The organism is Hwanghaeella sp. 1Z406 (genome assembly GCF_048892425.1).
Lineage (GTDB): Bacteria > Pseudomonadota > Alphaproteobacteria > UBA8366 > Aestuariispiraceae > Pacificispira.
The window spans coordinates 1-57,023 of record NZ_JBLZHU010000002.1 but is presented as its reverse complement, the minus strand read 5'-3'; the positions used below and the strand labels follow the sequence as shown (position 1 = coordinate 57,023).

Here is a 57,023-nt window from a genome sequence, read left to right as displayed (position 1 = left end):
GGGAATGTTAGAACCTTCGCTGGCGACGGGTGCTGACATCGGGATCAGCCTTGCGCGGTCGCTGATTGCGGCACAGGGCGGGTCCCTGTCAATGACAGACGATAGCCAGACACTGATCTGTACATTCCCCGCCTGCCCAGCGGATGTTTAGCGAACCGCGCACCACACTATAGGGTTAGTTACCCGGAACCCCCTGTGTCGTGGAATATTCGAAATGCAGCGGTTCATCGGGATAGACGATGCCATGGATCTTGTGCGCCGCCGCCGCCGCATCGGCGAATCCTTGGAGGATCAGCTTCAGCTTACCGGGATACAAGGCAACATCACCAATGGCAAACAGGCCCGGAATGGCGGTTTCACAACTGGTACGGTCCACCAGGATCGTGTTCTTTTCCACCGCAAAGCCCCAGTCGGCAATCGGTCCCAGCTTCGCCGCCAGACCGAAAAAGGGCAGCAGAATATCCGCGTCCAATGTGCGTTCGCCGCCATCGAAATCTTTCACCGTGACGCCTGAAAGGATCCCGTTCTCCCCAACCAGACCGCTGAGCTGATAGGGTGTGACCAGTTCCAGTTTGCCTTGGTCGACCCAGGCCTGCATGCGGTCGACCATATCAGGTGCGGCGCGGAATTTGTCGCGACGATGGACGACATAAACCTTCTGCGCGACCTCTGGCAGGGAGACCGCCCAGTCGACAGCAGAATCGCCCCCGCCTGCAATGACGATGCGCTTGTCGCGGAAATCTTCCCGTCGCTTGACCATATAGAAGACGGATTTGCCTTCGTAATCTGCCAGATGATCCAATGGAGGGCGGTTTGGACCAAAGGCCCCGCCCCCGGCGGCGATGATAACCGCCTTGCAGCGGAATTGCGTACCCTTGGATGTCGTCAGGTCAAAACCGCCATCGGGTCGCACGACCAGTTCGGTGACCTGTTGGTTGACGTGATAGACCGGCTTGAACGGGGCTGCCTGTGCCTCCAGTTTCTCAATCAGCACCGCGCCTTCAATCCGGGGATGGGCGGGGATGTCGAAGATCGGCTTTTCAGGATAAAGCGCAGTGCATTGCCCCCCGACTTCTTCCAAAGAATCAACGACATGGGCGCGAATTTTCAGCATGCCCAATTCGAAAATGGCAAATAATCCAACAGGTCCGGCACCAACAATGACCACGTCGGTTTCAATCGGCGGGTTTTTCGGTGTCGTCTGATCGGTCATATCTGAATTCCTAGCAATGATATCTGGGCAGGGGTGTCTTGGGTTCGTCGCATTCGGGTGATAAGAAAGGTGCCAGACCCAACCCGTCAAGTGTTCTGACGTCGAAATGTGCCGGAAAATCACACTCGCCTTTGCGGAGAATCTCCTCTAACGCTATGGTTTCATATTGGAATTGGGATTTATGACAGGCGATCGCCCTCAACAGATTGACGCGTTTCTGGCAACTGCGGGCTGGTCCGGTGCGGCCCATGATACATTGGCCGATGATGCCTCTTTTCGGCGGTATGAACGTGTCCGGCTTTCCGACAGGCAGGCGGTGCTGATGGACGCCCCGCCCGATAAGGAAGACACGCGACCCTTTGTGACGGTGGCGCAGATCCTGCGTGATTTGGGGCTCAGCGCCCCGGAAATCCTGGCACAAGATGCGGATCAAGGCTTTTTGCTGTTGGAAGATTTGGGGGATGATACCTATACCCGCGTGCTGGCGCGGGGTGGGGACGAAGCGGCGCTGTATGCCCTGGCGCTGGAAACCCTGATCCATTTGCACCAGACATTTCCGGTGCGCGATCAGGTGCCCCCCTACACGATTGATAAAATGATGTCGGAAGCGACGCTTCTGATCGATTACTTCTGGCCGGCGGTGAAGGGACATCCCTGTCCGGAATCCGAACGGGTCCTGTTTCAGGGATTGTGGCGCAATGCCTTGGCCCATGCTTTCGCCGTGCCGTCCAGTCTGGTCCTGCGGGATTATCACGTCGATAATCTGGTCCATCTGCCGGATCGTGACGGGGTTGCCGCATGCGGTCTTCTGGATTTCCAGGACGCGGTCATTGGGCCGATCAGTTATGATCTGGTCTCCCTGCTTGAAGATGCCAGACGGGATGTACCGCTGGACATGGCGAAAGCGCTGATGCGGCGCTATTTTCAGGCCTTCCCGGCCTTGCCCCCGGAGGCCTTGGCGCTGTCCTATGCCGTGATGGGGGCGCAACGGGCGACCAAGATCGTCGGGATTTTCACGCGGCTGGATCGACGGGATGGCAAGCCCGGCTATCTGCGCCATATACCGCGTACCTGGCGTTGGCTGGATGGGGGGCTATCCCATCCGATGCTGCGGGATTTGAAATCCTGGTATGATCTGCATTTCCCGCCGGACCTGCGCATCGCGCCAGACAGCCAGCCAAGGACCCTGAAATGACCCCGCCAGTGTCCCCCGCAATCACGACCGCAATGATATTGGCCGCTGGGTTTGGGAAGCGCATGCGTCCCCTGACAGAAACCCGGCCAAAGCCCCTGGTTGAGCTGTGCGGGTCGCCTCTGATCGATTGGACGATGGCGCGGTTGCGGGCGGGCGGCCTGACGCGGTTTGTGGTGAACAGCCACTATCTGGGCGATCAGATCGCGGCCCATTTCAAGGATCAGCCCGACGTCACGCTGTCCCCGGAAGAGGTCATTCTGGAAACAGGCGGCGGCGTGAAAAAGGCGCTTTCAGCCTTGGGGTCTGCCCCTTTTATCACGGCGAATGCTGATATCGTCTGGCTGGATGGCCCGACCCCTGCTGTTGCACGCATGGCTAAAGCTTTTGATCCAGACATAATGGATGTGCTGTTGCTGCTGCATCCGGTGACAACGGCGGCGGGGGATTACACGGGCGTTGGTGATTATACGCTGGATCAGATGGGGGTGGCGGCACGCCGTGTTGAACAGGCCGTTGTGCCCTATCTTTATGCCGGAGTGTCGGTGATGACGCCTGGTATGTTCGAAGGCGCACCTGAAGGATCGTTTTCCTTGAACTGGGTTTTCGACAGGGCGGAACAGGCAGGCCGATTATATGGGCTGGTTCATGATGGGGAATGGTATCATATCGGCACGCCACAGGCCTTGCAGGAGACCCAATGGGTAATCGCGCGCGGGCACACCAAATCCAACACCAGATGATGCTTGTTGCGGTCCTGCGAGTCCCGGTAGTCTTTTACCTGTGAAACACCAATCGCTGTACACAATCGCGCCCGATCGGGCTTTCGTGGACGCCTTGGCGCTGGGTCTTCTGGCCCAGGCAGGCGACGATCCCCTGGCTTTGTCTGATATGCTGGTTCTGCTGCCGACGCGCCGGGCCTGTCGGTCGCTGCGCGAAGCGTTCCTGCGTCAGGCGGATGGCAAGGCGATGCTGTTGCCCCGGATGCAGCCCGTTGGCGACGTGGATGAGGAAGAACTGGTCCTGACCGCCCCTGGTTCCGCCGCTGGTGCCCTGGCGGAACTGACCGATCTGCCCCCGGCGATATCTGAAACAGAGCGCCTGTTACTGTTGACTGGTCTGGTAAAGGCACAGCGCAACCAGCAGGCCAAATCGGACCCGGCGCTGGACCCGATCGGCCCGGATCAGGCGCTGCTTCTGGCCCGCGAATTGGGGCGGCTGTTGGATCAGGTTCAGACGGAGGGGTTAAGCCTGGATCGGCTGGATGGGCTGGTGCCCGAACTATATGCCGACCATTGGGGTGTGACGCTGGATTTCCTGAACATCATCCGCACGGCATGGCCCGCGCATCTGGCGGAAAGCGGCCTGATGGATCCGGCAGAGCGTCGCAATCGCCTGCTGTTGTCCCAGGCGGAATTGTGGCGCGAATCCCCGCCGACCCATCCAGTCATTGCCGCAGGATCGACAGGGTCCATTCCCGCTACAGCGCATCTGATTGCAACGGTTGCCAATTTGCCCCAGGGCATGGTCGTTCTGCCCGGTTTGGATCGGGTTCTTGCCCAAGAGGATTGGGGCGCAGTCGTCGAAGATGCGACCCATCCCCAGCATGGTATGGCCGTGCTGTTACAGAAGCTGGAGGTAACCCGTGCGGATGTGCTGGATTGGCCCGATGCGGGCACCGGTCCGGATCGGACGGCCCGGGTGCGGTTGATCGCGGAGGCTTTGCGCCCGGCGTCAACGACGGAGCGCTGGCGTGGCTTGGCGGAGTCCGGCGGGTTGGATGAATCGGCCTTCGCGGATGTGCAATGGCTGGCTGCCCCATCGCAATCGGCAGAGGCGGAAATGGCCGCGCAATGCCTGCGGGAGGTTTTGGAAACCCCCGGCAAGACCGCAGCCCTGGTGACACCGGATCGCATTCTGGCCCGTCGGGTGGCGGCGCAATTGGATCGCTGGGGGATTCAGATTGATGATTCCGCTGGCCGCCCGCTGGCTCAGACGGAGGCGGGTCGGTTTTTCGTCCTGACGGCAGAGGCGGTTCAGAAGCGATTGGCCCCGGTCGCCCTGTTGGCCCTGTTAAAGCATCCGATGGCGGCATTGGGCGGGCGGCCCGGGGATTTGCGCAAGGCGGTGCGGCATCTGGAAGTCACTGGATTGCGCGGGCCAAAGCCTGCAGGTGGGCCACAGGGCCTGCGTCGGGCCCTGGCGGCACGACGCCAGGAAACCCGCAAGCCGCCCAGTGAGGAGTCCATTCAAGCGGCGCTGGGAACCGTGGATGCGATTGAAGCCGCCCTGCAGCCCCTGCTGGCCCTGATGGCGGGGGGTGACATCGGTTTTGATGATCTGCTGACCGCCCATATCCAGGCCGCAGAGGCGCTGGCTGCGACACAGGATAGCCCCGGTGCTGATGCCCTGTGGCGCGGTGAAGATGGGGAGATGCTGGCTGATTTCATCGCCGACCTGATGCCCGCCGCCCCCCTGTTGGGTGCGGTTGGTCCAGGGGATTATGTCGCCCTGATCGATGCGCTGATGGCAGGCAAAACGGTGCGCCCACGCTATGGCGCGCATCCCAGACTGGCCATTCTGGGACCGCTGGAAGCCCGTTTGCAGCACGCTGATCGCCTGATCCTGGCAGGATTGAACGAAGGGGTATGGCCGCCGGAACCGGGGGATGATCCCTGGATGTCGCGTGCGATGCGCAGTGCCTTTGGCCTGCCCCCGCATGAACGGCGCATTGGTCTGTCGGCGCATGACTTCGCCCAGGCCTTCGCTGCGCCAGAGGTTGTTCTGCTGCGGTCAGAAAAGACCGGGGGGCAACAGACGGTGCCTGCCCGCTGGTTGGAGCGTTTGGCAACGGTGACGGAGCGGCTGGGTCTGGATCCTATCCTGCCCAAGAATAACACGGACAGCCAGCAGCGTATGGACTGGCAACGTCATCTGGACAGCCGGGATCGCCTGCCGATGTTGCAGCCGCCCGCACCACGTCCCCCCGTTGACAAGCGCCCCCGCAGGCTGTCGGCGACGCGCATTGAAACGCTGATGCGCGACCCGTATTCGATCTTTGCCAGTCGCATCTTGAAATTGGATGTGCTGGACCCGTTGGAAAGTGATCTGGGCGCGGCGGATAAGGGAAACATGATCCATTTGGCGCTGGACCGGTTCACCCGCGATTATCCTGATCATTTGCCCCCTGATGCCGTCGCCCGGCTAATAGAGATTGGACGAGACGTCTTTGGGCAGGAGGCATTGGCACGCCCCACTGTGCGGGCCTTCTGGTGGCCACGGTTTGAGCGGATCGCGGTATGGTTCCTGGCTCAGGAAGCAGCAAGACGCCCGAGACTGGCGCAAAGCTATACAGAGATCAGCGGGAAGATTGAAATCGCAGCCCCTGCTGGCCCGTTCCTGCTGACAGCCGAAGCGGATCGCATCGACCGGTATCGCGATGGCGGTTATGCCATTCTGGATTACAAGACCGGCACCATGCCCAACAAAAAGGCCGTAGGGGCCCTGACAGCCCCGCAATTGCCCTTGGAGGCTGCAATATTGAAGAACAGGGGGTTTCTGGACATTCCGCCAGGTCCCATTGTTGAATTGGCCTATTGGAAGCTAAGTGGGGGCGAACCGGCGGGATCGATTCAGATCAATGATGCGGCTGATCCTGATGAATTGGCCCAATTGGTGCGCGACAAGCTGACCGCGCTGATCGCGGCCTATGATGATCCAGACACGGCCTATCCGTCTGTGCCGCGCCCGGGGGAGGCCCCGCGCTTTAACGATTATGCGCATCTGGCCCGTATTAAGGAATGGTCGCTGGGTGGCGATGCGGACGGGGGTGAGTCATGACAGACCCAAGGCCCGATCCCAATCTGACCCAACGCCGTGCGGCGGATCCGAAATCCAGCGTCTGGGTTGCGGCCAGCGCTGGCAGTGGCAAGACAAAGGTTCTGACCGACCGGGTTCTGGCCCTGTTGGTCGATGGGGCCAAGCCGGATGGATTGTTGTGTGTCACCTTCACAAAGGCCGCCGCCGCAGAAATGGCGAACCGCATTCACCGTGAATTGTCAAAATGGACTCGCATGGATGAAGGGGCGTTGAGCACCGCAATCCGCAATCTGGATGGTGGCACAGTGACACCGCAGAAACTGGCGCGGGCCCGACGCCTGTTTGCCCAGGTGTTGGATCTTCCAGGCGGATTGCGCATCCGCACCATTCACAGTTTCTGCCAGTCGGTTCTGGGCCGCTTCCCGCTGGAGGCCCGCGTCGCACCGAATTTTGAGGCGATGGATGAGCGCCAGGCGGCGGAAGCGATGGAACTGGCGCGCGATACCGTGTTGGGCGCTGCAGAGGGTAATGCGACCTTGAATGCCGCGTTGACGGCGGTGACGGCGCGGGCGGCAGAAGGCACATTCTCCGATCTGATGGCGGGGCTGTCCAGACATCGCGCCTGGCTGGCGCCGGATGCCCTGCGGCGCGTTGGCGGGTTGGATGGGGCAATTGCGGCCCTGCATCAGGCCTTGGGCGCAGAACCGGGTCTGGATGAAGATCAGGTGATCGCGGACGCCTGTGCACCGGGCGTGGCAGACGAAGCGGCATTGCGACTGGCCGCGACGGCTCTGCTGGATTTTGGCACCGGTCCAAATCAGGAAAAAGGGCGCATTATCGCAGCCTGGCTGGCCGGGGGTCGCGAAACGCGGATTGCAACATTTGATCGCTATATCGGTGCCTATCTGACCAGAAAGTACGAGCCCTTAAAGACCTTATGTGTGAAGGCCGTGGCCGAAAACAGCCCGGCCACGCCTGATGTGCTGATGGCCGAACAGGACCGGCTGCTGGCGGTCGATCAACGCCTGCGCCGCCAGGCCACGGCGCGCGCCAGCGAGGGTCTGTTGCGGTTGGGTGAAGCGGTGCTGCGGGCCTATGAGGCCAACAAACGGGCGACGGCGCGGCTGGATTATGATGATCTTATTCATCTGACGGGGCGTCTGCTGACCAAGGAAACGGTGCCCTGGGTGCTGTTCAAACTGGATGGCGGCCTGACCCATATGTTGATTGATGAGGCACAGGATACCAGCGCCGATCAGCGCGCGATCATTGACGCGCTGGTCACGGAATTTTTTTCCGGCCAGGGGCGTGCGGAACAGGCCCGCACCCTGTTCGTCGTTGGGGATGCGAAACAATCCATATACAGCTTTCAGGGGGCTGATCCCGAAGGCTATCGCCAGTGGCGCGACAGTCTGACAAACAGCGCCCAGGCAGGTGGGCAGGACATTCGCCGGGTGCCGATGGATATCTCTTTCCGCTCCGTCCAGGCCGTTCTGGACGTTGTAGATTCAACCTTTGCCGAAATGCCCGCCCGTGATGGTGTCGTGGAACCAGATGAACCGGCGTTGAAGCACCATGCCTTTCGTGCCGGTTTGCAGGGTCGGGTCGAGGTCTGGCCCCCCACGGTCCCACCCGAAGCGCAAGAGGATGATCTGTTCACCATTCCCAGCCTGGAAGGCGGCAGTTCCGCAGATGCCACCCAGACCCTGGCGGAAGGTTTGGCAGAAACCATCAGTGGCTGGATTCGGAACAAGGAAATCCTGCCTGCAAAGGGGCGACCGATCCGCGCCGGGGACATCCTGTTCCTGGTCCAGCGCCGAACGGTTCTGATCGATGCGCTGGTGCGGGAATTGAAACGCCGCAGCATTCCGGTCGCCGGGGTGGATCGGATTACCCTGACGGAACAGATCGCGGTGATGGACCTGCTGGCGCTGGCCCGCGCCTTGCTGTTGCCCCAGGATGACCTGACCTTCGCCTGTTTGCTGAAATCGCCCTTTGTCGGGATGGATGATGACGACCTGTTTCACCTGGCCACGGATCGCGGCGCGCAAAGCCTGTGGCAACGGCTTTCGGCACTGAAAGCCCAAAATCCACGCTTTGCAGCCGCCGCGCGCTGGTTTGACGGATTACTGGATGCCACCGACCGGCTGGCCCCCTATGAATTGTTTCAGCGCGCCCTGATTTCCCCCTGCCCCGGCCCTGGAAAAATGGCGACGGACAGTCAATCCTTTACCGGGCGTCAGGCCCTGGTCGCGCGATTGGGGACGGAGGTTGAAGACCCGCTGGAAGAATTCCTGACCCTGACCCTGGACCATGACCGCACCAATACGCCATCTCTTGAGGGGTTTCTGGCCTGGTTTGCCCGGGGCAATACGGATTTGAAGCGGGATCTGGAGACGGAGGCCCGTGACGAGGTTCGCATTATGACGGTGCATGGCGCAAAGGGGCTACAGGCCCCCATCGTGATCCTGCCCGACGCCATGACGAAAAGCGGGGCACGGGGCACGCCCCTGCGCTGGCTGTCCCATGACAGTGGGGTGAATCTGCCGATCTGGACACCCTCTTCACGCTATGAGGAACCGGTGGCAGCGTCCCTGAAGGAGGCAGAAAAGGCCGCGACGGAACGCGAATACCGCCGACTTCTATATGTCGCCATGACCCGGGCGGAGGATCGGTTGATCGTGACCGGGCGTTTGCCCCGAACCACCCCGCCAGAGGGGAACTGGCATGCGCTGGTGAAAAGCGGGTTGGAGCGCCTGGACGGCACGGTGGAAGTTCCCTTCCTGCCATCGGGTGCGGATGCTGATGGCACTGCGATTGGGGGCTGGACCGGTGATATCCAATTGTATGAAACCGGCAATCCCGGCACAGAGACTGACAAGAAACCAGATCGTCTGGATCTGATGGACAAAACTGTGCCCCGCTGGCTGACGGCCGCGCCACCGGAAGAACCGGCCCCACCGCGCCCGCTGACGCCCAGTCGACCTGGACTCCTTGATCCGGCTGTACGCTCCCCCTTGCGGGATGATGATCCCTTGCGCTTCAAGCGGGGAAAGCTGATTCACCGTCTTTTGCAGACCCTGCCCGATCTGCCGGTAGTGGATCGCGAACAGGCGGCAATGCGGTATCTGGCCCTGCCGGCCCATGGTTTGACAGAAGAAGAACAATCCGCCCTGTGGCGGGAAACCGATGGTGTTTTGCGCCATGCCGCCTTCGCGCCCTTATTCGGGCCAGACAGTCGCGCGGAGGTGCCTTTGGCGGGGCTTGTGTTACAGTCTGGCGAATCACTGGGCCCGTTTGCGGTTTCTGGACAGGTGGATCGACTGTTGATCGCCAGGAACGAGATCCTTGTCGTGGACTATAAAACGCTGCGGCCCGCCCCGACGGAGGCCAGTGCGGTACCTCGTGCCTACCTGGCACAAATGGCGGGATATCGGGCTATTTTACGGCAAATCTATCCAGACCGTGCGGTGCAATGCGCGCTGGTTTTCACGGAAACACCGCGTCTGGTCGCATTGCCCGACGCGGTTCTTGATCGCGTCGCTTGATTCCAACCCGGCCCCTGCTTAGATTCACCCTGAGCATAAATGAGATGCACAAAGTTAACCCGTAACTGTCCGTCCCGCCGACGCTCCCATTCTGGGAAAAGTCCGCGACGGGAATAAGGAGACGCAGTATGAGCACGGTCAAAGTTTCTGACGACGAATTTGAAAGCAAGGTGTTGCAGGCGGACGGCCCGGTCCTGGTGGACTATTGGGCGGAATGGTGCGGGCCGTGCAAATCCATTGCCCCGGCGCTGGATGAAATTTCCGCTGATATGAATGGCAAGCTGACGATTGCAAAGCTGAATATCGATGAAAACCCCCAAACGCCGACGAAATATGGCGTGCGCGGGATTCCGACCCTGATGTTGTTCAAGGATGGTCAGGTGATTGGCACGAAAGTCGGCGCCGCCCCGAAAAGCGCCCTGCAGGACTGGTTGAATCAGCACGTCTAAGACTGGGGAAAGTCCCATAAAAAAACCCCCGCGGCTGACTGGTCGCGGGGGTTTTTGTTTGGCCGTTGTCGGTCTGGCATAGAGCATCTTGTGTGAGCGCATGCGAACGCATGATGCTCAGTGATGGCCGCCCAGCGGGACACCGTCTTTCAGCACAAATTTTTTGTCGCAATAGCCGCATTCGACATAGCGTTCCTGGCCGATCTGCATATAGACCTTGGGGTGGCCCAGGGCACCGCCGCCGCCGTCGCAACTGACGCGGCTGGTTTCGACGATTTCGGTTTCAGGTTCATTGATCGAAGGCGCTGGCATGGTGCGATGCATCCTCTATCCTAAGAGCACGAGTAAGAGGCCGGGAGACCCCAAACCAAAAGTCCATTTGCGTCAGGCCGGTAATGTCGGTGCTTGCCCCAATCGGCCTGTAGGCCTATCTAAGGGCGCAGGCCGACCATCCCGCCCGTTGTTTCGTTATGACCCAGCCACGCCCCCCCGTGCAAGTGTAAATGGGGCGAATGTGTAAATGGGGTGCAACAGCACAGGGCGGGCCGACCCGGTCCAGACTGAAGCTGAAAGGGATATCCATGCCGCTAGACACCCATATGCATGTCGATGCCGCCACATCGACCGACCCCGACCTGGCGATTGATGCCAAGGGTCTGACGAAGGTCTATCGCGGACAGGGCAAGTCACAGGACAAATTGGCGCTGGATCATATCGATCTGCAAATCCCGCGCGGCAGCCTGTTTGGGTTGCTGGGGCCAAATGGGGCCGGTAAATCGACCTTTATCAATATACTGGCTGGCCTGGTGACGAAAACGTCCGGCAGCGCCCGGATCTGGGGCTATGATGTGACAGATAATCCGCGCATGGCCAAGGCGTCCATTGGTGTCGTGCCGCAGGAATTGAATATCGACCCCTTCTTCACACCAGAAGAAATGCTGGATGTGCAGGCGGGGCTGTATGGCGTTCCAAAGGGGGAACGACGGACCAAGGAAATCCTGGATATGATTGGGCTGGCAGATAAGCGTGATGCTTATGCGCGCACCCTGTCGGGCGGCATGCGCCGTCGTCTTCTGATCGGCAAGGCGCTGGTTCATAATCCGCCGGTTCTGGTGTTGGATGAGCCGACCGCCGGGGTCGATATCGAATTGCGCCGCCAGCTTTGGGAAAATGTCGTCGCCTTGAACAAGCGCGGCACGACCGTGGTCCTGACCACCCATTATCTGGAAGAGGCGGAAGAACTGTGCGATCATATCGGTATCATCAATCAGGGCAAATTGGTTGCCAATGATGACACCCGCAGTCTGCTGGGACGGCTGGATGCCAAGACCGTGCGCGTCACGGTCCGCGAAACCCTGGCCATCGTGCCGGAAAAACTGGCGCAGATGGGGGCAACGATCCACCCACAGGACGGGACCAGTGACGGACCAACCGTCATGACGGTCGCCTATCGCCCGTCCGCCATGACGGCGGGACAGATCATTTCTGCTGTGACTGAGGCCAATTTGCATATTCTGGACCTGTCGACCGAAGAGACTGACCTGGAAGATATCTTCCTGCAACTGACCAAACACGACTGACACCGGGGCGGCAGATGATCCTGCGCGGCCTCTGCTTTATCCTGTTGGCGATCCTGGTCTCAGCCTGCGCGCCACGCGTTGAGGGGTTGGGGCCCCTGATTGAAACCCCCAGACTGGCAAATGATGCCTTCATTATGGCCGATGGGTATCGCCTGCCGGTGCTGGAAACCCTGCCACAGGATGGACCGGTTCAGGCGGTTCTGGTCGCGCTGCATGGCTTCAACGATTATTCTCATGCCTTTGCCAAGGCCGCCCCGATCTGGGCCAAGGCCGGGATTGCCGTTTATGCCTATGACCAACGGGGCTTTGGTGCGACCGAAGGACGCGGCCTGTGGCATGGAACAGACGCGATGGTCAGCGACCTTGCCAGCGCAACACAAATCCTGCGGGCACGATATCCCAAAGTTCCCATTGCGGTGCTGGGGGAAAGCATGGGGGGCGCGGTGGCACTGACCGCGATTACCTCCGACAGCCTGCCCCATCCCGATGTGGACCGCACGATCCTGTCCGCCCCGGCAGTATGGGGCCGTGCCGTTATGCCCTGGTGGCAGCGTTGGCCGCTATGGGCGATGTCCTATACCCTGCCCTGGCTGGAGGTCGCGCCCCAAATTCGCCGGACCCCGTCGGACAATATTCCCATGCTGCGGGCGCTGGCGCGGGACCCGATGATGATCCGGCGCACCAGAATCGATGCGATCCACGGTCTGGTGGACCTGATGGACAGCGCTTATGCCGGGATTCCCCAATTGGGGGATAATGTCCTGCTGTTGTATGGATTGAATGAGGATATCCTGCCCGATACGGCCTGGCAGGGGGCGGTTTCCCGCCTGACACCGGGGGCAGGGTGGCGATTGGCATTGTATGATACGGGCTATCATATGTTGATCCGGGATTTGAATGCGGATCTGGTGATCAGGGATATCACCAGCTTTGTTCTGAATCCCGACTCCCGCCTGCCATCCGGGCGGGAACGTGACGGACTGGACTTGCCCCGGTCGGTGAATTGACAGATTGTGCGCCGGTTAAAATCGGAGGATTGCATGCGGTATTCAGACAATGCGAAACGGTTTGGTGGCATGGGCGACGATGCCTGGGAAATCCATCGGCGTGCCTGGGTCAAGGAAGCGGCGGGGGAACCTGTGATCGTCCTGTCAGCGGGCGAAGAACGCTCTGCCACAACGCCGCCTGCCATTGTCGCCGCTGCGAAACAGGCCCTGGATGCGGGGCGGCATCACTATTCACCCCTGACCGGGTCGGATGCCCTAAAGGCCGCCGTGGCGGCACGTCATCTTGCGCTGACGGGTCAAAGGGTCACGCCTGACAGTTGCTGTATCCTGGCGGGTGCCCAGAATGCCCTGTATTCCGTGCTGGTCTGTCTGGCTGGCGTGGGGGATGAGGTCATTGTCCCCGAACCCTATTATGCCACCTATCCTGGCGTCTGTCGTGCCGGGGGGGCAACCATGGTCACCGTACCCTGTGATCCAGAAGCAGATTTTGTTGTAGATCCTGAGAGAATTGCCGCGGCGATCACGCCCAATAGCCGCGTCATTCTGTTGAACAGCCCGAATAATCCGACCGGCGCGATTTATCCCAAAGCGGTGCTGGAAGCGATTGCGGATCTGGCCAAGAAGCATGACCTGTGGGTGGTTTCGGACGAGGTGTATGCGGATTTCGTTTATGATGCGACCCATGTGGCGATTGGCGCGCTGCCCGGCATGGCGGATCGCACCGTGACCCTGGGGTCGATGTCCAAGGCCTATCGGATGAGCGGCTGGCGCGTTGGTTGGATGGTCGCCAATCCAACCCTGGCCGGGATCATTACGGATATGGCCAGTTGCACGCTGTATGGCATTCCCCCCTTCATTCAGGATGCCGCACTGGCCGCCTTGATCGATGAAACCGGAGAGATTGAATCAGATCGGGCCAGCATGTTGGCCGATTACCGTGCCCGTCGCGATCTGGTCTGTGAGCATCTGGCCAATATTCCGGGCCTGACGCTGCGCTATCCGGCGGCGGGGATGTTTGTCATGGTCGATGTTCGGGGAACCGGTCTGGATGATTTCACCTATGCCGCCCGTTTGCTGGATGAAGAGAATGTCGGGGTGATGACCGGAACAGCCTTCGGGCCCAGCGCAATCGGGCATATCCGTCTGGGCCTTGTGGCTAGTCAGGAGAAACTGGCGGAGGCCTGTATGCGCATTCGGCGATTCACCCTGTCCCTGGCGGCATAAGCCTTAATTCAAGGGCTGGATCGGCTGGCCCTGCATGGCCTGCATCATAAAGGCCCGCCACATCTGGGCGGGATACAGGCCGCCATAGACGCCATCGCTGGCCCTGCCATTGTCGTTGCCCATCCAGATGACCGCAGCCAATTGCGGCACATAGCCGGCAAACCAGGCATCCTTATAGTCCTGCGTCGTGCCCGTCTTGCCAGCGGCGGGGCGGTCCGGCAGGGCGGCGGCCTTGCTGGTGCCCCAGGCGACGGAGGCGCTGAAGACATCATCGGCCATCGCGACGATCTGGGGGGAGAGGATGCGCGCGCCCTGAGACGTGCCCCGTTCATAAATTACGGACCCATCGGCGGCATCGCGGATACGCCGGACGACATAGGGCGTGGCGGCATATCCCCGACCTGCCAGGGTCGCATAGGCTCCGGCGATCTCCATCGGGCTGACTTCATACACGCCCAAGGCCAGAGAAGGGTCGGGGGACAGCGGCGCAGTAATGCCAAGCCGCCGTGCCATATCAACAACTTTGCCCCGCCCGACGGTTTCCATCGCAGCCACCGCCACTGTATTAATCGACCGTGCGACCCCTTCCCGCAGGCTAACCACCCCCCGATGCCCGACCCCGGCATTGCGCGGGGTCCAGCCTTCAATCGGCGCGATACGGTCATCAATGGGACTGTCCGGGGTAAGACCCCCTTCAAAAGCAGCCAGATAGACGAACAGCTTAAAGACGGACCCCGGCTGGCGTTTGCCATGTACGGCGCGGTTAAAGGCGGATTTCTGCCGGTTGGCCCCACCCAATAGGGCTGAAACCGCGCCATCCGGCCGCATTGCGACAAAGGCCAGTTCGCCCGCCCCTTTTTCGCGCGCCAGAGGGCCAATTGTGGTTGCAGCGGCCTCTGCGGCGCGCTGCAGGTCCGGCTCCAACGTGGTTTCCACCAGGATGTCGCGGTCCACACCGCCCAGAATATCTGCGGCGCGATCAAAGGCCCATTCCGCCAGCCAGCGCGTCTGTGCCCCTGATGCATCGGTGGCGACAGTTTCAACACGGCTCTGTTTGGCGCCGTCGGCGGTGGCCTGTGTGATGAACCCGGCGCTGACCATATCATTCAGCACTTCGCGGGCGCGGCGGGCGGATTGTTCCGGTGCCCGGAAGGGGTTCAAGGCGGACGGGGCCTTGGGCAGTCCCGCCAGCACGGCGGATTGCCAAAGGCTCAATGCGGCGGCAGGCTTTCCGAAATACCGCCTGGCCGCTGCGTCAACGCCATAGGCACCGGCCCCCAGATAGATGCGGTTCAGATAAATTTCCAGGATCTTGTCCTTGCCATATCGCGCCTCCAGCCAAAAGGCCAACAACGCTTCCTGCACCTTGCGCCGCAAGGTTCGCTCGCGCGACAGGAACAGATTCTTGGCAAGCTGTTGCGTCAGCGTGCTGCCGCCTTCCCGAACGCCCCCGGCGCGCAGGTTGCTGACAATCGCCCGGATCACCCCGATTGGGTCGACCCCCGGATGATAATAAAACCGCCTGTCCTCCGTCGCCAGCAGGGCCTGGGGCATGTAGGGCGGCAAGTCGGACAGGCTGACCCGCAGTCCATATAAATCCCCAACCTTCATCAGGGACGCGCCATCAGAGGCGACGATTGTGACGGCAGGCTGGCGATTGTCCTGGGCCAGAACAGTGCTGGGGTTGGGCATGTCCCAGGCGAACCAACCGATGACACCTGCACCCAGCACCAGTCCCCAGATGATCAGGGACACAAATCCCCGAACGATGCGGGGCCAGCGCCGGGGTTCCCGGCTGCCGCCCCCCCGACGCAGGGCGGGTATCTTCCTTTTTCCGGTTTTTGTCTGCTTCGATTGCGCAGGCGCAGCTTTCCGGGGCGCAGCCTTTTTCGCACCGGATTTGCGGGGGGATGATTTCTTGCCGGTCTGTCGGGTCATAGGGCCGATATAGCGTATCACATCAGAAAAATCGCGATATATTGTGGGGGGTTGGTCGAATTTTTTCTGAAAATCAGGGAGAATTGGGCTAACTTTGAATTGGTGTTGTTCTAGAAAAAGGCATAGAGTATTGTGATTACGGTTGAATTTGATCCATTGCGATGCAACATCAGGATCAAATCACGAAGGAGACTGTCGGATGCCCGACGATCAGACCGGTAAGACTGTCACAGATGGGACTTTAGAGGCAGCAGGAAGCACTCCTGGTGTCCAGCGCCCCTATGCCGATGCCCTGTTGCGGTTAAAGCAGGTCGGCTTGCGCCCGACACGCCAGCGCATGGCTTTGGCGAAACTTCTGTTTGATGGCGGCGATCAGCATATCACGGCGGAAGATCTGCACGGGATGGCCCGCAAGGCGACGGTGAAGGTCTCTTTGGCGACGGTTTACAACACGCTGCATCAATTTACCGAATCCGGACTGCTGCGCGAAGTCGTGGTGGGTCCTGGTCGCTCTTACTTCGACACCAACACCCATGCACACCATCATTTCTATGTGGAGCCTGCGGGGGAACTGGTGGATATCCCCGTCGATTCGGTGGAATTGAGTCGTTTGCCCATGCCCCCCGACGGGACCGTGATGGATCGCGTTGATGTCATTATCCGTGTGACACGGCCGTGAGTTTGGTAAGCGTTCCGTAACAAAATCATCCCAATATTTTCTAGTTTAGAATTGTTTTAAACTGTTGACGTGGGTTTTCCCTGCGCTAGGATATCTGTGTCCCGACGTAATCGGGGCGTTAGACGCCCTTGCGGCGGTTAGCGGATAGTACACCACGTACATTGCCCTTTTCTGTTTGGTTGGGCGGTGTTCAACGGATCAGGAGGATGATCATGTCCCTTAAAGGCAGCAAAACCGAAAACAATCTGAAAGACGCGTTTGCGGGCGAAAGCCAGGCAAACCGCCGCTATCTCTATTTCGCCCAAAAGGCGGATATTGAAGGCTATAACGACGTCGCCGCCGTTTTCCGCTCAACGGCGGAAGGTGAAACCGGCCACGCCCATGGCCATTTGGAATATCTGGAAGAAACCGGGGACCCGGCAACGGGTGAGCCGATTGGCGAAACCTCGCTGAATCTGAAAGCGGCCATCGTTGGCGAAACCCATGAATACACGGATATGTATCCGGGCATGGCGCGCACGGCCCGCGAAGAAGGCTTTGACGAAATCGCCCAATGGTTCGAAACCCTGGCGAAGGCTGAAAAGTCTCACGCCGGTCGTTTCCAGAAAGCATTGGACTCGATGGACTAAGTGTCTGTCAGAAGGGGGCGGTAGCGGCAAATTCCGATACCGCCTCTCTTCTCTTTGCTCGTAAAGAGCTCTCTTATTCAGTCTTGAAATCAGGAGACGGAAATGCGGGAAGGCAGTCTGGACGCGCCAATGCGCCATCCAATCGGGTGGGATGATCCGGATTTCTATGACGAGGAAAAGCTGGATGCGGAATTGCGCCGGGTGTTTGACATCTGCCATGGCTGCCGCCGCTGCTTTAACCTGTGTGACAGCTTCCCGCGGCTGTTCGACCTGATCGATGCCGCGCCGTCGGAAGAGTTGGACACGGTTGATTCTAAAGATTTCAAACCGGTCGTGGATGCCTGCACCCTGTGCGACATGTGTTTCATGGTGAAATGCCCCTATGTCCCGCCGCACGAATTCAATCTGGATTTTCCCCATCTGATGCTGCGCTATCGGGCGGTGGAAAATAAGAAGGGCCTGCGCGGCGGACTGGAAGCGCAACTGACCAAGACCGACCGCAATGGCAAGCTGGGAACATCCTTAGCCGGCTTGGCGAATTGGGCAACAGATCGCGGCAATGGATTGACCCGGGGCGTGATGCAATCGGTCGCGGGGGTTCATAAGGACGCGGCCCTGCCGCCGTTTGCGGGCAAGACCCTGGTGGATATGGCGAAGGATTTCCCGAAGGCTGATCCGACAGGTCCTGGCGCCGGCCAGAAGGCCGTGATCTATGCCACATGCTATGGCAATTACAACACGCCCCAGATTGGCGAGGCTGCGATGAAAATCCTGGCCAAGAACGGGGTGGAATGCGAGGTCGTCTATCCGGAATGCTGTGGCATGCCGCAAATGGAACAGGGCGATCTGAGCACCGTTGCAGGTAAGGCGAAAAATGTCGCCAAGGCCCTGCGCCCCTATATAGATCAGGGATATGATGTGATCGCTCTGGTGCCGTCCTGCGCCCTGATGCTGAAATTCGAATGGCCGCTGCTGGTTCCAGAGGATCCGGATGTGAAGGCCTTGTCCGGGGCGTCGCACGATATCTCGGAATATGTCGTCGCGCTGTCTAAACAGAAGGGTCTGGCAGAAGGGCTGCAGCCTCTGGATGGTCCGATCTCCATTCATATCGCCTGTCATGCGCGGGCTCAGAATATGGGCCAGAAGGGGGCTGAGCTGGCCCGCCTGATCCCCGACACCCGCATTGCGGCGGTGGAGCGTTGCTCCGGCCATGGCGGTTCATGGGGGATTATGAAGGACACTTTCGACGTGGGCATGAAGGTTGGAAAACCGGTCTTCAAGCAGATGCAATCTAAGGGCAAGGCGAAATATATCGCATCAGAATGTCCTCTGGCGGGTCTGCATATTGAACAAGGCATTGCCGCCGCGCCGGAAACGCCCGAGGGGGAGGGTGAGTATTCGAAACCCGAACTGGCCGCCCATCCGATCGTTCTGTTGGCAAAATCCTATGGATTGATGTGAGCGCCAAGCTTACCAAATTGAAAGTCAGAGCAAACAGATGGAATACATGATGAAAACGGAAATCACCAAGGCCGATATCCTGCCCCTGCCGGACTATATCAAGGTCCGGAAAGAGCGCCATGCCGCGCTGATCGCGCTGAAGAAGATGCGCCGCATCGAAATTGGCCCGGTCGCGACCTGCTATTTCGAAAACTACGACACGATGCTGCATCAGGTGCAGGAAATGCTGTATATCGAAAAGGGCGGGGACGAGCAGGTTGAGGATGAACTGCGCGCCTATAATCCGATGATTCCAAAGGGGAAGGAGCTGACCGCCACGGTGATGTTCGAAATCGATGAACCGATCCGCCGCAAGAATTTCCTGTCGCGCCTGGGTGGGGTGGAAAACACCATGTTCATCCGCTTTGGCGATCATGAGGTTATGGGCGTCCCGGAAGAAGATCTGGACCGCACCACCGCCGACGGCAAGGCATCATCGGTTCAATTCATCCATTTCCCCTTCACCGATACCCAGATCGCGGCCTTCAAGTCGGCGGCGCAAGTGCTGGTCGGTTTCAGCCACGACCAATATGGCCACATGGCCGTCCTGACCGACGCGTCCCGCGACGCCCTGGCGAAGGATTTTGGGTAGGGGTTACAAAGGTGGCCACTGTCTGGATGTATGGACTAAGGCCAAAATCCAGACAGTCGTCCCGTTCACTTCATAAATCACGCGAAAGTGCTTCTCTAGGATAAGTTCTCTCGTGCCACTTATGAGCCCCTGGGTGCCCATTGTTGGAAAATCGATCAGTTTGGAAACAACCTCAACCAACCGATCATCTAAAGTGATCGCGGCGGATGGATTATCAGCGGCGATGTATTCAAATACCGCCAAGCGGTCTTTCTCTGCCTCTGGAGTCCAAATTATCTCCATTAATTTTTAGGTACCAACGTGTCTCTCAGCACCTGCTTCCGACTCTCGAATTCTGAATTGGTCGCTGTGTGCGTTTTTCCGGATTTAGCGGCGACTGATTGCCGTGCTGCTGAGACCTTTCTTTCCAGATAGGCTTCGTAACCCGCCTTTTCCTTTTGTTGCTCAATGAAATCGCGCATCAACTCGCGAACGACTTGTGATGCCGGGCGGTGCGTTGCCTCTGCCGCCTGTTTAAAGGCTGCATGTAGATCTGGTTCCAGCTTTAGCGTAAATACGGAATCCTTCTGCATAGCACGCTCCTTCGTCAGAAAAGATCATGACGAAGTATATACTTTATCAGTATGCGAATTAAAGGACCTTCTACTGCAGCACCTCGCCGGGATCGATGCCCCAGACGTCGTTGCGGTCCAGCCAGCCGTCATAGCCTTCGACAGTGACCAGGCACCAATCGGGTTCGCACAGTTCGATGCGGGCAACCATGCCCTGGGCCAGGCGCGCGACAGCGGGAGACGCGGCGGCTGACAGGCGGCGAAGGGTGGTTTCCGGTGCCGTGACGATCACCGTCCGCCGGGAGCTTAACAGTGCGAAATGGACCCAGCCTTCATCCCCCTCCCAATCGCGAATTTTCCGCCACTTATCGAATTCTGCGATGACCTGAACCGGCATATCCATGCGATGATAGACCCACCGAATGGGGTAATCCACGCCGGGGCCGGTTCGGGCATTTGCTTCTGAGGCCTTGATAGAGACCATACGGGGCACTGGCTGGCCGCTGGATTGCGCTGCCAGCGGGCCTGGCGCAAGGGCCAAGGTCAAAAGCAAAGAGAGAAGTGTGAAAATGCGGCGCATGTTTTCCTTAAGGGAGTGACAAGCAGGGTCAATCGGTTTCCTATAGCGTGATTCTCCTATAAAGAAAGCGTTGGACCTTGGTTCATAGCGACGCAGGACCGTATCAGGCTGGTTTTTGACTCAAAATCAGTGTTTTTGAACTGAGAATTACGACTGAAACAATAAAGCCCGTCGCTTGCGCCAGATTGCGGAACAAACGGGCGGGGCAGTGTTAGGGAACGGATGGAATTGTCATGACGTATAGGAAGCCGAAAGTCATCGTCACGCGCAAGCTGCCGGATATCATTGAAACCCGGATGATGGAGCTGTTTGATTGTGAGCTGAACCTGGTTGATGAGGCTTTTACCCGCGACCAGATGCTGGATGCGGTTTCGCGCGCGGAAATTCTGGTCCCAACTGTAACCGACAAGATTGACAAAGACATACTGGATGCGGCTGGCGACAGCCTGAAAATGATCGCCAGTTTTGGCACCGGCGTGGACCATATTGATTTCGCCATCGCCCGCAAACGTGGCATCGTTGTGACCAATACCCCAGATGTGCTGACCGAAGACACCGCTGATATGACCATGGCGCTTATCCTGTCGGTTCCCCGCCGTCTGGTGGAAGGGGAGCAATTGGTGCGCGAGGGCAAATGGACAGGATGGAGCCCAACGGGAATGTTGGGCCATCGTATTCATGGCAAGCGGCTGGGCATTATCGGCATGGGTCGGATCGGCACCGCCGTTGCGCGCCGGGCCAAGGGGTTTGGCCTGTCTGTCCATTATCATAATCGCAACCGGGTGGCCGAAGACGTCGAACACGCGCTGGAGGCGACCTTCTGGTCGTCCCTGGATCAGATGATTGCGCATATGGATATCCTGTCGATCAATTGCCCCCATACGCCTGCAACCTATCATTTGTTGAATTCACGCCGCCTGGATCTGATGAAAAGCCATGCCTATGTGGTGAACACGTCGCGCGGGGAAGTCATCGACGAAGGGGCCCTGGTCAAGGCGCTGTCCCAGGGACAGATCGCCGGTGCGGGTCTGGATGTTTATGAAAATGAACCCGCCGTGAATCCAAAATTGATCAAGCTGTCAAATGTCGTTCTGTTGCCGCATATGGGCTCTGCAACGATTGAGGGCCGGATCAATATGGGAGAACGCGTTATCATCAACATCAAAACCTATGTCGATGGGCACAATCCCCCGGACCGGGTTATCGATACAATGTTCTAGGACTGTATTACAGTGACCTTGAGGTGTAGTTTTAAAAGGTTGGAATTTTTATTCTCTTTTTGCTTGCATAAATCTCAGGCTCAGGTCACCTAAGGTCATGAGCGAAAATTCACAACCCGCGCCGTATTCCTCCCCCCAGCGCGCATCTGGGCAATCCGGCCTGTCGTGGTTTTTTAGCCGGTTCAACCGACACACCCATGAGCTATTCCGTCTTGCCGGGCCGGTGGTTATCAGCCGTGCCGGCATTCTGACCCTGGCGCTGACCGATACCATCATGTTGGGGCCATTGGGGGCGGAAGAAGTGGGCCGTTATGGCCTGGGAACCTCTGCTTTCATCCTCTTGCTGGTCTGTGGCATCGGATTGATGTTCGGAACTGTGGTGGAAACCAGCCACTTGCGCGGTGCGGGTCGGGTTGCAGAAACCGGACAGGTTTGGCGTCGTGCACTGCCCTATGGCATTGTGTTGGGTATTGTCGGCGTTGTTATGACACAGTTCGCTGAAACCTATTTTCTGCTGGTCGGACAGGATACCCACCTCGCGAAAATCAGCGCCAGTGTGACCCATATTCAGGGGATCGGTCTGTTGCCCCTGATGATTTATATGGCCAGTAATTACTACCTGGAGGCGATGGGGCGACCGGTCCCAGGCATGATCATTGTCTGGGGTGTCAATCTTGTGAACATCCCTCTGAATCTGTGGCTGATCCATGGCGGGTTGGGGGTAGAAGGGGCAGATGGTGCCGCCCTGGCGACCACGATCTGTCGCACCCTGATGATGATCGGGGTGACAGGATATGTCTGGTATCTGGGCGGTCGTCAGGAATATGGCATTCGCCAGCGTCCCCAGCCTGGTTGGATTGCTGGCGGGAAGGTCATGCGCCGACACGGCTATGCCGCAGGTCCTGCCTATGCCGCGGAAAGCGGGGCGTATCATGTATTGCATATCTATGCCGGTTGGATGGCCGCGAACGAGCTTGCCTCGTTTACCGTGAATATGAATCTGTTATCGATGATCTTCATGATATCGCTGGGCATCGCCAATGCGACAGCGGTTCGCGTCGGGGTTGCCCATGGTCGCCGGGACTGGCCGGATCGCGCCCTGGCGGGCTGGACGGGCATGTTCTGGAACATGGTCCTGTTACTTCCCATAGCCGTTATCCTATGGTTCCTGCCTGAACAGACCATGGCCTACATGTATCAGATCACCGATGAAAAACTGCTGCATGTCATGGCGCCCGCAACCATGTTGGTCGGTGTTGCGATGATGTTGGATGGCGGTCAGTTCACACTGGCCAATGCTTTGCGGGGCACGGGCGATAAATGGTCCCCCACATTTATAAATCTGGTCGGCTTTATCGGCTCGATGATCCCTGCCGCTTATATTATCGGTATTGTGATGGAACGCGGCGCACAGGGGCTGTATGAGGCGATCCTGTTAGGGGCGACCCTGGCCTGTATCGTCCTGGTGGTTCGGTGGACCTGGGTTTGCGCCAAGCGCGCCCGGCAGTCAGACACACTTTAACGCAGTTCTAGGACAGCAATGCGTCCAGGGCGTTCGTCAGGCGGTCCACTTCCGGAACGGTGGAATAATGCACCATTGAGACGCGCAGGACACCGATTTCAGGATCAATGCCCAGGGCTTCGACACAGCGTCGCCCATAGAAATGGCCTGCCCCAACGCATAGACCCCGTTCCGCAAGGGCGATTGCCAGCGCCTCTGGCGAATGTCCTGGAATATCCAGCGAAAATGTCGCCGCCCGCCGTGCCGGGTCAGACTCCTGCCGTCCAATCAGGCGGATCTCCGGACGGGTTTCCAGCCAGGCCAGAAACCGCGCCATGACCGTTGCTTCCTGCTGCTGGAACAGCGTGTAAACCTGAACCGCCCGGCTGCGTGGATCATTGGAGGGGGTGTCGAAATGGTGGTCGTGGACCGTATCCAGATAATCCAGAATGCCGCCAATCGCGCCTGCGGATTCGTAATTGGTGCCGCCAGGATTCAGCATCGCAGCGCCATTGCCATCATGAAAAAAGTGGTTCTGGTTGGCGACCGCATCGATGCGGGCCTTCTTGCCATACAACATGGCCAGATGCGGGCCGTATAACTTATAGAAGCTGAACATATAAAAATCGACATCCAGCGCCACCAGATCGGGTAGGGTATGGGCCACGGCAGCAACGCCATCGACCACCACCATCGCCCCGGCCTGATGAGCCTGGCGGGTGATAGCCGCCACATCATTAATCGACCCAACGATATTGGATACATGGGGAAAGGCGACCAGCTTGACCTTACCATCTGCAAGCAGGGGCGTCAGATCCGCCGGGTCCAGGTCGCCCGTCTTTGGATCAATGCGCCATTCACGAACGTCGATACCCGTATCGGCCAAACGCCGCCAACAGCCGCCATTGGCTTCATGATCCTGATTGGTGACAACAATCGCATCACCGTCCGCCATGCCGGGCCGCAAGGCATGGGACAGGACATAGGCATTCAGCGTGGTTGACGGTCCGATGACCAATTCGTCCGGGCTGATGTTAAAAAGCGCGGCAATGCCCTTCTGGGCCTTGTCGATCTGGGCCTTACCCCGTTTTGCCGCAGCAAAGGGCCATTCCGGCTGGGTCTGGCTGTCGCGCATGAAATGCGACATGGCCTGGATCACCTGTTGGGGCACATAAGATCCACCAGCGCTTTCGAAATAGGCATCCGCCTCAGTTTGCGCCAGCAGGGGAAATTGCGAACGGCAAAAATCTACATCCAGAATATCGCTCAAAACCTACTCCGCAGCATCTGTTAGTTTAAAATGGGCCTCATAGGCGGCCTTTTGGCGTTTCAGCGCGTTGATCGTGTTGCGCATCAACAGGGCAACGGTGACCGGACCAACGCCACCGGGGACGGGCGTAATCCAGCCGGCGACCTCTGACACGCCTTCGTAATCGACGTCCCCGCACAATCCCTCTGTGCCATCTTCTTTGGTGATGGCATTGATACCGATATCGATCACCGCCGCGCCAGGCTTGATCATATCGGCTGTCACCAGTTTCGGGCGCCCGACTGCGACGAAGACCGCATCGGCACGTCTGGAATGAATGGAAACAGCGCGGGTCATATGGTGACAGACGGTGACCGTCGCGCCTTCCGCCATCAACATAAAGGCGATGGGCTTGCCAACGATTTCCGAATGCCCGATGACAACGACTTCCAATCCCTGCATGGGCAGATTGGTGCTGCGCAGCAACTCGACAGAGGCTGCGGCGGTGCAGGGTGCCAGATCGATTTCGTTATAGACGATATTGCCGATAGAGGTCGGGTTCATCCCTTCAACATCCTTGAACGGATGCACGGCACTTTGCAGCGCCTTAATGGAAATTTGCGCAGGCACGGGGCGCTGAATAATGATGCCCGTGACGCGCGGGTCGACATTCATGGTCGCGATGGCGACTTCCATTTCCTGCTGGGTCACATCGCCTGGAAAATGCCGCTCCTCAAAGGCGATGCCAATCCGCTCCGCCACGCGACGCTGGTTGCGGACATAGACAGCCACGGCCTCCACATCACCAACCGTGATGGAAATCAGCTTTGGCGGCCAGCCTGCAGCCGTAAAATGCTCAATATCCGCCTGAACCGCATTTAAGATTCTGTCCGCAACTGGTTTTCCACGCAAATCCCGATTGCTCATAGCTCTTTTATCCGTTTAACAAAGGCAAATCCTGCAAGGGTGTTAGCCCAGCCCACCGGATGGGAAAAGCAATATTGTGCAACCACTCACGGGAAACAGCCGCAATCGTTTGGGACTCATTGCTTTTGGCCTAGCGGAGGCTGGACGTTTACGCGGAAATTTTCCCAGGATAAGCCTGTTTGGAAAGCCAAGCCGTGAAGTCCTTACCACTCATTGGCTTTGCAATGAAATAACCCTGAGCATAATGACAACCGGCGATTTTCAGCTTGTTCAAGACGGCTTCGGTTTCCACCCCCTCGGCAACGATTTTCACATCTCTGGAGCCGCAGATTGAAATGGCAGCATTGACGATGTTCTGAGAATCTTTCGAGGAAGCGAAATCCTGCACAAATGATTTATCAATCTTCACGGTATCGACTGTCAGCAATTTGAACTGTTCAAGGGTGGAATACCCTGTGCCAAAATCATCGATGGCAATTCTATAACCAATCGATTGCAGTTTCTGCAAAGTCACCATTGCGGCATCGAAATCCTGGACAAGGCCGGTTTCGGTCAATTCCAGCTCAATGCCATTAAAGTCGCTTCCCATACGGGTTGGAAGGTCGCTGAGAACAGCCAGAATTTCATTGTCCGACAGATCATTGCCCGACAGATTGATGGACATATCAATCGGTATCCCCGCCTTGCGCCAATCAACCAATTCCTGGCTGACCTTATCTAGGACCCATTTCGTTACTTCCCCGATCAGACCGGCTTTCTCTGCAAGGGGGATGAATTTATCCGGTGGTACAACGCCATGCCGAGGGCTGTTCCATCTCAGCAACGCTTCCGCTCCGGTAATCATATTATCGTCCAGAGACAGTTTGGGTTGATACACAATGGAAAGGCAGCCCTGTGACAGATCCTTATACAGGTCATCCATCAAAATCAGGTTCTCGCGCGTATTTTCATGCTGCAAAGCATTGAAGGTCGCAATGTGTGACGGCATTTTGATCGCCACTTCAGAGGCAAACAGCGCCTTATCCATGGCTTTATGATGTATCTGCTCCACTTGATCGGTCGTGGCTATTCCAACCGTGTATCGAACCGGAAGGGGGATGTTGTTGACAATTACCCGTTTCGGAATTGCTGCTATTAAAATAGCAATGTGTCGTTGCGCATCCTTCAGGGCATTGTTGTGAACCACCCCCAGCGCTGAGGCGCCGATTTTAAAAAGTTGAAAGTCTTGCGCGTTCAGATGTGCCTTAAGGGTCAGAAATGCCTTCGTGGAAAATTCTGTGGCGATTGTATAGCCAAATACAGTCTGAACATCCCGATAATTGTGCAGCCGAACCACACAGATCGTTGCCTCGTTTGATTGATTTCGCATAAATCTGTCATCGGTAGGCAGTTTGCCAAACAAGGTCAATCCAGTGTCGGGATCTATCCGGCTCAACCGATCTTGATTTATTCTTTGGCGATCCAGGAAATCCGCTAATGCGCCGATAAACCCGCCAATGATCACAAAAAAGCCGGTCCGAAGAAGCCAATTTTCTTCGCTCTGCGCAATGTTTTGAACTGTATCCAGCGGCATGTAGGGGCCAAGCAGAAGCGCCCCCGCAACGCCGGTCAGCACACCGCCTGGGATCTTGAAAATCATTGCCCCCAGCGCAATCGGTAGAATCATCAGATAGGGCCAGGACAGTTGGGTCCCCCCGGTTTCATAGACAAGATAGGCAATAAGTGGAAGACATATACAGATAAGCCCCAGACTGATGATTTGCGTCAGCAAACCACCAATAGGGGTAAAAATGGACTTAATCATAAATATGACCCCTTTGAATTGCAGGGCTTATCCGAACAATGTAGCTATTCTTAAAAGAAAGAAAGCAATATGCTGGTGTGCCCTAAATTTTCAAAAATGGGAGCGTAAACTCCTTTGATTGACGGGTACTTAGGGACACAATAAGGCCTTTCAACCATTACGTTAAGTGAATCTTTTCATTCGGTGAAAACCCAGAAAGAATTATACAATAATTTCAATTTCTTATTAAAGACTCAATCTATGTAATAACGTCTTAGTGAAGTGTTCTAAATGGTAAATTTTATCGTCTGGCGAACAACAGGATTTGAATCTCATTAGGATTGTGGAATACAAAGCAAAGCCGTCGCAAGCGGACCCGGTTGCGACGGCGTATCTGCTGAAAAGGGGCCTGCGCGGCAGTCCAGGTTAGGGGGCATTCTTGGTGAATGTATCCAGTTGCGCATCCAGGGCTTTCTTGAAGGCGGGGCGGGCCAGGCACCGGTCCAGATAGGCCACTAGGTCGGGATGGTCCTGCAGGACCGGTTCTGCCTGCACGCCACGCAGGACGGTCGCCATGATGATATCGGCCACGGTGAACCGCCCCACCAGCCAGTCGCGCCCTTTCATCCAACCGGAGAGGGACTTCAGGCGCAATGCCAACAGATTTTCTGCATGGGGGCGGAATTCAGATACCCAGGCCTCCCCCGCATGAAAGATGGCTGGCAGGATCAAATTCTCGACTTTGGGTTCTACTGAATTTAGTGCGGCGATGACCCAGGCCTGAATTTGCGCCGCTTCCTGTTTGGACCGGGGCGCAAGCGCGTCTGACAGACTCGCAATATGCAATACGATCGCACCGGATTCGAACAATTCAACCGTCTCATCGCGATAGGCGGGAACCTGGCCGAACGGCTGCCAGGCACGATAGTCCGGTTGATCCTGTGCGCCATCTGACAACAGGTGCAGGTTATAGTCCAACCCGGCTTCGGCCAGGGCCCAGCGGGCGCGGATATCTTTTACATAACCCTGTGCGAAAGGGGGAACCCAAGCAAAGGCGCTGATCGTAATGGTCATGGCTAAATTCCTTAGCGTGAAGGGGTCAGTCAAACCGGACGAGTTCTTCAAACCCGCCCCACATCATGCGCATCCCGTCAAAGGGCATTTTGGGCATGTCCTTCATGCGCGGATCATCCATCATTGCCGCGAAACATTTTTCACAGGTTTCCTGATCCGGCCATTCCATCCAGGAAAAGACGACGGTTTCATTTTCTTCTTTCTTAACCGCCATGGGAAAGGATGTGACCTTGCCGTCTGGAACACTGTTGCCCCAGTTTTCGCGCATGGACAGACATCCATAGGATTTAAAGATCGGCCAGGCCACCTCTGCCATTTCTTTATAGACCGCCTTGTTTTCAGTCGGGACGGCCAACAAAAAGCCACTGATATAGGTCATCTCCCCTGGTCCTTTCTGTTATTGGCGGCCAATCGATTGCCGCTGCGATGATCAGGACACAGGCGAGCGCCCAGCCCATGCCCAGCCTTTGTCCAGCCCTGGACGCGTGAAATCCCAATGGACTGCCCATCCATCGACGGATAGAAACGGTCCTGACGGTATGTCTGGTACGTTCTATAACTTGACATATACGTTGATGTCAACGTATATATTGGAATGATAATGGATGACGATCTGCCCCTCTCAACAACACTTGAAGTACGGGACCGCTGCCTGTGCCTGTATGTCCAGCGGGCGGCCCGAATGCTGGCCCGCCGCTTTGACGAGGCCCTGCGCCCCCTGGATATTACGAATGGCCAGTTTTCCCTGCTGATGTCGCTGAACAGGCCAAATGGCCCCAGGATCAGCGACCTTGTGCCCTTGCTGGGCATGGACCGCACCACCCTGACCGCCGCCCTGAAACCCCTGCAGCGGCGCGGATTGGTGACGGTTCTGCCGGATGAGAAAGATGCGCGCGCCCGGCGCTTAACCCTGACCGATGCCGGGCGCGACACCCTGAAGGCCGCCCTGCCAATCTGGCGCCGCACCCATGATGCGGTCGATCAATTGCTGCAACAACCGGATGGCGTGGCCTTGCGTCAGGACCTGATGGCCCTGGCGCAACCGAACCAGTCAGTAGAGGGGGAGTCGCATAATTCCTGATTGGAAATCATAGTGTGGGAAAACCTTGGTGCGGGCGGCCGGACTCGAACCGGCACGGGCTAAAGCCCGAGGGATTTTAAGTCCCTTGCGTCTACCATTTCGCCACGCCCGCAGCGGGTCTTGAGAGCATACCTCTTTCGACCGGGCGGGAGAGTACCCGCCTCGGTTTCCGGGCGCAAGTTAGACGATGGGGATTTAGGCGTCTGGAACAGAAAAGAAGGTCTGAATTCGGTCCAGGATGTCATTGGCCGTCGGCAGGCCCAGATTGCTGACCAGTTCCGGCAGGGTCAGCCAAGCGACAAAGGCCCCGATCAGCAAGACGGCGAAGAAGATCAGCCAGGCACGCCATCCCGGCCCGGTCCGGCGGTCCTTGTGCAGAAAACGACCACTGGTCCCATTGGCGGTAATGCTGTCGCGCAGCAACAAGGGGACGGTGCCGCCCAGCGTATCACCGCGATCCATGCGAATTTTACGTCGTCTCTGTTTCATATACAGTGAAGGTCCCGCTCAGGGTGAATGCCAAGATGGTGTGCTCACCCTATTCAATGTCGGAAAAATACGGCGACATCATGACAGGGATAGGGTGATTATCGCGTGTTGTGCCGTATCGGGCCTGATCAGACAACAGCTGGAGGCAAATTTATGGATCGTGGGATGGCCTATTTCGGGCTGGTCGCCCTGGGGGCGGTGCTGCTGATACTGATGTTTCGACGCCGGGCCAGTGGCACACGCCCCGGCATGCTCAGCACGCTGATTGCCTGTGCCATCGCTGTCGCCCTGACTTATATGATCCTGTTCAACCTGATGCAGTAGGGGCGGATGCTGTGATGCGCTCTGCGGTGTCGCCTAAATCTCGTATCAATCCTTCCACTGCCTGGGCAGCTTGCTCTACCCGGTCGGGATCTTCCCCGCGCACCACCAGGGATACCTGAAATGCGGTCTTCGTCCAGGCGGGATAAGACCCGAAATCGACATCGGGATAGGCTTTTGCCAGGGCACCCAGCCCCTGTGCAATGCGCCCCTCCGGCAGGCTGCAGCGCAGCGTGATCGATATCATCGGGCGTCCGCCTTTCAGGGTCGGCAGAATGCCATCCAGCATTGCCTGCATAATCTTTGGCACGCCCGCCATGACATGGACATTGCCGATGCGGAATCCCGGTGCAGCGGAAATTGGATTGTCGATCAGGGTTGCCCCGGATGGAATACGCGCCATGCGCAACCGCGCCTCATTAATCTCAAGCCCGGAATTTTCATAGTGGATTTCCAGCCGACGCAGCGCCTCTGGATCAATATCGATGGCAACCCCCATCGCTTCGGCTACGCAATCGGCGGTGATGTCATCATGGGTCGGCCCAATTCCCCCGGTGGTGAAGACATAGGTGAAACTGGCGCTCAATTCTCGAATCGTGCGAATGATGATGTCTGGGATATCTGGAATGACCCGCGCTTCGGTCAGGCGCACGCCGACCCCGTTCAGTTTCTCTGCAATATAGGGCAGGTTCTTGTCATGGGTGCGGCCCGACAGGACCTCATTCCCGATGATGATCAGGGCGGCGGTGACAGATGCAGATGGGGTCATTTGGATGTTCCTAAGACCGAAGGTTCGTGATGCTGATGGGGGAGATATCGCCCGCCGGGGTAAAATCAAAGATTTGTCCATAAAAAGACAGTTCCGCCTGCAGGGCGTCCCGGACCGATTCTGCCCCGCGAAAGCCATGCCCCTCCCCCTGGAACAACAGATAGGCGACGGGCAGGCCCTTTTCTTTCAGAACCTCTACCATGGCTTCGGCCTGATTGGGGGGAACGACCTTATCTTCGGCCCCTTGCAGGAACAGGATCGGACAATCCAATCCGTCTGTATGGTGCAGGGGGGATCGCGCGTGATACACTGCCTTTTCCTGTGGCCAGGGGCCGATCAGGCTGTCCAGATAGCGGCTTTCAAATTTATGCGTGTCCCGCGCCAGGGTTTCCAGATCCCCAATGCCATAGGACGACCGCCCTGCCTTGAAGACGGATCGGAAGGCCAGCGCGCTGAGTGTCGTATAACCCCCCGCACTGCCCCCGACGATAATCAGGCGATCGGGGTCGACCAAACCTTCCGCCACCAGATATTTCGCGGCGTTACAGCAATCATCCACATCAACAATGCCCCATTGCCCCAGCAATCGACGGCGATAGGCCCGACCATAACCGGTGCTGCCGCCGTAATTGACATCCGCCACGGCAAATCCGCGCGTGGTCCAGAACTGCACCTTGGCGGAATATCCCGGATCAGCCTGGCCGGTCGGGCCACCATGCCCCATGACGATCAGGGGTGGGCGTTCGCCGTCCATTGGGCAATACTCGGTATTGGCGGGGGCATAGAAAAACGCATGCGCAACCTGATCATTTTCGGTTGGAAAGGTGATGGCTTGCGGCCTGGAAATACTGCCATCAGGGATATCGGTGCTGCTTGCCGCGCGCAGGATGGTTTCCGGCTGTGCCCCGCCAAAGGTCAATTGCACGATGGCAGCGGGCCCGTCCGGCCTGGCCCCACAGAAGACGGCCCTATTGCCCTGGGCCAGAAGACCATCGAAGCGGCACCAGGGCAGATCAATCGGTGTTGCCTTGCCTGTGTCCAGATCAAACAAAGCAAGTCGCCATTCACCCGCCACAGCAAAGGTCACAACAGCTGTATGAGTATCCAGAAAGGCATAGGTCCGCATGCCAAATTGCCAATGCGGCAGGCCGAATTCCGCCTGCGCCTTATAATGGGCTGGTGGGTCACCGTCCCGGTACAGGTTCCAGAACCCGCTTTCATCGGAGACATAGTATAATCGACCATCCGGCGCATATTCCGGCTGAAACACGCTTGTATCAGTCCCACCGGCGACGGTGCGAAGTGTCGTTGGGGTCCCATTGGCATCCAGTTGCGCTTCTCTGCACAGGGTGCCGTCCCAGGGCATATTAGGGTGATACCATTCGATCCAGGCCAGCTTTTGCCCATCGGGCGACAGGCGGGGCGCGGCATAAAAATCAGCCCCTTCTGCCAAGGGGGTGACATGCCCATCAAAATCAATGGCAACCAACAGGTTTTCGGCTTCCTGTCCGGGGCGGGACCGTTCCGCCACGGCGATCAGGCGGGACCGGGCCGGATCTGGCAGGAAATCGGCATAGTCTGTCCCATCGTCCTGTGTTATCGGTTCCGGCGTGCCATCCTGAACAACCCTGTAAATCCGCTTGTCTGTGTCATTCAAATACCAGGCCGTATCCCCGGCGGCGGCAAAGGCGCGCCCGCCATATTCATGCACACGGCTGCGCACGGTATGGTCCGGCGCACTGATATCTTTCGCCCCCGATTGCGCGGTATGGCGCACCAGCACGCTGCGCCCCTTGTCCCAGGGCCGCAATTCCGTCCAATAGACCGCATCCGGGGTCATCGCGACAAACCCCAGACCAACGGTTCCACGGGTGATCGATTCCTCCGTCACGGGGGAGGTCCAGGAACCACACGGGGCACCACACGGGGCGGGCTTTGGATCAGAAATGGGTTTTGTGTCAGATATTGGTGGCATGAATCCCCCTGGCGCTTAAAAAAGTGTCGTTCAAGAGCCTAGTCGGCAAAACCCGTTTGACAAGCATAGGTCTGGTCCATATGTTCCGCCGGTCTTTCGCCGGGGCCTTTTGGGATTGACCCGAAGGAAACCGAAAATAACGGAGAAGCGCCATGCGCATCGCAAGCTCGCTGAAAACGCTGAAAAAGCGTGAAAAAGATTGTCGCATCATCCGCCGTAAAGGTCGGGTATTTGTGATCAACAAGAAGAACCCTCGCTTCAAGGCGAAACAGGCTTAAGTCTGACGCTGTAGGCCCGCAACGGCGCTTTGGCGCTGGCGGTTGGAGTTTTCGAAGCCGCGTCCGATTAGGGCGCGGTTTTCGCTTGCCTGAGATTTGAATAATTCCAAAGAATTCACTCGGCGGCTTCTGCCCGGATTGTGTTGCGTTGATCCCGGGCAAATTGCGCCAGGCTTGCGATTAACCCGGTCAGGCTGTTGCGCAGTGCCTGATAGCCCTGTCCGGGCTGCAGCGAGACTTCATCCATGTAAAGGGCCCGGTTGATTTCGATCTGCAGGCTGTGGCGCCCCTGATCCGGCGCGGCATAGGCCCGCACCAGTTCCGCACCCCGATAGGGATCGTTCAGGCGCACGGCATATCCCTGTCCTTGCAGAAAATCGCGGACGAAATGTGTATAAGCACCATCGCAACTGGTGCCATCCCGATCCCCCAGCACAAAATCTGCCCGCCCGCCGAAACGCCCGCCGCCGGCCATGAAAGGGCTGCTGGTCGATGGCATGGAATGACAGTTCAAGTGATAGACGCAGCCATGGGCACTGTGCAGGCGACGGATCTCTGTCTCCAGCGTTTCATGATAGGGCCGCCAGTATTTCTCAATCCGGCGATGGACGGCGGTGACAGGCAACTTGCCCGCATAGAGTGGCCGATTGGGGGGATAGGTCTTCCAGACAAGTCCATGGCCCAGTCGGGATTTCTCTGTCGGGCGCAGCGGTTCCGGCCAGGTTCCCATCACCAGGCCCGGATCGATATCCGTCACTGCCCGGTTGGGATCGATGTAGCTGCGGGGGAATCGCGCGCACAGCAGGGTTGCCCCCCATTGCGCGGCTGTCCCAAACAGGTCGTCGACGAAACTGTCCTCTACCCGGCGCAGATCCGCCCTTGGCACCAGGGATTGAAAGTCATCGGGGTAATCATGACCAGAATGCGGTGAATCCAGAACAAGAGGCACCTCTTCCGATTCCGGAAGCGTTAGATCATAAACGCCTGGCACTTGATACAGCATATTGTCCGGGAATCCCGTCTGGTCCGAAAGTGATCCTGCTACTATACACGAGATAGCAATCCTGACTGTAAAATCAAAGCATCATCACGTCGCAGCCGAAACTTTTTGGCATGTGCCCTTTGGCATGGGTCGATGATGGACAGGGTCATGATGCGATGGCTATAGTCCCGCATCTTATCGAAATTTTAGAAAGGATTCCCGATGACTGGCAAGATTGACGCGCGTTTAGAAGCGCTTGGTATAGAACTTCCGCAAGTCCCGCCGCCCGCTGGTGCCTATGTCGGGGTGGTTCAAACCGGCAACCTTTTGTTCGTTGCGGGGCAGGTCCCCTTCTGGAACGGGGAACGCCGCCATATCGGGAAAGTCGGCACGGATCTGACGGTTGAGCAGGGTCAGGAGGCTGCGGGTGTCTGTGCGCTGAATATTCTGGCCCAGGCAAAGGCGGCCCTTGGTGGCGATCTGGACCGGATCACGCGCATTGTGAAACTGGGCGGATTCGTCAATTGCCCCCCCGACTTTGACCAGCATCCTGTGGTGATCAATGGCGCATCGAACCTGATCGGTGAAATTTTTGGGGAAGAGATTGGTGCCCATGCGCGGTTTGCCATGGGGGCTGGGTCATTACCCTTTAATGTCGCGGTGGAAATTGATGCTGTGATCGAGGTTAAGTGATGGCGCTGCGACCCCCGGCCTTGCGCCGTACCTGGCTGTTTACGGGCGGTGCCGATCGTGACCGGCAACTCGCCGCAGCAGAGTCTGGCGCGGATGTCATAACCCTGGAACTGGAGGATTTCACCCGACCGGCCCATCGTCCTGCGGCCCGTGCTCTTGCGGCGGAATTGTTTGCGGCCTGGCGCAAGGCGGGGGCGGTGGCCGCCGTGCGCGTGAATCCATTGTCAGGCGATGGCATAGAAGATCTGACCGCAATCCTGCCTGCTGGCCCGGATGTGGTGATGTTGCCCAAGGTCGATGGCCCCACCCGCATTCAGGACCTGGCCAAGGTGATGGACCGGATCGTCGGGGACAAGGCCAAGCAGATGGAAATCGTTCCCAATGTGGAACTGGCCCGGGGCCTGATGCAGACCTATGACATTGCGCGATCCGACCCCCGCGTGACGGCATGCCTTGTCGCGTCTGAAGACATGGCGGCGGATCTGGGGGCGGAACGGGGGCGCGACGGACAGGAATTGCTGTATGTCCGCCAGCGCTTCCACCTGGAATGTCGCGCGGCGGGCGTGGTTTCAATCGATTGCCCCTATACCTATACCGATTTGGAAGGGCTGGAGGCGGAAACCCGCCATGCCAAGCGGTTGGGCTATACCGCAAAAAGCCTGGTGCGGCCGGATCATGCGCCGAGGATCAATGGAATTTTCACGCCCGATGCCCAGGCTGTCACTCAGGCTCAGCGGATCGTGGATGCCTTTAACGCGGCAGACTCTGCCCATGTGGAACTGGACGGCGTGATGCTGGAATTGCCCATGATCAGCAATGCCCAACGCCTGCTTGCCCGCGCCAAGGCGTATCAGGACTGGCAGGGATAGCCATCTTGCCGCGCGGGTGGATGCCTAGGCGCGATTTACATTGAATGTGCCTGACTGCCCTGGACCCCGGATCGGGTCCGGGGTGACGATGCGGGACGGCTGTCTGATGCCCAACGTCGTCCGGGGCGCACCGACATAAATCATACGTCACACCCGCGCAGGCGGGTGCCAGGGCGGCCTGTTCTGAAGCTGACTGCGCGCTCTGGGGCCCGGATCAGGTCCGGGGGTGACGGTGGTGTGGCATTTTAGGGACCACCTCTTGGGCAGGTGCTGCCGATCAAAAAAGTAGCCCCGGACGGGGGGATCGCCCGGGGCTCAGTTTGGGATCTGCACTGGGGTGCTTCGGTACTCAATGCTCAGGCGCTTGCACTCTGGGGCAGGGACACTTTTCCGCGTGCCCAATTCAGTAAACGGGCCAGGCGGCGTTGGGACTGGTTGATCGACTGCCAAGACCGATATGCCTTAGCTTCATTAACCATCTGGCGGTGGGAAGCATAGAAGGTATGGGTCATCAGATCATAGGGCATGTAGTACATATTACCTCTCCTTAATCTAGGTTTTCCGCGGCGCTTGATCGCCTTCACTGATCCTAAGATGGGGCAAATCTTTACGCTTCACAAACGAGTAATTTTTGACTTATAATTAAGATATTCTATTTTATAGAGGATATCTTAATGCGCTCTCTTCCACCACTATCGTCATTGCGGGCCTTTGAAGCGGCGGCCCGGCATCTGAGTTTCAAGCTGGCGGCGGAGGAATTGCGCGTGACCCCGGCGGCGGTCAGCCAGCAGATCAAGACATTAGAAGATCATTGCGGTCTGACCCTGTTCCGGCGGTTGACCCGTGCGTTGGCCCTGACGGAGGCAGGTCGCGCCGCCGCCCCGGCCCTGACTGATGCTTTTGATCAATTGGAAGCCGCCTATGGCGTGATGCGCAGCGGCGGGCGCGATGGGCCCCTGACGGTGACGCTGCCGCCATCCATGGCGGGAAAATGGCTGGTGCCGCGCCTGGGTCGGTTCCATGCGGCCCATCCTGAAATTGAATTGCGCATCGATGCCAATGCCAAACTGGTTCAGTTTGACAAGGAAGAGATTGATATGGGCATTCGGTTCGGCCTGGGGTCGTATCCCGGCCTGACCTGTGAGCGTCTGTTTGCCACCCCAACAGTCCCGGTCTGCAGTCCCAGCCTGCTAAATGGTCCTAAACCATTGAAGAAACCGGAAGATTTAAAGAATCACACACTGATCCATATTCAGGATACCGGGGCGGCGGCGATGGAGGATACCTGGGCCCTGTGGCTCAGGGCGGCGGGGATTACAGGGGTGGATGCCAATCGCGGCCCGCGTTTCAACGATTATGTGCTGGCGATTGATTTTGCTGCGTCGGGGCAGGGAATTGCTCTGGTCGGGCATGTTTTTGTAGAGGCGGAACTGGCCAGCGGAAAACTGGTGCAACCCTTTGCCAATGCGCTGCAGATTAATGAGCGCTTGGGCTATCATCTGGTATATCCACCCACAAATGCGTCTGATCCCCGCCTGCAGGCATTTCGTGCCTGGCTGTTCGAAGAACGCGATCAGGCGCTGAAACAATCGGCGCTGTTGCCATAACTTAAAGACAGGCTTTGGGATCAAATGCAAACGGAGGTCCCCTCGTCGGAGACCCCCGGTTGGTTTCGCGTCTTACACGCTCATTTATTCTGGAACCAGGTCCCACCGGCCGTTGTGAGAGGGCTCCGTCCACCCCAGGGTTTTGGGGCGGATGTTTCACCAACGAATTTCAGTTCGTCCGCGCAAGAGAAGTGTCCCCCCAAAGACCGAATCGAGTCAAGGGACCCATCTCGCGCTGCGAATTCGCGTCGCAGCACGATGACAAATGCCTCAAAACTATTATCTTAAATCAAACAGGATTTCCGAATCAGCTGATTCGCGCTATTATCTTTGCCTTAATCGGAGTCGTGGAATGACTGAAGACATTTTGCAGAGGCTGAAGGCTGTATTTAGGGACGTTCTTAATGAACGGCTTGAGGGCGTTGAATTTGAATCTGTTGATGTCCAGTCTGATCATGATGAGGATGGAAACGAGATTCTTGTGGTTCAAATCGTATTTGATGGAAAACAGCGCGCGTTGGACCCTCAGAAAACATCTAGTTTGACGCGCCACTTGCGTCCACGAATTGCCGATATTGGTGTTTATGCGTTTCCTGTTATTTCCTTTGTGTCTAAATCTGATCTAGGGAAACGAGCCGCTGCAGTCGCATGACTTACTGAAATCGGCACGGGATTTGATTCGTATTGATCGTGGGAAACCGCGTCAGGCAAATCTTAGACGGGCCGTCAGCACGGTTTACTATGCCTTGTTTCATTGTTTAGCTGAGGACGCTGCGAACCTGCTTGTTGGGGGACAGGGATCAGATCGAAGCAAACATGCCTGGCGACAAGCATATCGTGCGCTGGAACATGGGCATACGAAATCGCGGTGTATCGATCAGAGATTTATCAAGAAGTTTCCTCCAGAGATTGAAGATTTTGCAAATCAGTTTGTGGAAATGCAGATTAAACGGCACGATGCGGACTATGATCCAAGATCAGGCCCATATTACAAATCTTCGGTTCTTCAGGATATTGAAGATGCTGATGTGGTCATAGATCGATATGGAAAAAGTCCAAAGAAGGATCGTCGGGCATTCGCCGTGTATGTAATTATGAAGACGCGCTTTTCCTGATTAAGATATGCCCCGCACAATTTCCGCCAGAACGGGGCGGGTATCGTTGCGGCGCGAAGACCATAGGCCGCGTTCCTGCGCCTCTGTCAGGCGGGCTGCGATGTCGTGCAGGGCGTCTGGATTGCTGTCCTGTAAGAATTCTCGCACGGCGGGGTCCATCAGATATGCCTCAAACACCGCATCAAAATGATGATCGGACACGGCGCGTGCGGTGGCGGCGAAGGCGAACAGGTAATCGACGGTCGCGCTCATCTCAAATGCGCCCTTATAGCCGTGGCGCATGACGCCTGCGATCCACTTTGGATTGACGACGCGGGCGCGCACAACGCGGCCAATCTCGTCTTCCAGTTTTCGCACTTTTGGGGATTCCGGGCGGCTGTGATCATTGTGATAGACCGGCACGGTCTGGCCCGTCAGGGCGCGGGTGGTGACCGCCATGCCACCTTCGAACTGATAGTAATCGTCAGAATCCAGCAGGTCATGCTCGCGGTTGTCCTGGTTGTGCAGGATCGCCTGAACCTTGCTCAATCGGCGCTCCAGCCCCGCACGGTCGGCTGTCCCCTCCTGTCCCGCGCCATAGGCATAACCGCCCCAGGCCAGATAGGCCTCCGCCAGATCAGCGTCGGTGGTCCAGCCCTTCTCGTCAATCAGGGCCTGCAGCCCCGCGCCATAGGCCCCAGGCTTGGAGCCAAAGATGCGCGCGCCCGCGCGGTTCTGGGCGGTCTGGCTGTCCATCCCGTCTGCACTCAAGGCCTCTGCCTCTGCCTGTACATTGGCGGCCAGTGGGTTTATTTCTGCGGGTTCGTCCAGGGCTGCAACCGCGCGGGCGGCGGAATCCACCAGATCGATCAGATTGGGGAAGGCATCGCGGAAGAATCCTGAAATGCGCAAGGTTACATCAACGCGGGGTCGGTCCAGCATGTCTGCGGGCAGGATTTCAAATCCGGTGACACGGCGCGACGCACTGTCCCATTGCGGCCGCACGCCCATCAGCGCCAGGGCCTGGGCAATATCATCACCCCCGGTTCGCATATTGGCTGTGCCCCAGCAACTCAGCGCCAGCCGGGTCGGATAATCGCCATGTTCCTGGGCATAGGTTTCCACCAGCAATTGCGCCGATTTCCAGCCCAGCGTCCAGGCCGCCGGGGTGGGTACGGTGCGGGTATCAACCGAATAAAAATTCCGACCTGTGGGCAGCACATCCGGCCGTCCCCGCGTTGGCGCACCTGATGGGCCGGGGTCCAGGAAACGCCCGTCTAGCGCGGTCAGCACGCCGTTGATTTCGGCGGGGCCACAGTTTTCCACCATCCCCTTTAGAGAACCGGTGATCCAGTCCAGCACCGCAGCGCTGTTGCGGCCCGGCGCGGCGGCCTGTCCCAATACCATCTGGCGGCCTAAGGCTTCCAGACGTTCAACCGTGTCCCCATTGCTGCGCCAGGGGGCGATATCCAGGTCCTGCAAGGCGTTTGGTTTGGAATCGGTCCAGGCATCGCCCATCGGGCAATCCAGCGGGTCAAAATTGCCATCGAAGCCAAAATCTTTTGCCAGCGCGCGGATCAGGGAGGCATCGCCCCCTTTCGCCGTGCCGCGCGGCACACGGGCCAGGGCAACCAGCAGGTCTGTCATCTGGTCGCCTTGGGGCGCGCGACCAAAGATATGCAGCCCATCGCGAATTTGCATTTCCTTCAATTCGCACAGGTAATTGTCCAGCTTGGCCAGCGCCTGTTCCTCATCCTCATCGGGCTGAATACCGCAATCCTGCGACAGGCCGATGCGATGGGTCAGGTCCAGGATATCGCGCTTTAGCACTTTGATGCGCCTGGGGTCGACGCCTGCGGCCTCAAAATACTCATCGACCAGCAGTTCCAGATCTTTCAGTGGCCCATAGCTTTCCGCCCGGGTCAGCGGTGGTGTCAGGTGATCGATGATGACGGCCTGCGCACGGCGCTTGGCCTGGGTCCCCTCCCCCGGATCGTTGACGATAAAGGGATACAGGTGGGGCATCGGCCCCAGAATCGCCTCTGGGAAACAGTTTTCCGACAGTGCCACTGCCTTGCCTGGCAGCCATTCCAGATTTCCGTGTTTGCCCATATGCAGCGCGGCATGGGCGCCGAACGCTTCGCGTATCCAGGCATAGAAGGCCAGATAACCATGGGGTGGCACCAAATCCGGGCTGTGATAGCTGGATTTGGGATCGATATTGTATCCCCGCGCGGGCTGTAGCCCGATGGCGATATGGCCCAATCGAAAGACCGGCAGCGCAAAGAACCCGCAATCCGTTTCCCCGGCGTGGAAGAACGGGTCGGCTTCTGGCGCTCCCCAACGGTCGGTCACTGCTTGTTGCACGGCGTCGGGCAGGCTGCTGAAAAAGTAATGATAGTCCGGCAGGGCCAGGCGTTCGCGGATTTCCCGCCCCTTGATGGCGGCATTAGTGGGCCCGGCTTTCAAATGATTGATCAGGGCATCACTGGTCTTGAAGCCCCCCTCAACATGATATCCCGCCTGGCGCAGGCCATCCAGCAGGGCCATTGTGCCAGCCGGCGTATCCAGTCCGACGCCATTGCCCAATCTGGCATCCTTATTGGGATAATTGGCAAAGATGATCGCGACCCGTCGATCCGATGCCGGGGTTCGCCGCAGGCGCAGCCATTGGCCTGCCAGGTCTGCGACGAACTGACAGCGATCCGGAACAGGATCATAGGTGACTATATCGGCCTGGGTCAGCGGATCCCGTTTGGCGCTGCCCTTGAAGCTGACAGCGCGACTCAACAGGCGACCATCCACTTCCGGTAGAGCGACATTCATCGCGATATCCCGGGCGGCCAGGCCGCGTGTTCCGTCCCGCCAGGCGGCTTCGTTGCCGCCGGAAAAGACCACTTGCAGGACCGGGCAATCCTGTCCGTCGAAGGGGGTTTCGCTGCGGACCGCACCCGGAACAGATAGCGCGAACCCGGTTCCGTTCAGAACGATCTCAACATTCCCCCGGGCCATTAAATTGGATACTGTATCCGCGGACACCGGGTCTTTCAGGCTGGCGGCATAAATTGGCAGCGGGTTTATCCCGGCATCTTGTAAGGCCGTGATCAGGGCGTCAATGACACGCAAATTGGCGGCCTGATACAGTGCACGATAAAACACGATGGCGGCTGTGGGCTGGGCGGCGTCATGGGGAAGGTCTGTGATATCCGGCAGGGTTTTGCCCGGCCAGTACAGGCCTGCGCGCAACAGGGGGGCGGGTTCCTGCCATTCTGCCGCATGATCCATCAGGGTCGCGGCATAGGCCAGCGCATGTTCCGCATTGTCGATGCCCCCATGCACACAGTACTGCCAAAGCCGATGCAGTGTTTCCGCGGGCAGGGTGGACAGGCCATGCAATTCTGTATCGGGCTGATCATCACCAGGAAGCCAGGCAAGCGCGATGCCCTTGTCCCGGCACAGGGCGGTGACTTCATCAACGCCATAGGACCAGTAGCCCCGCCCACCCAGCAATCGACCGATCACCAGCTTGGCGCTGCCGATCACTTGTTCCAGATACAGATCGACGGAATAGTTATGCCCCAGATGCAGCAGGTTGGCACAGCGCAGGCTGGGCGCAGATGGGTCTTTCTCCTGGCGGCGGGCCTGAGCGGCAGCGAAACAGGCGATTTCTGTGTCAGCGGCGCTGAGAATGACAATATCCGCCGGGTCCTGATTCAGATCGACAGCTTCGGACCCGTCATCAATTCCCCCCGGTGTGGCGGCCAGTAAATGCATACAGTGTGTACCCTAAATCGCCGTTTGTGTTGTCGATCATTGCCACCCCCTGTGGACCAAGCTTCCGGGGCGACGTCAAGCATGATGACGGCAGGTGCACCAGATTCTACGCCATTCCCTATGGATCCTTGAGACAGAAGGCCGAAAGGAAAACAGCTTGAAACCAATGCGACCATCCAAATATCCAGTGCAGCAGTTCTGCAAGCATTTGAAAGAAGGTCGGATTATGCATTCATCTGGGACATCCACAGCCTATTGGCTTTCCTGCGCTGTTTTCGGGGTGCTCCTGGGCGTATCAGGTTATGCCGGGGCCGCGTCTGATACTGCTATACCAACACAATTCTCAGCCCAGAAAGTGCAGGGGCAAGAAGACAGAGTGGCGATGGAGCAGACGGCAGGTCAGACGACGGGTCAGGTTGTTGATGACGCCGTTGATCCAGATCACATCGCACAGGACCCGGTTGCGTATCTTTTGGCATTGGACACCATCCGAGCCTATTTCTGGGCTGGCCAAATCGCTTATCAAAGCAATGATCCGGGTACTGCGGGGGAGATGTTTGAAGCCCCGATGGTCGATGTCTATGTGAACCTGGAATCCTTTCTGAACCAGCAGGGTGCGCGCCCATTCGGGGAGGCGTTGAGTGAGGCGTCCGATGCGGCTTTTCTGGAAAAATCACAGGGCGACATGCAGGCAGCGATTGATACCATCTTCGATTCTTTGACCGCTGCAGAACAGGTCACCCCAAAGAGCGACCGCAGCCCGGAAGACAGCCAGGCGGAGGTTTTGGCGGATTTGCTTGTGCGGGCTGCAACCCAATACAATTCGGCTTTTGAGGCGGATGGCACGGATCGTACCTGGTTGAATGGATATGGCTTTTACAAGGCCGCCCAATACCGGGCATCCGTCGCATTGCCCCTGTTGTCGCAGCAGAAGACGGAAATACATTCCGCCTTCCTGAAGGCGATGGAGATTCTGGATCAGGCTTATAAGAGCTCAGCACGACCGGTAATCGCCCCGATCAGGCAGTCATCAGTGACCGACGCAGCACAGCATGCCGCTGACCTTGTGGGCGCGCACTAGAAGGGGGTTTATTCCAGGTCTGTTTCCGCCGGGATTGCCATGCCGACCAGATGATATCCACTGTCGACATAATGCACTTCGCCAGTCACACCGCCAGATAGATCTGAAATCAGATAAAGCCCGGAATTTCCGACTTCTTCCAATTCGATGTTCCGACGCAGGGGGGAGGATTTTCCCTGCCAGTTATAGGTGAACCGGGCCCCTGCGATCGCAGATCCCGCCAGGGTGCGCATCGGACCGGCTGATAAGGCATTCACCCGAACACCATTGCGGCCCAGATCCACAGCAAGATATTTCACCGATGCTTCCAAGGCGGCCTTGGCAACGCCCATCACGTTATAGGAGGGCATGACACGTTGTGCGCCCTCATATGTCAGGGTCAACAGGCTGCCCCCAGGACGCAGCATCGGCTCGGCATATTTCGCGACCGATGTGAAGGAAAAGCAGGAAATATCCAGCGTATGGCGGAAATTGTTACGCGTCGTGTCGACATACCGCCCTTTCAGCTCTTCCTTATCGGAATAGGCGATGGCGTGGACGACGAAATCAAAGCTGTCCCAGACTTTACCCAGGGCCTCAAATGTTTCCTTGATGCTTTCATCGGTGGCGACATTGCACGGCAGGCAGGCCGCCGCATTCACACTTTCCGCAATCGGGCGGACGCGCTTTTCAAAGGCTTCCCCCTGAAAGGTGAAGGCCAGTTCAGCACCGTGATCGTGGGCAGCCTTGGCGATTCCCCAGGCAATAGAATGCTGGTTCGCAACCCCCATGATCAGGCCGCGTTTGCCGGCCATTAGTTTCTTCGCGCTCATCGACCGATTCAATCCGTTACTTTTCGGAGGGCGAGCGTGGCATTGGTGCCGCCGAAACCAAAGCTGTTTGAGATGACGAGATTCAGATCAACATCGTCCATCCGCTCCCGCGCGATGGGCAGGCCTTCGGCCTCCTCATCCAATTCATCAATGTTGATGGAGGGAGCAATAAAGCGATGCTTCATCATCAGCAGGGAATAGATCGCCTCTTGCACGCCGGTCGCGCCCAGGGAATGACCGGTCATTGATTTGGTGGACGAGATGATCGGCACCTTGTCGCCAAACACTTCCTTGATCGCCTGCAATTCGCGAGTGTCGCCAATCGGGGTGGAGGTCCCATGGGTGTTGATATAGCCAACAGGTTCGTTCAATCCCTGCAGCGCTAATTTCATGCAGCGAACGGCGCCTTCGCCCGACGGCTGAACCATATCGTACCCGTCGGAATTGGCCCCATATCCGACCACTTCGCCATAGATTTTCGCACCCCGCGCCCGGGCATGTTCCAGTTCTTCCAGAACAACAACGCCGCCGCCGCCGGAAATCACGAAACCGTCGCGACTCTTATCATAGGCGCGGCTGGCCTTGGTCGGATCGTCGTTATAGCCGCTGCTGAGCGCTGGCATGGCATCGAAGACCACCGTCATGGTCCAATCCAACTCCTCGCCGCCGCCGGCGAAGACGATATCCTGCTTGCCCCATTGAATCATTTCCGCGCCGTTGCCGATGCAATGGGCGCTGGTCGAACAGGCAGAACTGATGGAATAGTTATGGCCTTTAATCTTGAACGGCGTGGCCAGAGTTGCAGAATTGGTCGACGACATAATGCGCGGCACCATGAAGGGGCCAACTCGTTTGGCGGATTTTTCGCGCGCGGTGTCCCAGGCCCACAGCATATTCTTGGTCGACGGCCCGCCAGAGCCCATGATCAGACCGGTGCGCTCGTTAGAGACTTCCTCGTCCGTCAGGCCTGAATCGTCGATTGCCTGTTGCATGGCGATATAGTTATAGGCCGCGCCATCCCCCATGAATCGCAGCAGCTTCTTGTCGATATGGTCGCTGACATCAATGTTTGGTTTGCCATGGACATGACTGCGAAAGCCGCGTTCCGCATAGTCGTCGCTATGGCTGATGCCGCTGCGTCCGTTGCGCAGGGAATCCAGGACTTCGTTTTGAGAATTTCCGATACAGGACACAATGCCCATGCCGGTGATTACTACCCGCCGCGTATTCATTTGCGTCGCAGCTCCATTCGTTAAGTGAAACAATCAGGACTTTCTATTGACCTGCTCGAGTCGCATATGGGGTCGACCCTGCCAGAAATTAAGACCAGCGAAACGTTTAAGACCCATCGGTTTTGAACAGACCAACCTTCATATCGCGGACTTCTGCGGCCGGGTTTCCATCAACCTTCATAAGGCCGTCGGCGATGCCCATAACCAGTTTGCGCATGATGACACGCTTCAGATTGATCTCGTAGGTGACCTTTTTTGCAGTGGGCAGCACTTGTTCAAACAGCTTCACTTCGCCCACGCCCAATGCGCGCCCTTTACCAGGGGCGCCCATCCAGCCCAGGAAGAAGCCGACAAGCTGCCACATCGCGTCCAGCCCCAGGCAACCGGGCATAACAGGGTCGCCCTGAAAATGGCAGTCGAAGAACCAGCGATCCGGCGTAATATCAAATTCGGCCAGAATATGACCTTTGCCCAGATCGCCGCCGTCTTCTGTGATGCGGACAATGCGGTCCATCATCAACATCGGGGGCAATGGCAATTGCGCATTTCCCGGCCCAAAGAGTTTGCCCTTTGCGCATTCAATCAATTCCTCATACGAGAAGCTGTTCTGGCGCGCGGTTGCGACTGCTTCGTTACCCGTCAAGAGCTCATCCTCATGAAAACCACATCAGAAACCGGGGCGCAGGCCCCGAAGCGTTGGGGCTTTTGCCCATCTTGGTTTCCTTCATACCTAAGTTGCCCCTGTAATACAATGGATAGCGGGTTTGGCTCAAGCACTGTCGAAACCTGTGGTTTGTATTGCCCGAAAGGCCGGTTCCAGTGATTCGTAAAACATAGAGATGATGATCGAGCGGTCCTTTTCGTCAGACCCCCGGAAGGTCCTGTTTTCCTTAGAGAAGGGTGTTTAGCCGAAAATTATCTTGACGTTCATGCGATGAACAGAGTACGTGTTCAAGTCATGAACATGGTTTGATGCGGACCCTGAAATGAGCGAGAAGAAGCCAATAGATATAGACACGGTGGACGCTGATATGGCGATCACGCTGGGTCTGTTGACGGCGGTGGAGCGTGAGGGTCAGGTCACGCAGCGCTCGCTGGCAGGTGAATTGGGTATCGCACTGGGCCTTGCCAATTCTTATCTGAAGCGGGCCGCCCATAAGGGATGGATCAAGGTTCAGCAGGTTCCCCCCAATCGCTATGCGTATTATGTGACGCCGCAGGGATTCCACGAAAAGGCCCGCCTGACAGCGGAATATCTCAGCAGTTCCCTGACGTTTTTCCGTCGTGCGAAAACACAAATCAGCGAAGCACTGGAAGAATTTGTCGCACAGGATCGACGCGCTGTCGTCTTGATCGGCGTCAGTGAACTGGCGGAAATCGCCGCACTATGTCAGTTGCAGATTGATGTGACCCTTATCGGCATTGTCGATCCAGACAGCAGCAAGGACAGCTTTGCAGGCCTGCCCGTTGTTCGCCGGATGGAGGATTTACCTGCCGGTGAAGCCTATTTGATCACGGATGTTAAAAAGTCCCAGGCGACATTCGACGCGATGATTGCCCGCTATGGCACACTGCGCGTCAAGGCCCCCCGACTGCTGCATATTCGGACGGACAAGCCCGCAGCACGGCCGGAGTCGCCGTAATGAAGCAATGGTTCGTAATCTATTCCAGGTCATCACAGGAACGCATTGCCGAAGGAAATCTTCAGGCGCAGGGGTTTGAAACCTATCTGCCGCGACTGGCCTGCCGGAAAACCCAGGCGCGGCGCAGTTTGGTTGTCACGGTCCCGATGTTCCCGCGCTATTTCTTTGTGCGCGCGGATCTGGATGCCAGTCGGTGGCGTTCAATCTATGGCACGTTCGGGGTTGCCACAGTGGTCTCGTTTGGCGATCGCCCGGCTGCTGTGCCAGAATCGGTGATAGATGAATTGCGGATGCGGGAAGATTCGGACGGCATCATTCGTTTGCCAAAAGAGGTCGCATTCAATGCCGGTGATCAGGTTCAGATTACCGATGGACCCCTGTCTGATGTGGCGGCGATGGTGGCGGCAAAATCGGACCGGGACCGTGTTTTCGTGCTAATGTCGATTTTGGGTCAGCAGGTCAAGGTCCGGGTTGGAAATGACCGACTGCGCCGCGCATCCTGAGGGACAGGACTTCGAAATTCCCTTGCCTCACAGCGGGTCCGCGCCGTAAATCGACCCCATGATTTTCTATATCGTCTTTTCTGGGATAATTTTTGCCCTCAGCATTCTGCTGACCGGTGTCGTGCTGCGCTGGTTGCGTCACCGCGCCATTCTGGATGCGCCCAATGCCAGGTCCAATCACGATACGCCAACACCCCGTGGCGGGGGGATTGCAGTCGCAGCGACGATCGCGATTGCCTGGATTGCCTTGCTGTGGCTGCGCCCTGATCTTGCGATAGGCCTTAATCCGGCAGTGATGTTGGGCGCCTTGGGCCTGTGTCTTTTGTCCTGGCTGGATGATTTACGACCCCTGGGGGCGGGATTGCGCCTGCCCGCGCATTTGGTCGCCTGCGCCATCGGGATCTGGGCACTGCCGGATAACGGTCTGGTCTTTCAGGGACTGTTGCCCGCATGGGCGGATGCGGTGCTGGTTGTGCTAATCTGGGCTGGGTTTCTGAATTTCTATAACTTTATGGATGGGATCGATGGCATAACAGGTGTTGAGACCATCGGAATTGCGGGCGGTTTGGCGTTGTTCGCAATTGTTGTGTCGATGGAGCCTGCTTCTCAAAGTTTACCCTTAGCCGCGCCGCTGGCAATCGCTGTGGTCGCAGCCGGTTTTCTGGTTTGGAACTGGCCGCCTGCAAAATTGTTCATGGGGGATGTTGGCAGTGTGCCTTTGGGCTATTGCCTGGGTTGGTTCCTGTTGTTTCTGGCCGTAAAGGGTAATTGGGCAGCGGCGGTGATCCTGCCAGCTTATTATCTGACGGATGCCGGATTGACCCTGGTCATCCGGGCCGCCCGTGGTGAGAAAGTCTGGCTGGCCCATAAAGAGCATTTCTATCAACAGGCGGTTGCATCCCGCATGAATGCTGGTCTGTCGCGGCGTCGCGCGCACTGCCGTATTTCCGCCGTCATTGCATGCCTGAATGCCGCCCTGGTTGCCCTTGCCCTGCTATCGCTCAGTCATGCGATTGTGGCATTGGTCGTAAGCGTCGCTATGGTGGGAGGAGTATTATGGTGGATGAAACGCTGAAGCCGGGCAGTACCGTTCTGGTGACCGGAGCCAGCGGTTTTGTCGGGCGCGCGGTATGCGCCACATTGACCCGGGCCGGATACAAGCCCCGTCCCGTTGGCCGTCATGATGTGGGCGAGATTCATCGCGGCACCGATTGGGGCCAGGCCCTGCAAGAGTGTCAGGCGGTGGTTCATCTTGCGGCGCGGGTTCATATCATGGGCCATGACAGCGCAAAAGGGGAAGATGCCTTTCGAGAGGTCAATCTGCACGGCACCGCCAATCTGGTGCGTCAGGCGGCAGATCGGGGCATTGGCCGCTTTGTGTTTATGAGCACGATAAAGGTTCTGGGCGAAAACGGGGTCGAAGTAACACCGGACGACCCGCCCGCCCCGTTTGACGCCTATGCCGTCAGCAAGACAGAGGCGGAAGCCGCAGTGCGGGAGTTATCCGGTGATATGGAGACCGTGATTTTGCGCCCCCCCCTGGTCTATGGACCTGGCGTGAAGGCAAATTTTGAGCGACTGATGCATCTGGTCGCCAGCGGATGGCCCCTGCCCTTTGGCGCAATCGAGAACCAGCGCAGCCTGATCTATATCGATAATCTGGCCGATGCCGTGCGCCATGCGCTGACCTGTCATCCTGGTACCTATCACCCGAAAGACAGCCGTGATTTCAGCACGGCCAATCTGGTCCGTCTTCTGGCCCAGGGTATGGGGCGACGCTGTTTCCTGCTGCCGGTTCCAGTGGCCCTGATGCGGGGAATGGGACGCCTAACCGGAACTTATCCGGCCGTTGCCCGCCTGACGGGCAGTTTCACCTCTAATGGCGCAATGGATGGCTGGGAGCCGCCCGTGCCTGCGGAACAAGCCATGTTGCAAACCGCGCGGGCGTTTGCCGAGTCGTAAAGGCACAGGAAACGAGTCATTCGCTTGCCTGAGAACATTTGCAAGGCTATACGCCAGTTATGTTGGGGCCATTGAAACATAACCGCGCGCGCATCGCCTTCACCCATGACGTGATTATGGCGGCATTGTCCTTTCCCCTATCGCTGTATCTGCGTATGGGGGATGGGATTTTTATATTTGCCGGCAGCTATTTACTGCGCGGAACAATAATCTTCACGCTGATCGCCGCCGTGGTTTTTCTGACCAGTCGCCTGTACAAGGGGATCTGGCGCTACGCCTCGATTGATGATCTGGTTGCGATGACCAAGGCCGTGACCCTGATCGTGCTGATCTTTCTGCCCCTGATGTTTATCGTTGGGCGTTTGGAATCGGTGCCCCGCTCCCTGCCTTTGATCAATTGGTTTGTTCTGTTGGCGATGCTGGGCGGGCCACGGTTTCTATACCGTGTGATGAAAGATCGCGGCATTCGCAAAGGATTGCTGAAAAGCCCTACAAAACAGGTGCCGATTCTGTTGATTGGCGCTGGAGACGGGGCGGAACTGTTCCTGCGGGAACTTCGTCGGGATGCCAATACGCCATATCATCCGGTCGGCATTCTGGATGAAACCGGCGGTCGGGTCGGTCGGGAAATCCACAATGTGCCGGTTATGGGCACGGTGGAGGATATTCAGGACGTGCTGAAAAAATGCGCCCTGGCTCCGCAAAAATTGGTCATTACCAAGGAAAACCTGGACGGGGCACTGGTTCGCCGTGTCATGGAAAAGGCAGAGGCCCATGGCCTGACCGTATCGCGCGCGCCGAAACTGACGGAGTTGCGCGGTGGCCTGGATTCTGAGCGATTGGAAATCAAGCCGGTTGCGGTTGAGGATTTGCTGGGTCGCCCCCAGCAACCGCTGGACCGGGAGGCGATGAAGGCGCTGGTTCGGGGTCGGCGGGTTCTGATCACCGGGGCGGGGGGAACGATCGGGTCCGAATTGGTGAACCAGATCGCCGACAGCCATCCGTCGCATCTGTTTCTGTTCGATGCTTCGGAATATCAACTCTACCAGATCGATATGGCGATGGCGGAAAAACATCCCGATCTGCCCCGCGAAGCCGTTTTGGGCGATGTGCGCGACAAAATGCGGGTGCAGGACACCATGCAGCGCCTGCGCCCCCAATTGGTGTTTCATGCTGCCGCCTTGAAACATGTGCCGATGGTTGAGGCGAACCCGTTGGAAGGCGTACAGACCAATGCACTGGGCAGCCGCATTGTTGCGGATGCCTGCCGCGCGGCGGGTGTCGATTGCATGGTGCAGATTTCCACGGATAAGGTTGTGAATCCAACCAATGTAATGGGCGCAACCAAACGTGTCGCAGAATCCTATATCCAGGCGCTGGACCCGGTTTCCCGCGCCGAAGGCGGCACCCGCTATGTTGTCGTTCGGTTTGGCAATGTGCTGGGATCCACCGGGTCCGTGGTGCCGCTGTTCCGGCGTCAGTTACAGGCGGGCGGTCCCTTGACCGTGACCCATCCCGATGTGACCCGGTACTTTATGACTGTGCGTGAAGCCGTCGAACTGGTCTTGCAGGCGGCCGTTGTCGGGACAGAGGATGCCGATGCCGCTGGCCGGATTTTCGTGCTGGATATGGGCCAGCCCATCAAGGTTCTGGATCTGGCCCGTCAGATGATCCAGTTGGCCGGACTGCAACCCGACAAAGACATCCAGATCAAATTCACCGGATTGCGGCCCGGTGAAAAACTGTTTGAAGAATTATTGCATGGCGGTGAGGCCGAGTTGCCCACCCGCGCGCCGGGCATGACCCTGGCGGCACCCCGTACTGGGAATCTGAAAGATCTGCAATCTGCCCTTGATGCGCTTGAAAAGGCTGCGCGGGCCGGACAGCGTGATACAGTGCTGCGCATTATGACCGATTTGGTGCCGGAATATACGCCTGATCCCGGGACAATGGTGCCCGTCGTCTCGGAACGCGCCGTTCCGGAGTCGGGGCGTCCCCAGACTGATTGACCTGACACGAAGGAACTTGCTTGCCATGACCGATATGCCAATACACCGCGCTTTGATCTCTGTCTCGAACAAGACAGGGCTGGTGGAGTTCGCTCAGGGTCTGGCGCGCCATAAAGTGCGCCTGCTCTCGACGGGTGGGTCAGCGAAGGTATTGAAAGAGGCTGGCCTGGCTGTGACCGAAGTATCGGATCACACCGGATTTCCGGAAATCATGGACGGGCGCGTGAAAACGCTGCATCCATCGATCCATGGCGGTATCCTGGCCCGCCGGGATGATCCGAAACATCGGGTGGCGATGGAGACCCATTCCATCTCTCCCATCGATATGGTGGTGGTGAATTTGTATCCGTTTGCTGAAACGGTCGCATCCGGGGCCAGCTACGAAGAATGCATCGAAAATATTGATATCGGCGGGCCGGCGATGATCCGTGCTGCGGCAAAAAACCATGAATGCGTCACCGTCAGCACTGATCCAGCCGAATATGAAAGCATCATCAAAGCGATGGATGAGAATGACGGTCACACACCGCTGGAACTGCGCCAATTCCTTGCGAGAGAAGCATATTCCCGCACGGCTGCTTACGATAGTGCGATTGCAAGCTGGTTTGCCTCGCAGCAGGGGGAACACTGGCCCAAGCGTCTGGCCGTTGCCGGTCGTCGGTCGCTGAAACTGCGCTATGGTGAAAACCCGCATCAGCAGGCCGCCCTATATACCCGTGCTGGCGACCATCGTCCCGGCGTTGCCAATTGCGAACAATTGCAGGGTAAGGAACTCAGCTATAATAACATCAATGATGCGGATGCCGCGTTTGAACTGGCTGCGGAATTCGAAGAACCGACTGTTGTGATCGTTAAACATGCCAATCCGTGCGGCGTGGCCAGTGGGGAAACCCTGGCCGATGCCTGGGATGCGGCACTGGCCTGTGATCCGGTATCGGCCTTTGGCGGCATTGTTGCGGTCAATCGCTCGGTTAATCTGGATCTGGCATTGAAGCTGAAGGAATTGTTCCTTGAAGTGGTGATCGCGCCGGAATTCGGATCGCGCGCGCGCGAAACGCTGGGTCAAAAGCCAAACCTGCGTCTGTTACGCACGGGGACAATGCCCGATCCCAAGGCAGACCGGAATCGCCTGTCTTCCGTTGCGGGTGGTATCTTGATTCAGTCTGCGGATAATGGGCGGGTCTCCTTGGATGATCTGAAAGTGGTGACCAAGCGCAGCCCGACCGATAAGGAACTGTCGGATATGATGTTTGCCTGGCGCGTTGCGAAGCATGTCAAATCCAATGCCATTGTCTATGCCCGGGATAACGCCACGGTTGGCATCGGTGCCGGTCAGATGAGCCGTGTTGATAGCGCGCGAATCGCCGCCCAGAAGTCTTCTGAACAGCAAGGCACAAAGGATTCCGTCGTTGCCTCGGACGCGTTTTTTCCCTTTGCCGATGGACTGTTGGAGGCAATCAAGGCCGGCGCAACGGCAGCCATTCAGCCCGGCGGTTCCATGCGCGATGAAGAAGTCATCGCCGCCGCAGACGAGGCCGGAATCGCCATGGTCTTCACCGGCATGCGCCATTTTAGGCACTGATATCTGTTAGGCGTTCGCCATGGGTGAGGTCAAAGCGACCCTGATCGGGTTTTCGGCGATTGTGATGTGGGGCGCGCTGGCCGTATTCACGACCTGGACCGGGGGCATTCCGCCGTTTCAGCTGGTTGGGATGACGTTTACGATCGCCTTCCTGCTGATGTTGGGGAAATGGCTGTGGCGGGGGGAGGCGATCGGCGCCCATTTGCGTCAACCTGTCCGGGTCTGGATTTTTGGCACTGCAGGCCTGTTTGGCTATCACTTCTTTTATTTCATGGCCCTGAAGAACGCCCCGGCGGTGGAGGCAAGCCTGATCGCCTATCTGTGGCCGCTGTTGATCGTGGTCTTTTCCGCCCTTCTGCCAGGGTCGGAACGGTTGGGCTGGCATCATATCGTGGGGGTGCTGTTGGGGCTTGGCGGGTGCGTCTTGTTGGTGTCCGATGGCGGGTCGGTTCGTTTCAAGGATCAATATCTGCTGGGCTATTTGTCAGCAGCCGCCTGCGCCCTGACCTGGTCCAGTTATTCGGTCGGATCGCGCTATTTTGGCAAGGTGCCGACCGATGCCGTGGGCTGGTTCTGTGCCGCTACGGCGATTGGCGGATTTGTCTGTCATGGCCTGTTTGAAACCTGGATCCAGCCGGAAACGCCGTTGATCTGGATTGCAATCCTGCTGTTGGGATTGGGGCCGGTCGGGGCGGCCTTCTTTGCCTGGGATATCGGGATGAAACGCGGCAATATCCGGACATTGGGGGCCTTAAGCTACATGGCCCCGCTGTTGTCTGCGATCCTGCTGGTGGTGGCGGGACAGGCCAGCGTCAGTCTGGTTCTCGCCCTGGCCTGTTTGGCCATTGTTGCCGGTGCCTTGTTGGCGGCAAAAGACATGATCCGACGCCGCATATAAGGAATTCTTGCAGTCCAAGGTGGAACAAGATCAGATTGGGTCATGGAAAAAGACACGTCGACAGACAGTCCCGCCAAGACCTGCCGCCTGCTGGTGCGGGCGACAGACAGGGCTGTCCTGTCCACCAGATTGCCCGACACGGGGGAGCCTTATGGCTCCCTGGTCCTGATCGCCGCGACGCCCGGGGGCGAACCTTTGATGCTGCTCAGTGACCTGGCCGAACACACGAAGAATCTGAAGGCCGATCCACGGGTCTCGCTGTTGATCGATGGGACCGCCGGGCTGGACAATCCCCTGACCGGGGCCAGGGTCAGCCTGCAGGGGCGGATTCAAGCGGACGATGATGTACTGGCGCGAACCCGCTATGTCCGGCGCCATCCCTCTGCCCGGCTGTATGCGGGATTTGAAGATTTTTCGCTTTATCGTCTGATCCCGGATCGGGCCCATCTGGTCGCGGGTTTTGGGCGCATAAACTGGACACAGGACGTGCTGTTTACGGGCGATTATCAGGATCTTGCAGAAGCGGAGGCTGAAATTTTGGCCCATATGAACAGCGATCACCTGGATGCGGTGGGCCTATATGCGAATCGCTTGCTGAAGCGTTCCGGGGTTGGATGGTTTTTAACAGGCATTGACCCGGAAGGGTGTGATTTGCGTCGGGGCGGCGATTGTGCGCGTCTGAATTTCGCCACGACTGTAAGCGATGCGGAAGGGGCGCGACGGGAATTTGTGCGTTTGGTTCAATTGGCGCGATCTGCGTAAGAAAATGCCGAAAATGCGGCATTCCAGACTCGCCATTCTGGGTCGCGACTTGTATAAACGTCGCCCCGGCATGCTGATCAGGTGGGGGGTGAGGCAGCAAGGCTTTCACCCGTGTTGGATTGGGCGACACCATAGAGGCTGTGACCTCATCAGGTGTGCGTCTATAATTGAAGCGTAGGCAACAAAAGCGTCGGCTAAAGGCTCGCACATTGTCTGATCCCGGTCTGAGATCGCGACAGTTCAGTATGGCGAAATCCTGCCAGGCGCGACCATGGAGGAATATTTGGTGTCCGAGAAAATTATCTCCCGCAGCTCCTATGGGCTTGGTAAACACGGCATCGTCAATGCGGCGGTGCAGCACTGGAATCTGGGCACGGAGGCGCTGTATGAAGCGACGGTGCGTCTGGGGCTGGGCACGATTACCAAAGGTGGGGCGCTGGCCTGCCAGACGGGTAAATATACCGGGCGCTCCCCGAATGATAAATTTATCCTGGAAGAGGCGAATACGAAGGACAGCATCTGGTGGGGCAAGGTCAATAAGCCGATCAATCAGGACCGTTTCGACCGCCTGCATGCGATGACTTCGGTCTATCTGCAAAACCGCGATCTGTATGTTCAGGACCTGTATGCCGGGGCGGATCCAACCTATCGGCTGAAGGTGCGCGTCATCTCTGAAAGCCCCTGGCACGCCCTGTTCGCGCGCAACATGTTTATCGTTCCAGAGGCTGAGGCCTTGGCGGATTTCGTGCCTGATGCGACCATCCTGCACGCGCCCTTCATGAATGCGGTGCCAGAGCGGGACGGCACCAATTCCGAATGTTTCATCCTGGCGGACCTGAATCGCAAACTGGTTCTGATCGGGGGCAGCCAATATGCTGGGGAGATTAAGAAATCTGTCTTCTCCCTGATGAATTACATCCTGCCGGAAAAGGGTGTTCTGCCGATGCATTGCTCCGCTAATATTGGCGCACAGGGCGATGTCGCGGTGTTCTTTGGTCTCAGCGGCACCGGTAAGACGACCCTGTCGGCGGATGGATCACGCACATTGATCGGCGATGATGAACATGGCTGGTCCGACAATGGCGTCTTCAACTTTGAAGGCGGTTGCTATGCCAAGGTGATCAATCTCAGCCAACAGGCAGAACCGGAAATTTTCGCCACTACGCAGCGATTCGGCACGATTCTGGAAAATGTCGTGTTCGATCCCCTGACCCGTGAATGCGATCTGTATGATGGAACGCTGGCGGAAAACACCCGTGCCTCTTACCCGATTGATTTCATTCCCAATATCGAAGCATCGGGGATGGGCGGTCAGCCGCAGAATATCGTCATGTTGACGGCTGATGCCTTTGGCGTACTGCCGCCGATTTCGCAATTGACGCCGGAACAGGCCATGTATCATTTCCTCAGCGGCTATACCGCCCGTGTGGCCGGAACCGAACGGGGCGTGACGGAGCCGCAGGCGACCTTCTCCACTTGCTTTGGCGCCCCCTTCATGCCGCGCCATCCCACCGTTTATGCCAAGATGCTGGGCGAGAAAATGGCGAAGACCGGCGCGCGCTGCTGGTTGGTCAATACCGGCTGGTCCGGTGGGCAATATGGCGTGGGCAAGCGCATGTCGATTCAATACACCCGTGCCATGCTCAGCGCCGCGATTGAGGGCAAACTGGCCTCCGTCGCCAAGGTTCAGGATCCCAATTTCGGCCTGCTGGTCCCGGAAAACTGCCCGGACGTTCCCAACGACGTGCTGCAGCCCAAGACCACCTGGACCGACGGCGGTGCCTATGACTCAACCGCACAAAACCTGCGCGGCCTGTTCCAGAACAATTTCAAACAGTTCGAAACCGATGTTTCCGACGACATCAAAAAAGCCGGCATCTACGCCGCCTGATCGGTGCCTGCCCCGTTTCAGCAAAACGCCCGGGCCAAGGTCCGGGCGTTTTTGTTAGGTGTCACTCCAACTCCGGCCGTCAGCGGTTCTTGAGGACGTCGACCAGCTCATAGGGCGTCTTGCGGGGGCCGCCGATGAAGTCGGGAACTTCCCAACCTGCGCATTCATACATCCAAGCCAAATTTTTTGGATGCTCGCATCTTTTAGAGGATATCCCCCAATAGGCATCCAGGTCCTGGATCAGCACATCCAAACCGCCTGGTATTTCAATAACACGATCAATGAAATCCGGTTCGCCGCCCAGCATGGTGTAGAAATCCAGATCCGTGCAGATCCCCCAGCTTTCCTCCCGTGAGAACATGAAGCCCCCCGCGCCCATACAAATGAAGAGTTCCTGAAAATACGCAATGCCGGCATTTATGGAGCCTGGCGGCGTCGCGATGGCCCCAATGTTTGAGCCC

The 57,023-nt window shown here is 57.7% G+C and carries 54 protein-coding genes and 1 tRNA gene (1 of these 55 running past the window's edge); 33 read left to right on the top strand and 22 right to left on the bottom strand.

Annotation, left to right across the window (positions count from 1 at the left end; translation table 11 throughout):
* Positions 1 to 151: the 3' end of a PAS-domain containing protein gene (locus ACOSDR_RS04590; RefSeq protein WP_420730519.1), read on the top strand. Its footprint begins 2,108 nt before the window's first position; 151 of the gene's 2,259 nt are visible here — the last part of the coding sequence; the start codon falls outside the window, past its left edge; its stop codon occupies positions 149 to 151.
* 24 nt (positions 152 to 175) lie between these two features.
* Here ACOSDR_RS04590 and ACOSDR_RS04585 read toward each other — a convergent pair whose 3' ends face one another.
* A complete protein-coding gene (locus ACOSDR_RS04585; protein WP_420730518.1) occupies positions 176 to 1,213 on the bottom strand; it encodes an NAD(P)/FAD-dependent oxidoreductase in 1,038 nt (345 codons plus the stop codon).
* 181 nt (positions 1,214 to 1,394) lie between these two features.
* On the opposite strand from ACOSDR_RS04585, the gene ACOSDR_RS04580 reads away from it, so the two are divergent.
* The 5 genes from ACOSDR_RS04580 (at position 1,395) to trxA (ending at position 10,221) form a co-directional block, all read left to right on the top strand.
* Positions 1,395 to 2,408 carry an aminoglycoside phosphotransferase family protein gene (locus ACOSDR_RS04580; RefSeq protein ID WP_420730517.1) on the top strand — a complete coding sequence of 338 codons (1,014 nt, stop codon included), beginning with the start codon at positions 1,395 to 1,397 and terminating at the stop codon, positions 2,406 to 2,408.
* Complete coding sequence (locus ACOSDR_RS04575; protein ID WP_420730516.1) at positions 2,405 to 3,148, top strand: nucleotidyltransferase family protein; 744 nt, start codon at positions 2,405 to 2,407, stop codon at positions 3,146 to 3,148. The genes ACOSDR_RS04580 and ACOSDR_RS04575 overlap by 4 nt, the downstream gene beginning before the upstream one ends.
* A gap of 40 nt (positions 3,149 to 3,188) precedes the next feature.
* Positions 3,189 to 6,245 (top strand): double-strand break repair protein AddB, encoded by a 3,057-nt coding sequence (addB, locus tag ACOSDR_RS04570; RefSeq protein WP_420730515.1) that lies wholly within the window; start codon positions 3,189 to 3,191, stop codon positions 6,243 to 6,245.
* Positions 6,242 to 9,772, top strand: coding sequence for a double-strand break repair helicase AddA (gene addA, locus ACOSDR_RS04565; protein WP_420730514.1), 3,531 nt, complete (start codon positions 6,242 to 6,244; stop codon positions 9,770 to 9,772). Before addB ends, addA begins: the two co-directional genes overlap by 4 nt.
* A gap of 128 nt (positions 9,773 to 9,900) precedes the next feature.
* Complete coding sequence (trxA, locus tag ACOSDR_RS04560) at positions 9,901 to 10,221, top strand: thioredoxin TrxA (protein WP_420730513.1); 321 nt, start codon at positions 9,901 to 9,903, stop codon at positions 10,219 to 10,221.
* A 117-nt stretch (positions 10,222 to 10,338) separates the two neighbouring features.
* Here trxA and ACOSDR_RS04555 read toward each other — a convergent pair whose 3' ends face one another.
* Positions 10,339 to 10,533, bottom strand: a complete 195-nt coding sequence (locus ACOSDR_RS04555) for a zinc-finger domain-containing protein (RefSeq protein WP_420730512.1) — start codon at positions 10,531 to 10,533, stop codon at positions 10,339 to 10,341.
* Positions 10,534 to 10,802: 269 nt separating this feature from the next.
* Between ACOSDR_RS04555 and ACOSDR_RS04550 the strand changes: the two genes are divergently transcribed.
* The 3 genes from ACOSDR_RS04550 to ACOSDR_RS04540 are packed head-to-tail and all read left to right on the top strand — an operon-like array spanning position 10,803 to position 14,032.
* Positions 10,803 to 11,801 (top strand): ABC transporter ATP-binding protein, encoded by a 999-nt coding sequence (locus ACOSDR_RS04550; protein WP_420723358.1) that lies wholly within the window; start codon positions 10,803 to 10,805, stop codon positions 11,799 to 11,801.
* Positions 11,802 to 11,815: 14 nt separating this feature from the next.
* Positions 11,816 to 12,808: a lysophospholipase gene (locus ACOSDR_RS04545; protein WP_420730511.1), complete on the top strand. Its 993-nt coding sequence runs from the start codon at positions 11,816 to 11,818 to the stop codon at positions 12,806 to 12,808.
* 33 nt (positions 12,809 to 12,841) lie between these two features.
* Entirely contained in the window at positions 12,842 to 14,032 is a 1,191-nt protein-coding gene (locus tag ACOSDR_RS04540) for a pyridoxal phosphate-dependent aminotransferase (RefSeq protein WP_420723360.1), read from the top strand.
* Positions 14,033 to 14,035: 3 nt separating this feature from the next.
* Here ACOSDR_RS04540 and ACOSDR_RS04535 read toward each other — a convergent pair whose 3' ends face one another.
* Entirely contained in the window at positions 14,036 to 15,970 is a 1,935-nt protein-coding gene (locus tag ACOSDR_RS04535; protein WP_420730510.1) for a transglycosylase domain-containing protein, read from the bottom strand.
* Positions 15,971 to 16,169: 199 nt separating this feature from the next.
* Between ACOSDR_RS04535 and irrA the strand changes: the two genes are divergently transcribed.
* The 4 genes from irrA to ACOSDR_RS04515 all read left to right on the top strand — a co-directional run bounded on the left by irrA (position 16,170) and on the right by ACOSDR_RS04515 (position 19,370).
* Complete coding sequence (gene irrA / locus ACOSDR_RS04530) at positions 16,170 to 16,649, top strand: iron response transcriptional regulator IrrA (protein WP_420730509.1); 480 nt, start codon at positions 16,170 to 16,172, stop codon at positions 16,647 to 16,649.
* A gap of 209 nt (positions 16,650 to 16,858) precedes the next feature.
* On the top strand, positions 16,859 to 17,278 hold the full coding sequence (locus ACOSDR_RS04525) for a rubrerythrin family protein (RefSeq protein ID WP_420723637.1): 420 nt from the start codon (positions 16,859 to 16,861) through the stop codon (positions 17,276 to 17,278).
* 102 nt (positions 17,279 to 17,380) lie between these two features.
* Complete coding sequence (locus ACOSDR_RS04520) at positions 17,381 to 18,739, top strand: (Fe-S)-binding protein (protein WP_420730508.1); 1,359 nt, start codon at positions 17,381 to 17,383, stop codon at positions 18,737 to 18,739.
* 46 nt (positions 18,740 to 18,785) lie between these two features.
* Positions 18,786 to 19,370 (top strand): DUF3501 family protein, encoded by a 585-nt coding sequence (locus ACOSDR_RS04515; protein ID WP_420723364.1) that lies wholly within the window; start codon positions 18,786 to 18,788, stop codon positions 19,368 to 19,370.
* Between the two features lie 3 nt (positions 19,371 to 19,373).
* Here the strand turns inward: ACOSDR_RS04515 and ACOSDR_RS04510 are convergent, their stop codons facing one another.
* The 3 genes from ACOSDR_RS04510 to ACOSDR_RS04500 form a co-directional block, all read right to left on the bottom strand.
* Complete coding sequence (locus tag ACOSDR_RS04510) at positions 19,374 to 19,652, bottom strand: type II toxin-antitoxin system RelE/ParE family toxin (RefSeq protein WP_420723365.1); 279 nt, start codon at positions 19,650 to 19,652, stop codon at positions 19,374 to 19,376.
* A complete protein-coding gene (locus ACOSDR_RS04505; RefSeq protein ID WP_420723366.1) occupies positions 19,652 to 19,942 on the bottom strand; it encodes an antitoxin of toxin-antitoxin stability system in 291 nt (96 codons plus the stop codon). Before ACOSDR_RS04505 ends, ACOSDR_RS04510 begins: the two co-directional genes overlap by 1 nt.
* Positions 19,943 to 20,012: 70 nt before the next feature.
* Entirely contained in the window at positions 20,013 to 20,501 is a 489-nt protein-coding gene (locus ACOSDR_RS04500) for an SH3 domain-containing protein (protein ID WP_420723367.1), read from the bottom strand.
* 233 nt (positions 20,502 to 20,734) lie between these two features.
* On the opposite strand from ACOSDR_RS04500, the gene ACOSDR_RS04495 reads away from it, so the two are divergent.
* Together ACOSDR_RS04495 and ACOSDR_RS04490 are read left to right on the top strand one after the other, a co-directional pair.
* On the top strand, positions 20,735 to 21,721 hold the full coding sequence (locus tag ACOSDR_RS04495) for a 2-hydroxyacid dehydrogenase (RefSeq protein ID WP_420723368.1): 987 nt from the start codon (positions 20,735 to 20,737) through the stop codon (positions 21,719 to 21,721).
* A 97-nt stretch (positions 21,722 to 21,818) separates the two neighbouring features.
* A complete protein-coding gene (locus ACOSDR_RS04490) occupies positions 21,819 to 23,243 on the top strand; it encodes an MATE family efflux transporter (protein ID WP_420730507.1) in 1,425 nt (474 codons plus the stop codon).
* Between the two features lie 7 nt (positions 23,244 to 23,250).
* On the opposite strand, the gene ACOSDR_RS04485 is transcribed toward ACOSDR_RS04490, so the two are convergent.
* The 5 genes from ACOSDR_RS04485 to ACOSDR_RS04465 form a co-directional block, all read right to left on the bottom strand.
* Positions 23,251 to 24,492, bottom strand: a complete 1,242-nt coding sequence (locus tag ACOSDR_RS04485; protein WP_420730506.1) for an aminotransferase class V-fold PLP-dependent enzyme — start codon at positions 24,490 to 24,492, stop codon at positions 23,251 to 23,253.
* Positions 24,493 to 24,495: 3 nt separating this feature from the next.
* Complete coding sequence (locus ACOSDR_RS04480) at positions 24,496 to 25,398, bottom strand: bifunctional 5,10-methylenetetrahydrofolate dehydrogenase/5,10-methenyltetrahydrofolate cyclohydrolase (RefSeq protein WP_420723371.1); 903 nt, start codon at positions 25,396 to 25,398, stop codon at positions 24,496 to 24,498.
* Between the two features lie 148 nt (positions 25,399 to 25,546).
* Positions 25,547 to 27,202, bottom strand: coding sequence for an EAL domain-containing protein (locus ACOSDR_RS04475; RefSeq protein WP_420723372.1), 1,656 nt, complete (start codon positions 27,200 to 27,202; stop codon positions 25,547 to 25,549).
* 405 nt (positions 27,203 to 27,607) lie between these two features.
* Entirely contained in the window at positions 27,608 to 28,255 is a 648-nt protein-coding gene (locus tag ACOSDR_RS04470) for a glutathione S-transferase family protein (RefSeq protein WP_420730505.1), read from the bottom strand.
* A 25-nt stretch (positions 28,256 to 28,280) separates the two neighbouring features.
* Positions 28,281 to 28,634 (bottom strand): DUF1428 domain-containing protein, encoded by a 354-nt coding sequence (locus ACOSDR_RS04465; RefSeq protein WP_420730504.1) that lies wholly within the window; start codon positions 28,632 to 28,634, stop codon positions 28,281 to 28,283.
* Positions 28,635 to 28,856: 222 nt separating this feature from the next.
* Between ACOSDR_RS04465 and ACOSDR_RS04460 the strand changes: the two genes are divergently transcribed.
* Complete coding sequence (locus ACOSDR_RS04460) at positions 28,857 to 29,336, top strand: MarR family winged helix-turn-helix transcriptional regulator (RefSeq protein ID WP_420730503.1); 480 nt, start codon at positions 28,857 to 28,859, stop codon at positions 29,334 to 29,336.
* Between the two features lie 26 nt (positions 29,337 to 29,362).
* Here the strand turns inward: ACOSDR_RS04460 and ACOSDR_RS04455 are convergent.
* A tRNA-Leu gene (locus ACOSDR_RS04455) sits at positions 29,363 to 29,448 on the bottom strand.
* A gap of 83 nt (positions 29,449 to 29,531) precedes the next feature.
* On the bottom strand, positions 29,532 to 29,825 hold the full coding sequence (locus ACOSDR_RS04450; RefSeq protein ID WP_420723376.1) for a hypothetical protein: 294 nt from the start codon (positions 29,823 to 29,825) through the stop codon (positions 29,532 to 29,534).
* 153 nt (positions 29,826 to 29,978) lie between these two features.
* Here ACOSDR_RS04450 and ACOSDR_RS04445 point away from each other — a divergent pair, with 153 nt between their 5' ends.
* Positions 29,979 to 30,149 (top strand): hypothetical protein, encoded by a 171-nt coding sequence (locus ACOSDR_RS04445; protein WP_420723377.1) that lies wholly within the window; start codon positions 29,979 to 29,981, stop codon positions 30,147 to 30,149.
* Here the strand turns inward: ACOSDR_RS04445 and ACOSDR_RS04440 are convergent.
* Positions 30,133 to 30,915, bottom strand: a complete 783-nt coding sequence (locus ACOSDR_RS04440) for a competence/damage-inducible protein A (RefSeq protein ID WP_420730502.1) — start codon at positions 30,913 to 30,915, stop codon at positions 30,133 to 30,135. The genes ACOSDR_RS04445 and ACOSDR_RS04440 overlap by 17 nt on opposite strands.
* 10 nt (positions 30,916 to 30,925) lie before the next feature.
* Positions 30,926 to 32,806: a prolyl oligopeptidase family serine peptidase gene (locus ACOSDR_RS04435; RefSeq protein WP_420730501.1), complete on the bottom strand. Its 1,881-nt coding sequence runs from the start codon at positions 32,804 to 32,806 to the stop codon at positions 30,926 to 30,928.
* 236 nt (positions 32,807 to 33,042) lie between these two features.
* Between ACOSDR_RS04435 and ykgO the strand changes: the two genes are divergently transcribed.
* A complete protein-coding gene (gene ykgO, locus ACOSDR_RS04430) occupies positions 33,043 to 33,168 on the top strand; it encodes a type B 50S ribosomal protein L36 (protein ID WP_420723380.1) in 126 nt (41 codons plus the stop codon).
* A gap of 115 nt (positions 33,169 to 33,283) precedes the next feature.
* Here ykgO and ACOSDR_RS04425 read toward each other — a convergent pair whose 3' ends face one another.
* The gene (locus tag ACOSDR_RS04425; RefSeq protein ID WP_420723381.1) at positions 33,284 to 34,171 is read right to left on the bottom strand and encodes an N-formylglutamate amidohydrolase; all 888 of its coding nucleotides are present in this window, start codon (positions 34,169 to 34,171) and stop codon (positions 33,284 to 33,286) included.
* A 201-nt stretch (positions 34,172 to 34,372) separates the two neighbouring features.
* Between ACOSDR_RS04425 and ACOSDR_RS04420 the strand changes: the two genes are divergently transcribed.
* The gene (locus tag ACOSDR_RS04420; RefSeq protein WP_420723382.1) at positions 34,373 to 34,843 is read left to right on the top strand and encodes a RidA family protein; all 471 of its coding nucleotides are present in this window, start codon (positions 34,373 to 34,375) and stop codon (positions 34,841 to 34,843) included.
* Complete coding sequence (locus ACOSDR_RS04415; RefSeq protein WP_420723383.1) at positions 34,843 to 35,712, top strand: HpcH/HpaI aldolase/citrate lyase family protein; 870 nt, start codon at positions 34,843 to 34,845, stop codon at positions 35,710 to 35,712. The genes ACOSDR_RS04420 and ACOSDR_RS04415 overlap by 1 nt, the downstream gene beginning before the upstream one ends.
* Before the next feature lie 356 nt (positions 35,713 to 36,068).
* Here ACOSDR_RS04415 and ACOSDR_RS04410 read toward each other — a convergent pair whose 3' ends face one another.
* Entirely contained in the window at positions 36,069 to 36,248 is a 180-nt protein-coding gene (locus ACOSDR_RS04410) for a hypothetical protein (RefSeq protein ID WP_420723384.1), read from the bottom strand.
* Positions 36,249 to 36,386: 138 nt separating this feature from the next.
* On the opposite strand from ACOSDR_RS04410, the gene gcvA reads away from it, so the two are divergent.
* From gcvA to ACOSDR_RS04395, 3 genes are all read left to right on the top strand, one after another.
* Entirely contained in the window at positions 36,387 to 37,319 is a 933-nt protein-coding gene (gene gcvA, locus ACOSDR_RS04405) for a transcriptional regulator GcvA (RefSeq protein WP_420730500.1), read from the top strand.
* 352 nt (positions 37,320 to 37,671) lie between these two features.
* A complete protein-coding gene (locus ACOSDR_RS04400; protein WP_420723386.1) occupies positions 37,672 to 37,971 on the top strand; it encodes a hypothetical protein in 300 nt (99 codons plus the stop codon).
* Positions 37,972 to 37,993: 22 nt separating this feature from the next.
* Complete coding sequence (locus tag ACOSDR_RS04395) at positions 37,994 to 38,434, top strand: hypothetical protein (protein WP_420723387.1); 441 nt, start codon at positions 37,994 to 37,996, stop codon at positions 38,432 to 38,434.
* On the opposite strand, the gene cobN is transcribed toward ACOSDR_RS04395, so the two are convergent.
* Positions 38,435 to 42,187: a cobaltochelatase subunit CobN gene (gene cobN / locus ACOSDR_RS04390; protein WP_420730499.1), complete on the bottom strand. Its 3,753-nt coding sequence runs from the start codon at positions 42,185 to 42,187 to the stop codon at positions 38,435 to 38,437. It abuts the gene before it with no gap.
* Between the two features lie 226 nt (positions 42,188 to 42,413).
* On the opposite strand from cobN, the gene ACOSDR_RS04385 reads away from it, so the two are divergent.
* Positions 42,414 to 43,268: a hypothetical protein gene (locus tag ACOSDR_RS04385; RefSeq protein ID WP_420730498.1), complete on the top strand. Its 855-nt coding sequence runs from the start codon at positions 42,414 to 42,416 to the stop codon at positions 43,266 to 43,268.
* A gap of 8 nt (positions 43,269 to 43,276) precedes the next feature.
* On the opposite strand, the gene ACOSDR_RS04380 is transcribed toward ACOSDR_RS04385, so the two are convergent.
* The 3 genes from ACOSDR_RS04380 to fabA form a co-directional block, all read right to left on the bottom strand.
* Positions 43,277 to 44,080, bottom strand: a complete 804-nt coding sequence (locus ACOSDR_RS04380) for an enoyl-ACP reductase FabI (RefSeq protein ID WP_420723390.1) — start codon at positions 44,078 to 44,080, stop codon at positions 43,277 to 43,279.
* Between the two features lie 8 nt (positions 44,081 to 44,088).
* On the bottom strand, positions 44,089 to 45,312 hold the full coding sequence (gene fabB, locus ACOSDR_RS04375; protein ID WP_420730497.1) for a beta-ketoacyl-ACP synthase I: 1,224 nt from the start codon (positions 45,310 to 45,312) through the stop codon (positions 44,089 to 44,091).
* A gap of 106 nt (positions 45,313 to 45,418) precedes the next feature.
* Entirely contained in the window at positions 45,419 to 45,955 is a 537-nt protein-coding gene (gene fabA / locus ACOSDR_RS04370) for a 3-hydroxyacyl-[acyl-carrier-protein] dehydratase FabA (protein ID WP_420730496.1), read from the bottom strand.
* A gap of 343 nt (positions 45,956 to 46,298) precedes the next feature.
* Between fabA and ACOSDR_RS04365 the strand changes: the two genes are divergently transcribed.
* The 9 genes from ACOSDR_RS04365 (at position 46,299) to ACOSDR_RS04325 (ending at position 56,562) form a co-directional block, all read left to right on the top strand.
* Positions 46,299 to 46,955 (top strand): winged helix-turn-helix transcriptional regulator, encoded by a 657-nt coding sequence (locus ACOSDR_RS04365; protein WP_420730495.1) that lies wholly within the window; start codon positions 46,299 to 46,301, stop codon positions 46,953 to 46,955.
* Positions 46,955 to 47,458 carry a transcription termination/antitermination protein NusG gene (nusG, locus tag ACOSDR_RS04360; RefSeq protein WP_420730494.1) on the top strand — a complete coding sequence of 168 codons (504 nt, stop codon included), beginning with the start codon at positions 46,955 to 46,957 and terminating at the stop codon, positions 47,456 to 47,458. Before ACOSDR_RS04365 ends, nusG begins: the two co-directional genes overlap by 1 nt.
* A gap of 58 nt (positions 47,459 to 47,516) precedes the next feature.
* Positions 47,517 to 48,533, top strand: coding sequence for an MraY family glycosyltransferase (locus tag ACOSDR_RS04355; protein WP_420730493.1), 1,017 nt, complete (start codon positions 47,517 to 47,519; stop codon positions 48,531 to 48,533).
* Complete coding sequence (locus ACOSDR_RS04350; RefSeq protein WP_420730492.1) at positions 48,515 to 49,420, top strand: NAD-dependent epimerase/dehydratase family protein; 906 nt, start codon at positions 48,515 to 48,517, stop codon at positions 49,418 to 49,420. The genes ACOSDR_RS04355 and ACOSDR_RS04350 overlap by 19 nt, the downstream gene beginning before the upstream one ends.
* Before the next feature lie 59 nt (positions 49,421 to 49,479).
* Complete coding sequence (locus ACOSDR_RS04345) at positions 49,480 to 51,429, top strand: polysaccharide biosynthesis protein (RefSeq protein WP_420730491.1); 1,950 nt, start codon at positions 49,480 to 49,482, stop codon at positions 51,427 to 51,429.
* Positions 51,430 to 51,454: 25 nt separating this feature from the next.
* Positions 51,455 to 53,011 (top strand): bifunctional phosphoribosylaminoimidazolecarboxamide formyltransferase/IMP cyclohydrolase, encoded by a 1,557-nt coding sequence (gene purH, locus ACOSDR_RS04340; RefSeq protein WP_420723398.1) that lies wholly within the window; start codon positions 51,455 to 51,457, stop codon positions 53,009 to 53,011.
* Between the two features lie 19 nt (positions 53,012 to 53,030).
* Positions 53,031 to 53,909: a DMT family transporter gene (locus ACOSDR_RS04335; RefSeq protein WP_420730490.1), complete on the top strand. Its 879-nt coding sequence runs from the start codon at positions 53,031 to 53,033 to the stop codon at positions 53,907 to 53,909.
* A gap of 42 nt (positions 53,910 to 53,951) precedes the next feature.
* Positions 53,952 to 54,671: a HugZ family protein gene (locus ACOSDR_RS04330; RefSeq protein WP_420730489.1), complete on the top strand. Its 720-nt coding sequence runs from the start codon at positions 53,952 to 53,954 to the stop codon at positions 54,669 to 54,671.
* A 286-nt stretch (positions 54,672 to 54,957) separates the two neighbouring features.
* Positions 54,958 to 56,562: a phosphoenolpyruvate carboxykinase gene (locus tag ACOSDR_RS04325; protein ID WP_420723401.1), complete on the top strand. Its 1,605-nt coding sequence runs from the start codon at positions 54,958 to 54,960 to the stop codon at positions 56,560 to 56,562.
* A gap of 79 nt (positions 56,563 to 56,641) precedes the next feature.
* Here the strand turns inward: ACOSDR_RS04325 and ACOSDR_RS04320 are convergent.
* Positions 56,642 to 57,023, bottom strand: a 382-nt coding sequence (locus ACOSDR_RS04320; RefSeq protein ID WP_420730488.1) for a hypothetical protein, incomplete at its 5' end; no start/stop codon positions are given.

Coding starts and splice junctions, on each gene's coding strand:
- ACOSDR_RS04585 (WP_420730518.1), bottom strand. CDS start 1,213: ATGACCGATCAGACGACACCGAAAAACCCGCCGATTGAAACCGACGTG.
- ACOSDR_RS04580 (WP_420730517.1), top strand. CDS start 1,395: ATGACAGGCGATCGCCCTCAACAGATTGACGCGTTTCTGGCAACTGCG.
- ACOSDR_RS04575 (WP_420730516.1), top strand. CDS start 2,405: ATGACCCCGCCAGTGTCCCCCGCAATCACGACCGCAATGATATTGGCC.
- addA (WP_420730514.1), top strand. CDS start 6,242: ATGACAGACCCAAGGCCCGATCCCAATCTGACCCAACGCCGTGCGGCG.
- trxA (WP_420730513.1), top strand. CDS start 9,901: ATGAGCACGGTCAAAGTTTCTGACGACGAATTTGAAAGCAAGGTGTTG.
- ACOSDR_RS04555 (WP_420730512.1), bottom strand. CDS start 10,533: ATGCCAGCGCCTTCGATCAATGAACCTGAAACCGAAATCGTCGAAACC.
- ACOSDR_RS04550 (WP_420723358.1), top strand. CDS start 10,803: ATGCCGCTAGACACCCATATGCATGTCGATGCCGCCACATCGACCGAC.
- ACOSDR_RS04545 (WP_420730511.1), top strand. CDS start 11,816: ATGATCCTGCGCGGCCTCTGCTTTATCCTGTTGGCGATCCTGGTCTCA.
- ACOSDR_RS04540 (WP_420723360.1), top strand. CDS start 12,842: ATGCGGTATTCAGACAATGCGAAACGGTTTGGTGGCATGGGCGACGAT.
- ACOSDR_RS04535 (WP_420730510.1), bottom strand. CDS start 15,970: ATGACCCGACAGACCGGCAAGAAATCATCCCCCCGCAAATCCGGTGCG.
- irrA (WP_420730509.1), top strand. CDS start 16,170: ATGCCCGACGATCAGACCGGTAAGACTGTCACAGATGGGACTTTAGAG.
- ACOSDR_RS04520 (WP_420730508.1), top strand. CDS start 17,381: ATGCGGGAAGGCAGTCTGGACGCGCCAATGCGCCATCCAATCGGGTGG.
- ACOSDR_RS04515 (WP_420723364.1), top strand. CDS start 18,786: ATGATGAAAACGGAAATCACCAAGGCCGATATCCTGCCCCTGCCGGAC.
- ACOSDR_RS04510 (WP_420723365.1), bottom strand. CDS start 19,652: ATGGAGATAATTTGGACTCCAGAGGCAGAGAAAGACCGCTTGGCGGTA.
- ACOSDR_RS04505 (WP_420723366.1), bottom strand. CDS start 19,942: ATGCAGAAGGATTCCGTATTTACGCTAAAGCTGGAACCAGATCTACAT.
- ACOSDR_RS04500 (WP_420723367.1), bottom strand. CDS start 20,501: ATGCGCCGCATTTTCACACTTCTCTCTTTGCTTTTGACCTTGGCCCTT.
- ACOSDR_RS04495 (WP_420723368.1), top strand. CDS start 20,735: ATGACGTATAGGAAGCCGAAAGTCATCGTCACGCGCAAGCTGCCGGAT.
- ACOSDR_RS04490 (WP_420730507.1), top strand. CDS start 21,819: ATGAGCGAAAATTCACAACCCGCGCCGTATTCCTCCCCCCAGCGCGCA.
- ACOSDR_RS04480 (WP_420723371.1), bottom strand. CDS start 25,398: ATGAGCAATCGGGATTTGCGTGGAAAACCAGTTGCGGACAGAATCTTA.
- ACOSDR_RS04475 (WP_420723372.1), bottom strand. CDS start 27,202: ATGATTAAGTCCATTTTTACCCCTATTGGTGGTTTGCTGACGCAAATC.
- ACOSDR_RS04470 (WP_420730505.1), bottom strand. CDS start 28,255: ATGACCATTACGATCAGCGCCTTTGCTTGGGTTCCCCCTTTCGCACAG.
- ACOSDR_RS04465 (WP_420730504.1), bottom strand. CDS start 28,634: ATGACCTATATCAGTGGCTTTTTGTTGGCCGTCCCGACTGAAAACAAG.
- ACOSDR_RS04460 (WP_420730503.1), top strand. CDS start 28,857: ATGGATGACGATCTGCCCCTCTCAACAACACTTGAAGTACGGGACCGC.
- ACOSDR_RS04450 (WP_420723376.1), bottom strand. CDS start 29,825: ATGAAACAGAGACGACGTAAAATTCGCATGGATCGCGGTGATACGCTG.
- ACOSDR_RS04445 (WP_420723377.1), top strand. CDS start 29,979: ATGGATCGTGGGATGGCCTATTTCGGGCTGGTCGCCCTGGGGGCGGTG.
- ACOSDR_RS04440 (WP_420730502.1), bottom strand. CDS start 30,915: ATGACCCCATCTGCATCTGTCACCGCCGCCCTGATCATCATCGGGAAT.
- ykgO (WP_420723380.1), top strand. CDS start 33,043: ATGCGCATCGCAAGCTCGCTGAAAACGCTGAAAAAGCGTGAAAAAGAT.
- ACOSDR_RS04425 (WP_420723381.1), bottom strand. CDS start 34,171: ATGCTGTATCAAGTGCCAGGCGTTTATGATCTAACGCTTCCGGAATCG.
- ACOSDR_RS04420 (WP_420723382.1), top strand. CDS start 34,373: ATGACTGGCAAGATTGACGCGCGTTTAGAAGCGCTTGGTATAGAACTT.
- ACOSDR_RS04415 (WP_420723383.1), top strand. CDS start 34,843: ATGGCGCTGCGACCCCCGGCCTTGCGCCGTACCTGGCTGTTTACGGGC.
- ACOSDR_RS04410 (WP_420723384.1), bottom strand. CDS start 36,248: ATGTACTACATGCCCTATGATCTGATGACCCATACCTTCTATGCTTCC.
- gcvA (WP_420730500.1), top strand. CDS start 36,387: ATGCGCTCTCTTCCACCACTATCGTCATTGCGGGCCTTTGAAGCGGCG.
- ACOSDR_RS04400 (WP_420723386.1), top strand. CDS start 37,672: ATGACTGAAGACATTTTGCAGAGGCTGAAGGCTGTATTTAGGGACGTT.
- cobN (WP_420730499.1), bottom strand. CDS start 42,187: ATGCATTTACTGGCCGCCACACCGGGGGGAATTGATGACGGGTCCGAA.
- ACOSDR_RS04385 (WP_420730498.1), top strand. CDS start 42,414: ATGCATTCATCTGGGACATCCACAGCCTATTGGCTTTCCTGCGCTGTT.
- ACOSDR_RS04380 (WP_420723390.1), bottom strand. CDS start 44,080: ATGAGCGCGAAGAAACTAATGGCCGGCAAACGCGGCCTGATCATGGGG.
- fabB (WP_420730497.1), bottom strand. CDS start 45,312: ATGAATACGCGGCGGGTAGTAATCACCGGCATGGGCATTGTGTCCTGT.
- ACOSDR_RS04365 (WP_420730495.1), top strand. CDS start 46,299: ATGAGCGAGAAGAAGCCAATAGATATAGACACGGTGGACGCTGATATG.
- nusG (WP_420730494.1), top strand. CDS start 46,955: ATGAAGCAATGGTTCGTAATCTATTCCAGGTCATCACAGGAACGCATT.
- ACOSDR_RS04355 (WP_420730493.1), top strand. CDS start 47,517: ATGATTTTCTATATCGTCTTTTCTGGGATAATTTTTGCCCTCAGCATT.
- ACOSDR_RS04350 (WP_420730492.1), top strand. CDS start 48,515: ATGGTGGATGAAACGCTGAAGCCGGGCAGTACCGTTCTGGTGACCGGA.
- ACOSDR_RS04345 (WP_420730491.1), top strand. CDS start 49,480: ATGTTGGGGCCATTGAAACATAACCGCGCGCGCATCGCCTTCACCCAT.
- purH (WP_420723398.1), top strand. CDS start 51,455: ATGACCGATATGCCAATACACCGCGCTTTGATCTCTGTCTCGAACAAG.
- ACOSDR_RS04335 (WP_420730490.1), top strand. CDS start 53,031: ATGGGTGAGGTCAAAGCGACCCTGATCGGGTTTTCGGCGATTGTGATG.
- ACOSDR_RS04330 (WP_420730489.1), top strand. CDS start 53,952: ATGGAAAAAGACACGTCGACAGACAGTCCCGCCAAGACCTGCCGCCTG.